The 55648-nt window shown below is 63.4% G+C and carries 56 protein-coding genes and 1 tRNA gene (1 of these 57 running past the window's edge); 32 read left to right on the top strand and 25 right to left on the bottom strand.

Annotated elements, in window-relative coordinates:
* Both BMX67_RS00870 and BMX67_RS00865 read right to left on the bottom strand, forming a co-directional pair.
* On the bottom strand, positions 1-268 hold the start of the coding sequence (locus BMX67_RS00870; RefSeq protein ID WP_175479769.1) for a TRAP transporter large permease. It extends 1058 nt beyond the left edge of the window; the window shows 268 of its 1326 coding nt (coding positions 1-268); it begins with the start codon at positions 266-268; its stop codon lies off the left edge, out of view.
* Entirely contained in the window at positions 258-779 is a 522-nt protein-coding gene (locus tag BMX67_RS00865) for a TRAP transporter small permease subunit (RefSeq protein WP_090731747.1), read from the bottom strand. Before BMX67_RS00865 ends, BMX67_RS00870 begins: the two co-directional genes overlap by 11 nt.
* A gap of 161 nt (positions 780-940) precedes the next feature.
* Between BMX67_RS00865 and BMX67_RS00860 the strand changes: the two genes are divergently transcribed.
* Positions 941-1216 (top strand): DksA/TraR family C4-type zinc finger protein, encoded by a 276-nt coding sequence (locus tag BMX67_RS00860; protein WP_090731746.1) that lies wholly within the window; start codon positions 941-943, stop codon positions 1214-1216.
* Between the two features lie 6 nt (positions 1217-1222).
* Here the strand turns inward: BMX67_RS00860 and BMX67_RS00855 are convergent, their stop codons facing one another.
* The 4 genes from BMX67_RS00855 to BMX67_RS00840 form a co-directional block, all read right to left on the bottom strand.
* The gene (locus BMX67_RS00855; RefSeq protein WP_090731745.1) at positions 1223-2197 is read right to left on the bottom strand and encodes a beta-ketoacyl-ACP synthase III; all 975 of its coding nucleotides are present in this window, start codon (positions 2195-2197) and stop codon (positions 1223-1225) included.
* Positions 2194-3303 (bottom strand): phosphate acyltransferase PlsX, encoded by a 1110-nt coding sequence (gene plsX / locus BMX67_RS00850; protein WP_090731743.1) that lies wholly within the window; start codon positions 3301-3303, stop codon positions 2194-2196. The genes BMX67_RS00855 and plsX overlap by 4 nt, the downstream gene beginning before the upstream one ends.
* A 23-nt stretch (positions 3304-3326) precedes the next feature.
* Entirely contained in the window at positions 3327-3533 is a 207-nt protein-coding gene (rpmF, locus tag BMX67_RS00845; protein WP_090731742.1) for a 50S ribosomal protein L32, read from the bottom strand.
* A 238-nt stretch (positions 3534-3771) separates the two neighbouring features.
* Positions 3772-4266: a YceD family protein gene (locus BMX67_RS00840; RefSeq protein ID WP_245739029.1), complete on the bottom strand. Its 495-nt coding sequence runs from the start codon at positions 4264-4266 to the stop codon at positions 3772-3774.
* A gap of 181 nt (positions 4267-4447) precedes the next feature.
* Here BMX67_RS00840 and BMX67_RS00835 point away from each other — a divergent pair, with 181 nt between their 5' ends.
* Entirely contained in the window at positions 4448-4897 is a 450-nt protein-coding gene (locus BMX67_RS00835; protein WP_090731739.1) for an outer membrane protein assembly factor BamE, read from the top strand.
* A gap of 45 nt (positions 4898-4942) precedes the next feature.
* On the opposite strand, the gene BMX67_RS00830 is transcribed toward BMX67_RS00835, so the two are convergent.
* Positions 4943-5944: a serine hydrolase domain-containing protein gene (locus tag BMX67_RS00830; protein ID WP_090731737.1), complete on the bottom strand. Its 1002-nt coding sequence runs from the start codon at positions 5942-5944 to the stop codon at positions 4943-4945.
* A gap of 118 nt (positions 5945-6062) precedes the next feature.
* On the opposite strand from BMX67_RS00830, the gene BMX67_RS00825 reads away from it, so the two are divergent.
* From BMX67_RS00825 to BMX67_RS00815, 3 genes are all read left to right on the top strand, one after another.
* The gene (locus BMX67_RS00825; protein ID WP_090732180.1) at positions 6063-6800 is read left to right on the top strand and encodes an SseB family protein; all 738 of its coding nucleotides are present in this window, start codon (positions 6063-6065) and stop codon (positions 6798-6800) included.
* A gap of 48 nt (positions 6801-6848) precedes the next feature.
* A complete protein-coding gene (locus tag BMX67_RS00820) occupies positions 6849-7541 on the top strand; it encodes a CDP-alcohol phosphatidyltransferase family protein (RefSeq protein ID WP_090731735.1) in 693 nt (230 codons plus the stop codon).
* 68 nt (positions 7542-7609) lie between these two features.
* Positions 7610-9079 carry an ABC transporter substrate-binding protein gene (locus tag BMX67_RS00815; RefSeq protein ID WP_090731734.1) on the top strand — a complete coding sequence of 490 codons (1470 nt, stop codon included), beginning with the start codon at positions 7610-7612 and terminating at the stop codon, positions 9077-9079.
* Positions 9080-9145: 66 nt separating this feature from the next.
* Here BMX67_RS00815 and BMX67_RS00810 read toward each other — a convergent pair whose 3' ends face one another.
* Both BMX67_RS00810 and BMX67_RS00805 read right to left on the bottom strand, forming a co-directional pair.
* Complete coding sequence (locus BMX67_RS00810; RefSeq protein WP_090731733.1) at positions 9146-10693, bottom strand: alanine/glycine:cation symporter family protein; 1548 nt, start codon at positions 10691-10693, stop codon at positions 9146-9148.
* 29 nt (positions 10694-10722) lie between these two features.
* Positions 10723-11157, bottom strand: coding sequence for a universal stress protein (locus tag BMX67_RS00805; protein WP_090731731.1), 435 nt, complete (start codon positions 11155-11157; stop codon positions 10723-10725).
* Positions 11158-11569: 412 nt separating this feature from the next.
* On the opposite strand from BMX67_RS00805, the gene BMX67_RS00800 reads away from it, so the two are divergent.
* From BMX67_RS00800 to BMX67_RS00770, 7 genes are all read left to right on the top strand, one after another.
* Positions 11570-13126 (top strand): 2-isopropylmalate synthase, encoded by a 1557-nt coding sequence (locus tag BMX67_RS00800; protein WP_090731730.1) that lies wholly within the window; start codon positions 11570-11572, stop codon positions 13124-13126.
* A gap of 212 nt (positions 13127-13338) precedes the next feature.
* On the top strand, positions 13339-14373 hold the full coding sequence (locus BMX67_RS00795) for a rod shape-determining protein (protein WP_090731729.1): 1035 nt from the start codon (positions 13339-13341) through the stop codon (positions 14371-14373).
* 25 nt (positions 14374-14398) lie between these two features.
* Complete coding sequence (mreC, locus tag BMX67_RS00790; protein ID WP_090731727.1) at positions 14399-15337, top strand: rod shape-determining protein MreC; 939 nt, start codon at positions 14399-14401, stop codon at positions 15335-15337.
* Entirely contained in the window at positions 15334-15873 is a 540-nt protein-coding gene (locus BMX67_RS00785) for a rod shape-determining protein MreD (RefSeq protein WP_090731725.1), read from the top strand. The genes mreC and BMX67_RS00785 overlap by 4 nt, the downstream gene beginning before the upstream one ends.
* Positions 15870-17816 carry a penicillin-binding protein 2 gene (mrdA, locus tag BMX67_RS00780; RefSeq protein ID WP_090731724.1) on the top strand — a complete coding sequence of 649 codons (1947 nt, stop codon included), beginning with the start codon at positions 15870-15872 and terminating at the stop codon, positions 17814-17816. Before BMX67_RS00785 ends, mrdA begins: the two co-directional genes overlap by 4 nt.
* A gap of 15 nt (positions 17817-17831) precedes the next feature.
* The gene (rodA, locus tag BMX67_RS00775; protein WP_090731722.1) at positions 17832-18971 is read left to right on the top strand and encodes a rod shape-determining protein RodA; all 1140 of its coding nucleotides are present in this window, start codon (positions 17832-17834) and stop codon (positions 18969-18971) included.
* 4 nt (positions 18972-18975) lie between these two features.
* Complete coding sequence (locus BMX67_RS00770; RefSeq protein ID WP_090731720.1) at positions 18976-19884, top strand: 2-hydroxyacid dehydrogenase; 909 nt, start codon at positions 18976-18978, stop codon at positions 19882-19884.
* Here BMX67_RS00770 and BMX67_RS00765 read toward each other — a convergent pair.
* From BMX67_RS00765 to folK, 4 genes are read right to left on the bottom strand one after another with little or no spacing between them, the layout of a single operon-like run.
* A complete protein-coding gene (locus BMX67_RS00765; protein ID WP_090731718.1) occupies positions 19881-20519 on the bottom strand; it encodes a DUF2062 domain-containing protein in 639 nt (212 codons plus the stop codon). The genes BMX67_RS00770 and BMX67_RS00765 overlap by 4 nt on opposite strands.
* Before the next feature lie 40 nt (positions 20520-20559).
* Positions 20560-22671: a RelA/SpoT family protein gene (locus BMX67_RS00760; protein ID WP_090731715.1), complete on the bottom strand. Its 2112-nt coding sequence runs from the start codon at positions 22669-22671 to the stop codon at positions 20560-20562.
* Between the two features lie 25 nt (positions 22672-22696).
* Positions 22697-23053 carry a DNA-directed RNA polymerase subunit omega gene (rpoZ, locus tag BMX67_RS00755; RefSeq protein WP_090731714.1) on the bottom strand — a complete coding sequence of 119 codons (357 nt, stop codon included), beginning with the start codon at positions 23051-23053 and terminating at the stop codon, positions 22697-22699.
* Between the two features lie 47 nt (positions 23054-23100).
* Positions 23101-23682: a 2-amino-4-hydroxy-6-hydroxymethyldihydropteridine diphosphokinase gene (folK, locus tag BMX67_RS00750; protein WP_245739092.1), complete on the bottom strand. Its 582-nt coding sequence runs from the start codon at positions 23680-23682 to the stop codon at positions 23101-23103.
* Between the two features lie 134 nt (positions 23683-23816).
* Between folK and BMX67_RS00745 the strand changes: the two genes are divergently transcribed.
* Together BMX67_RS00745 and BMX67_RS00740 are read left to right on the top strand one after the other, a co-directional pair.
* The gene (locus BMX67_RS00745; RefSeq protein ID WP_090731711.1) at positions 23817-24368 is read left to right on the top strand and encodes a LabA-like NYN domain-containing protein; all 552 of its coding nucleotides are present in this window, start codon (positions 23817-23819) and stop codon (positions 24366-24368) included.
* The gene (locus BMX67_RS00740; RefSeq protein WP_090731710.1) at positions 24368-25600 is read left to right on the top strand and encodes an MFS transporter; all 1233 of its coding nucleotides are present in this window, start codon (positions 24368-24370) and stop codon (positions 25598-25600) included. The genes BMX67_RS00745 and BMX67_RS00740 overlap by 1 nt, the downstream gene beginning before the upstream one ends.
* A 69-nt stretch (positions 25601-25669) precedes the next feature.
* Here BMX67_RS00740 and BMX67_RS00735 read toward each other — a convergent pair whose 3' ends face one another.
* Complete coding sequence (locus BMX67_RS00735) at positions 25670-27313, bottom strand: CTP synthase (protein WP_090731708.1); 1644 nt, start codon at positions 27311-27313, stop codon at positions 25670-25672.
* A gap of 152 nt (positions 27314-27465) precedes the next feature.
* The gene (gene secG, locus BMX67_RS00730) at positions 27466-27939 is read right to left on the bottom strand and encodes a preprotein translocase subunit SecG (protein ID WP_090731706.1); all 474 of its coding nucleotides are present in this window, start codon (positions 27937-27939) and stop codon (positions 27466-27468) included.
* Between the two features lie 71 nt (positions 27940-28010).
* Here secG and BMX67_RS00725 point away from each other — a divergent pair, with 71 nt between their 5' ends.
* The 5 genes from BMX67_RS00725 (at position 28011) to BMX67_RS00705 (ending at position 32287) form a co-directional block, all read left to right on the top strand.
* On the top strand, positions 28011-29444 hold the full coding sequence (locus BMX67_RS00725; RefSeq protein ID WP_090731705.1) for a cobyric acid synthase: 1434 nt from the start codon (positions 28011-28013) through the stop codon (positions 29442-29444).
* 111 nt (positions 29445-29555) lie between these two features.
* Complete coding sequence (gene ispH, locus BMX67_RS00720; RefSeq protein ID WP_090731704.1) at positions 29556-30512, top strand: 4-hydroxy-3-methylbut-2-enyl diphosphate reductase; 957 nt, start codon at positions 29556-29558, stop codon at positions 30510-30512.
* Positions 30513-30598: 86 nt separating this feature from the next.
* Positions 30599-31210, top strand: coding sequence for a glutathione S-transferase family protein (locus BMX67_RS00715; RefSeq protein ID WP_245739027.1), 612 nt, complete (start codon positions 30599-30601; stop codon positions 31208-31210).
* Positions 31203-31652 (top strand): ribonuclease HI, encoded by a 450-nt coding sequence (rnhA, locus tag BMX67_RS00710; RefSeq protein ID WP_090731701.1) that lies wholly within the window; start codon positions 31203-31205, stop codon positions 31650-31652. Before BMX67_RS00715 ends, rnhA begins: the two co-directional genes overlap by 8 nt.
* Complete coding sequence (locus BMX67_RS00705; RefSeq protein WP_090731700.1) at positions 31649-32287, top strand: trimeric intracellular cation channel family protein; 639 nt, start codon at positions 31649-31651, stop codon at positions 32285-32287. Before rnhA ends, BMX67_RS00705 begins: the two co-directional genes overlap by 4 nt.
* On the opposite strand, the gene BMX67_RS00700 is transcribed toward BMX67_RS00705, so the two are convergent.
* Positions 32284-32685, bottom strand: a complete 402-nt coding sequence (locus tag BMX67_RS00700) for a group III truncated hemoglobin (protein ID WP_090731698.1) — start codon at positions 32683-32685, stop codon at positions 32284-32286. The genes BMX67_RS00705 and BMX67_RS00700 overlap by 4 nt on opposite strands.
* A 116-nt stretch (positions 32686-32801) precedes the next feature.
* Between BMX67_RS00700 and queF the strand changes: the two genes are divergently transcribed.
* On the top strand, positions 32802-33263 hold the full coding sequence (queF, locus tag BMX67_RS00695; protein ID WP_090731696.1) for a preQ(1) synthase: 462 nt from the start codon (positions 32802-32804) through the stop codon (positions 33261-33263).
* Here queF and BMX67_RS00690 read toward each other — a convergent pair.
* On the bottom strand, positions 33260-34090 hold the full coding sequence (locus BMX67_RS00690) for a DUF6635 family protein (protein WP_090731694.1): 831 nt from the start codon (positions 34088-34090) through the stop codon (positions 33260-33262). The two genes, queF and BMX67_RS00690, sit on opposite strands and share 4 nt — an antisense overlap.
* A gap of 256 nt (positions 34091-34346) precedes the next feature.
* Between BMX67_RS00690 and ileS the strand changes: the two genes are divergently transcribed.
* Both ileS and mgrA read left to right on the top strand, forming a co-directional pair.
* Positions 34347-37274 (top strand): isoleucine--tRNA ligase, encoded by a 2928-nt coding sequence (gene ileS / locus BMX67_RS00685; RefSeq protein WP_090731692.1) that lies wholly within the window; start codon positions 34347-34349, stop codon positions 37272-37274.
* A 4-nt stretch (positions 37275-37278) separates the two neighbouring features.
* The gene (gene mgrA, locus BMX67_RS00680) at positions 37279-38319 is read left to right on the top strand and encodes an L-glyceraldehyde 3-phosphate reductase (protein WP_090732179.1); all 1041 of its coding nucleotides are present in this window, start codon (positions 37279-37281) and stop codon (positions 38317-38319) included.
* Positions 38320-38323: 4 nt separating this feature from the next.
* Here the strand turns inward: mgrA and BMX67_RS00675 are convergent, their stop codons facing one another.
* The gene (locus tag BMX67_RS00675; RefSeq protein ID WP_090731691.1) at positions 38324-39331 is read right to left on the bottom strand and encodes a hypothetical protein; all 1008 of its coding nucleotides are present in this window, start codon (positions 39329-39331) and stop codon (positions 38324-38326) included.
* Between the two features lie 92 nt (positions 39332-39423).
* Positions 39424-39507 (bottom strand) — tRNA-Tyr (locus BMX67_RS00670).
* 124 nt (positions 39508-39631) lie between these two features.
* On the opposite strand from BMX67_RS00670, the gene rlmB reads away from it, so the two are divergent.
* The 3 genes from rlmB to BMX67_RS00655 all read left to right on the top strand — a co-directional run bounded on the left by rlmB (position 39632) and on the right by BMX67_RS00655 (position 41579).
* Complete coding sequence (gene rlmB, locus BMX67_RS00665) at positions 39632-40435, top strand: 23S rRNA (guanosine(2251)-2'-O)-methyltransferase RlmB (RefSeq protein ID WP_090731689.1); 804 nt, start codon at positions 39632-39634, stop codon at positions 40433-40435.
* A gap of 90 nt (positions 40436-40525) precedes the next feature.
* A complete protein-coding gene (locus tag BMX67_RS00660) occupies positions 40526-40933 on the top strand; it encodes a YHS domain-containing (seleno)protein (RefSeq protein ID WP_090731688.1) in 408 nt (135 codons plus the stop codon).
* A 214-nt stretch (positions 40934-41147) separates the two neighbouring features.
* The gene (locus tag BMX67_RS00655) at positions 41148-41579 is read left to right on the top strand and encodes a CoA-binding protein (RefSeq protein ID WP_090731686.1); all 432 of its coding nucleotides are present in this window, start codon (positions 41148-41150) and stop codon (positions 41577-41579) included.
* A gap of 120 nt (positions 41580-41699) precedes the next feature.
* Here the strand turns inward: BMX67_RS00655 and BMX67_RS00650 are convergent, their stop codons facing one another.
* Genes BMX67_RS00650 through BMX67_RS00630 form a run of 5 tightly spaced genes read right to left on the bottom strand, consistent with a single transcriptional unit; the run spans position 41700 to position 45678 of the window.
* Positions 41700-42539: a ferredoxin--NADP reductase gene (locus BMX67_RS00650; protein WP_090731684.1), complete on the bottom strand. Its 840-nt coding sequence runs from the start codon at positions 42537-42539 to the stop codon at positions 41700-41702.
* Between the two features lie 51 nt (positions 42540-42590).
* On the bottom strand, positions 42591-42977 hold the full coding sequence (locus BMX67_RS00645; protein ID WP_090731683.1) for a DUF934 domain-containing protein: 387 nt from the start codon (positions 42975-42977) through the stop codon (positions 42591-42593).
* Positions 42974-43705, bottom strand: coding sequence for a phosphoadenylyl-sulfate reductase (locus tag BMX67_RS00640; protein ID WP_090731681.1), 732 nt, complete (start codon positions 43703-43705; stop codon positions 42974-42976). Before BMX67_RS00640 ends, BMX67_RS00645 begins: the two co-directional genes overlap by 4 nt.
* Positions 43698-45356: a nitrite/sulfite reductase gene (locus tag BMX67_RS00635; RefSeq protein ID WP_090731680.1), complete on the bottom strand. Its 1659-nt coding sequence runs from the start codon at positions 45354-45356 to the stop codon at positions 43698-43700. The genes BMX67_RS00640 and BMX67_RS00635 overlap by 8 nt, the downstream gene beginning before the upstream one ends.
* Positions 45349-45678: a DUF2849 domain-containing protein gene (locus BMX67_RS00630; protein WP_090731678.1), complete on the bottom strand. Its 330-nt coding sequence runs from the start codon at positions 45676-45678 to the stop codon at positions 45349-45351. The genes BMX67_RS00635 and BMX67_RS00630 overlap by 8 nt, the downstream gene beginning before the upstream one ends.
* 100 nt (positions 45679-45778) lie before the next feature.
* Between BMX67_RS00630 and BMX67_RS00625 the strand changes: the two genes are divergently transcribed.
* Together BMX67_RS00625 and dddP are read left to right on the top strand one after the other, a co-directional pair.
* Positions 45779-46294, top strand: coding sequence for an Lrp/AsnC family transcriptional regulator (locus BMX67_RS00625; RefSeq protein WP_090731676.1), 516 nt, complete (start codon positions 45779-45781; stop codon positions 46292-46294).
* Between the two features lie 230 nt (positions 46295-46524).
* Entirely contained in the window at positions 46525-47865 is a 1341-nt protein-coding gene (gene dddP, locus BMX67_RS00620; protein WP_090731674.1) for a dimethylsulfonioproprionate lyase DddP, read from the top strand.
* On the opposite strand, the gene BMX67_RS00615 is transcribed toward dddP, so the two are convergent.
* Entirely contained in the window at positions 47862-48503 is a 642-nt protein-coding gene (locus BMX67_RS00615) for a TetR/AcrR family transcriptional regulator (protein WP_090731672.1), read from the bottom strand. The genes dddP and BMX67_RS00615 overlap by 4 nt on opposite strands.
* A gap of 142 nt (positions 48504-48645) precedes the next feature.
* Between BMX67_RS00615 and hpbA the strand changes: the two genes are divergently transcribed.
* The 5 genes from hpbA (at position 48646) to BMX67_RS00590 (ending at position 55596) form a co-directional block, all read left to right on the top strand.
* Complete coding sequence (hpbA, locus tag BMX67_RS00610) at positions 48646-50682, top strand: N-methyl-L-proline N-demethylase HpbA (protein ID WP_090731670.1); 2037 nt, start codon at positions 48646-48648, stop codon at positions 50680-50682.
* Positions 50683-50720: 38 nt separating this feature from the next.
* Positions 50721-51956: an aromatic ring-hydroxylating oxygenase subunit alpha gene (locus BMX67_RS00605; protein WP_090731668.1), complete on the top strand. Its 1236-nt coding sequence runs from the start codon at positions 50721-50723 to the stop codon at positions 51954-51956.
* A 70-nt stretch (positions 51957-52026) separates the two neighbouring features.
* Entirely contained in the window at positions 52027-53850 is a 1824-nt protein-coding gene (locus BMX67_RS00600; RefSeq protein WP_090731666.1) for a BCCT family transporter, read from the top strand.
* Between the two features lie 251 nt (positions 53851-54101).
* Complete coding sequence (locus BMX67_RS00595) at positions 54102-55307, top strand: tyrosine-type recombinase/integrase (RefSeq protein ID WP_090731664.1); 1206 nt, start codon at positions 54102-54104, stop codon at positions 55305-55307.
* Between the two features lie 100 nt (positions 55308-55407).
* A complete protein-coding gene (locus BMX67_RS00590) occupies positions 55408-55596 on the top strand; it encodes a type II toxin-antitoxin system HicA family toxin (protein WP_090731662.1) in 189 nt (62 codons plus the stop codon).
* The last annotated feature ends 52 nt before the right edge of the window (positions 55597-55648 follow it).

Here is a 55648-nt window from a genome sequence, read left to right as displayed (position 1 = left end):
GGCGCAGCGCCTCGAACATCTTGTCGGTCACGCCGCTATCCGACAGAAAGCGCGCCATCAGCACGAAAAGCGGGATCGCGATCAGGACGTAATTGTCCAGCACGTCACCGAAGATCCGGTTGATGACGATGCCCAGCACCATCGGCTTGCCGGCGATCACGGCGCCCAGAACGGCGGTCCCGCCCAGCACCATGGCCAGCGGGTGTCCCATGAACAGGCCCAGCAACAGTAGGCCCGACATGATCAGGGCAATCGTTTCACCGGACATCCATCGGCTCCTGCGGTTCGAGGTGGTCGGCCTTGTTCAGGACCAGTTTCAGAAATTCGCTGACCCCCTGGATCAGCAGCAGGACCGCCGCGACGAACATCGCCATCTTCAGCGGATAGACCGGCAATTGGACCGCGCCATAGGTCAGTTCGCCCTGATTGTACGAGGTCATCGCAAAGTCGAAGCTGCGCCGCGCGAACACCCAGGCGAACGGAAAGAAGAAGATGACATAGCCCGCCGCCTCGACCCAGCGGCGGATCCCCGGCGCAAGGCGTTCGGTCAGCAGGTCGACCTTCACATGCGATTGGTGACGCAGCGCGTACCCCCCCAGCATGATGAAATAGAACCCGTATAGCTGTTTTGTCAGGTCGAAGGCCCATCTTGTGGGCTCGCCCAGGAAATAGCGCATGAAGACGTCGTAGATAATGATCGCCGCGAAGACGATCGCAACGATCGACACGATACGGCCGACGGTCTCATTGATACCGTCGATCACCCGAATGATCGGCAATGTGGGACCCTCCCCAAGGTCTGTGGTGCGGTTTCTGCACCTGCATGATGCGTAGTCTTGCCAAAGCCTTGTGGGGTGTCAACCGGACGGTCAGCATCTCTGACGTCTTTGCAAAGTGACCCAGCGGCACCTATCTTGAGGGTCAGGAAAGGAGGGCTGTCATGGCAGGTGGCTGGGCCCGCGACGACGCGGTCAACGAACAGATCGAAATCAGCACGGCCGAAGCCGTGGCCCGCGCCAGACAGCGGGCCGAACGTGTCGGCAATACCCCCTCGGCCCGGTTCTGCGCCGAATGCGACGACCCGATCCCCGAGGCACGACGCCGGGCGATTCCGGGCGTTCAGCTTTGCGTCGAGTGTCAGTCGGGCCGCGATCGCAGCCGCAGGCCAACAGGCGGGTTGAACCGCCGCGCCAGCAAGGATTCCCTGTTGAAATAAAGGCGCTTACCAGCGCAGCGCGACCGAGCCCCAGCTAAGCCCGCCGCCGATCGCCTCGGTCAGGACCAGATCGCCCGGCTTGAAGCGGCCTTGACTGTCGGCGACCGATAGTGCCAGCGGGATCGACGCGGCGGAGGTGTTGCCGTGATCGGCCACGGTCAGCACGACCTTGTCCATCGGCAGGCCCATCTTCTGGGCGGTGCCGGTGATGATCCGGGCATTGGCCTGATGCGGCACCAGCCAATCGACATCAGACGCGCTTAGACCGGCGCGGCCCAGAACCGTGTTCGCGGTCTTCGACAGTTTGTCCACCGCATGACGGAAGACCAGATTGCCCTGCATGCGCAATTGTCCCGCCGTCCCGGTCGAGGAAACGCCCCCATCGACATACAGCAATTCGCGATACTGGCCGTCGCTGTTCAGGTCGCTGGCCAGAATGCCGCGATCATTGCTGTCGCCCTGACCTTCCTGCGCCTCAAGAACCACCGCGCCCGCGCCATCGCCAAACAGCACGCAGGTCGACCGGTCGGTCCAGTCCATGATCCGTGAAAATGTCTCGGCGCCGACGACCAGCACGCGGTCGGCCTGACCGGCGCGGATCATCGCATCGGCATTCGCCAGGGCAAAGACAAAGCCCGCGCAGACGGCCTGCACGTCAAAGGCAAAGCCGCGGGTCATGCCCAGCCCGGCCTGAACCATGGTCGCAACCGCAGGGAAGGTGAAATCCGGGGTCGAGGTCGCAAGGACGATACCGTCCAGTTGATCGACGTTGAGGCCCGATTTTTCCAATGCCGCCTTCGCAGCGCGAATCGCCAGATCGCTGGTGGTCTGTCCCTCGGCGGCAAAATGACGACGTTCGATCCCGGAACGGCTGCGGATCCATTCATCCGTGGTGTCCAGCCGTTCTTCGAACCAGCTGTTTTCGACGACACGCTCGGGCAGGTAATGCCCCGTGCCCAGAATCACCGAACGTCGTGTCAACTTGCCGCCTCACCGCTGTCTTCGGCTTTGGGCAAAGCGGCGGCACCTTGCGCGACGCGCGCGGCCAGCCGGTCCTGAAAGCCGGATTTCGTCAGTTGGAACGCAAGCTTGATCGCCGCCGACACGCCGGTCGCATCCGCCGAGCCATGCGATTTCACCACCGTTCCGTTCAGACCCAGAAAGATGCCACCATTCACACGGCGCGGATCGATGCGCTTTTGCAAGCGGCGCAGCGATGTCATCGCCAGAAGGGCTGCGAATTTCGACATGATCGATTTGGCAAAGGCGTCTTTCAGAAAGTCGCCGACCAGCTTGGCCGTGCCTTCGCCGGTCTTCAAGGCGATATTGCCGGTAAAACCGTCGGTTACGATCACATCCACGCGGTCCGAGGGCAGATCGCCGCCCTCGACAAAGCCGACATAGCGGAAATTCCCGGCCTCGGCCGAGGCGGTCAGCAGTTCATGTGCCTGCTTCAGTTCGGCCCGGCCCTTGTGTTCTTCGGTGCCGACATTCAGCAGGCCGATGCGCGGGTTTTCGATGTCCAGACCATTGCGGGCATAGGACGCGCCCATCAGCGCATATTGCAGCAGGTCAGGGGCATCCGCCCGGATATCGGCGCCGACATCCAGCATGACATTGAAGCCGCCCGGATTGCGGGACGGCCAAAGGCAGGCGATGGCGGGGCGGTTCACACCGGGCAGTTTGCGCAGGCGCAGCATCGACAGCGCCATCAGCGCGCCGGTATTGCCGCAGCTGACCGCGACTTCCGCCTCGCCCTGCTTGACCGATTCGATGGCGGACCACATCGAGGTGCCGTTGCCCTTGCGCACGATCTGGCTGGGCTTGTCCTCCATCGTCACCACGCCGTCGGCATGGCGAATGTCGCAGCGTCCGGCCAGTTCGCGCTTGCGCTGGATCAGCGCATGCAACTGGTCGTGGTCACCGTGGACGATGAAGCGAATCTCGGGGTTCTTGACCGCGCTCAGCGCCATGCCGGCCACAACGGCCGCAGGGCCGCGATCACCCCCCATCGCGTCAACGGATATCACCACGCTGCCCTGTTTTGGCTGGGCGCGTGGTGTTGCATTGGGCGAATCGGTGGTCATCAGCAGTAGCTGTCGCGACCCGATCAGGCTGCGTCGTCGTCGAGATCGATCTCGTTGGCCTGTGCGACCACTTCACGGTCAGCATAATGGCCGCAGGACGGGCAGACGTGATGCGGACGCTTCAGCTCGCCGCAGTTCGAGCATTCGTTCGGGTTCCCGGCGACCAGAGAGTCATGCGCACGACGCATGTTGCGCTTGGAGCGGGTGACGCGATTCTGAGGGACAGCCATGTCACAACCTCGGTTTGCTGGGTGCGGAGCCGTTCCAGCCAGCGCACCATGAGTTTTGAATTCGTAAATGAACCGCGCAGATACGCCATGACGGACGCGCCCGCAAGCCCTTGCAGTCGCGTGACCGCCGGAATGACGCATGGGCGGCCCGGCAAGGCGATCCGCATAGGCGGATTCGCGATGCCTTGCAAGTATTTGCTGCGCGATACTGTGGCCCGGACGCAACGATCACGCGGTTTTACTGTTCACCGCCGCCCTTCAGCAGCTTGTCCAGATCCGCAAAGGGGCGGCGGGTATCGGCTTCGGGGGCATCCTCGACCGCGCTGCCGGGCAATTCGGCGCCGCTGGCACGCGGATATTCGGGCAGCGCAAGCGCCAGTTCCTCGATCATGACGGCCGAGAGGTCGATGAACTGTCCCAACGGCTCCAGCGTTTCATCGGGCATTTCGACCTCTTCGCCCTCGGGTTCGCCAAGATGCGGGGTATAATGCCGGGCGACGGTTTCGCGGATCGTGCTGCGCACCGGTTTCAGCGTGATGATGCAGGATTGAACGACCTGCGCGGTCAGGGTGCCGTCCAGCACCCAGGAATCGGCACCGTCGGCGCGCAATTGTCCTTGAAAGCGCAGTTTCGGCAGACCCTCCAGATCCAGTTCCTCGGTGATGGCGGCACGGGTGACGTCGTCCGGCTGCAGGTCGAATTCCGTCGGCACGCGGGGATTCAGATGTGCCACGCGCAGGCGCTGCGGTTTGGGAATGCTTGCGGACATGATGGGCCTCTGGGCGTCGGTCTGCGGTTGCAAATGGCGAGGTTTGGCGCAAAACCTTCCCGCAGATGGATATTCTTGAGCGCCGGGTGCGAGTTTGCTAAGCGTGACGGGCCGCGTCAACCGCCCGAACAGAGGATGAATTTTAATGGCCGTCATCCGGCACCTGCTGATCATGGCCGTTGCGGCCTGTCTTGCGCTTGCAGCCTGCGCCCCCGTTTATCGTAATCACGGCTATGTGCCGCCCGAACTGGACTTGCAACAGGTCGTGGTCGGGGAAACTACCGTCGATCAACTTCCGGACCTGATCGGTCGCCCCACCGCGCAGGGGCTGCTGACCGGATCGGGCTGGTTCTATGTCGGGTCCCGCTGGAAACATTTCGGCGCCGCCGAACCCGAGGAAGTCAACCGCGAGGTCGTCGCGATTTCCTTCACGCAGGGCGGTGTCGTCAGCAATGTGGAACGCTTCGGCCTTGAACAGGGCCGTGTCGTCACCCTGTCGCGCCGTGTGACCGATACCGGCATTACTGAGATTTCGCTGATCGGTCAGTTGCTTGGCAATCTGGGTAACTTCCAGGCCGGCGATATTATTGAGTAATGGCAGTCGCCGGGGCTTGTCCCCGGCGATGCCGCGGCCCCAGGTCTAGACCTGTCGCAGGATCTGGCGCGCCAGATCGTGCAACTGGTCGCGATAGCCCGTCCGGGCCGAAGGCTGATCGGGGTCCGATGTGATGGCGATGGCGACGGCAGGGTCATTGCCGCTGGCCGGCGCGACATAGATCATCTGCCCGCCATAGCCCCAGCCAAAGCGAATCTGCCGACGTTCCAGACGGGCAAGGAACCAGCCATAGCCATAGCCCTGTCCGGTAAACACCGATCGGGTGCGGGGTTGCCAGCTGGCCTCGATCCATTCGGGTCGCAGGATCTGGCGCCCGCCCGCGCGGCCGTCGGCGGCGTAAAGCGCCCCGAAGGCCAGCAGCGACCGCGTCGACATGCTCATCTGATTGCCGCCCAGATAGATCCCCTGCGGGTCCTGATCCCAGCCATTGATCGCAAAACCGGGCACAGGCCCCAGCCAATCGCGCGCAAGCGACAGCGTCGGGCGGCGGCTGACCCGCGTCAGAATCGCGGAAATCAGATGCGTCGAGGCGGTCGAATACTGCATCCGCCCGCCGGGATCCTGCGTGAAGGGGGCCGCCAGTGCCGCCTGAACCCAGTTACCGCTGCTGACCCAGCGGCCATAGTTCGTGCCGGATTGCCGTTCCAGCCCCGCCTGCATCGACAGCAGATGCCCCAGCGTGACCTGATCCAGTCGCGGATCGGGGTCGGGGGGCAGTTGGTCGCGCAGGATCGGCGCGATGGGCTGATTCACGCCTTCCAGCAGACCGCGCCCGATGGCCATGCCCGCAAGCGCCGAGATGATCGATTTCGATGCCGATTTGATATTCGTCGGGTCGTCGGGACCAAATCCGTGGAACCCCTGCGCTGCGATTTCCTCGCCGCCGCGCCAGATGGCGACCGCGCGCAGCTGTTCCAGCTGCCCGGCATCCTGCAGTAGATCGGGCAGCGTGGTGGCCCTTGCGCGATAGGGGGCGGCAAGAAAGGGGGCCGATGTGACCCCGGCTAGGAAATCGCGGCGTTTCATGGCGGTGATAAGATCACGGTGCGGAATGAGGTGAAAATAACAGCTTCGTCAGGGCCCGGGCTTGTTCCACGGATCGGGCAAGGATAGGGCAGGGGCATCCCAGCCGAAAGTGCAGATCATGACCGCGCTTGATGAACTTGCGACCATTTCCTTTCACGATGCCCCCGCGCCGCTTCGGGCGCGCATGCTGTCGCGGCTTGCCGATACAGAACTGTCGGTTGCGCTGACCGCCGAACCGGTGGGCGACGATATCGAGTTTCGGACCTTCCCGCTGGAGGCGGCGCAGGTCGCGCTGGCTTGCGACAGCGAAGATCGGCTGGCCGAGTTCTTTGGCGGGCCGGTGGCCTATGCCGCGCTGCCGGGCCGCGTGCTGGCGGGGATCCTGCGCGATGCGGGCACGGGCCTGCTGGTCAATCCCGGCCATCCCTCCGAGATGTTGCTGGACGCCGCCACGCTGGACTGGCTGACCGGGGCGCTGTCGCACAGCCCCGAACAGGCCGAGGCGCGGCTGCGTCTGGCGGCGCCTGCCCAACAGGTCGTCGCCGATCTGGCCGAACCCTTGGCGCAACGACTGGGCGACATGCGCGGGCTGATCACCGGCGCGGCGCTGGCCGGGGTGCAGGGCGCAGAAGGTCCCTCGGCCCACCTGCTGTTGATCGCGGGGGCCGCGCCTGACCGCCAGCCCGCCATCGCCAAGGCGCTGGCAGAAACGCTGGCCTTCCTGCCCGAACAGGCCGGTGGCGTCGATATCAGCTTTACCGATCAGGACTTCCCCGCCGCCGCGCTGCGCTTTGACATGGCCGATCCCCAGCCTGCGCCCGCGCCGCGCCCCAAGGGGCCGCCGATCCTGCGATAATTCGCCAAGCATGTTGCAGCGGGTTCATCAAACTGACAAAGGTGACGGATGGAATTGCGTCACAAAGCCCTTTTCGTCCATCTTCTGACCGCCACCGGCGCCGTTCTGTCGATGCTGGCCATGCTGGCCGCGGTCGATGAGAAATGGTCGCTGATGTTTCTGTGGCTGGTCGTGGCCTTTGCCGTCGATGGCGTCGATGGCCCGTTGGCGCGGCGTTACGAGGTCAAGAAGAACTGGAAGATGTATGACGGGGTCCTGATGGACCTGATCATCGACTATCTGACCTATGTCTTCATCCCGGCCTATGCGCTGTTTCGGTCGGGATTGCTGTCGGGCTGGACCGGATGGTTCGCGATCATCGTGATCGTCTATGGCAGCGTGCTGTATTTTTCGGACACGCGGATGAAGACGACCGACAATTCCTTTGCCGGCTTTCCCGGCTGCTGGAACATGGTGGTGCTGGTCCTGTTCGCGACCAGCCCGCACTGGCTGATCATCCTTTTGGTTGTCGTGGTGCTGACCATCGCGATGTTCACCAATATCAAGTTCATCCACCCCGTCCGCACTGAACGTTGGCGCGCGGTGTCGCTGCCGATCGCGATATTGTGGGTGGTGTTCGCGGCGCGGGCGGCATGGGTCGATTTCCATCCCTCCAGCTGGGCGATCTGGGGGCTGGTCGTGACCTCGATCTGGCTTCTGGTCGCGGGCGCGGCGCAGCAATTGATCCCGCAACGCCGCTAAGGCGCGGCTTGCGCCGTTTTCCGATCCGTTGAATGATCCGCCCATGTCATTGAAACAAGGGGCGGCTGATGCGACATTTCCTGATCACGACGGCGGCGTCCGTGGCGCTGATGGCCGGTGCGGCCACGGCGCAGGACAGCCTGACGCTTGGCATGGTGCTGGAGCCGCCGAACCTTGACCCCACCGGCGGGGCGGCCGCCGCCATCGACGAGGTGGTCTATGCCAATGTCTTTCAGGGCCTGACCCGTTTCGGCCCCGATGGCAGCGTGCAGCCGGGGCTTGCCGAACGCTGGGACGTCGAACAGGACGGCAAGATCTATGTCTTTCACCTGCATGATGGCGTGACCTTCCACGATGGCAACAGCTTCGATGCCGAGGATGTGGTCTTTTCGCTGGATCGGGCACGGGCCGAAGATTCCACCAATGCACAGAAGGTGCTGTTTCAGGGCATCGAAAATGTCGAGGCGCTGGATCCGCTGACGGTTCGCGTCACCCTGTCCGCGCCTGACGGGAATTTTCCGTTCAAGATGGCCTGGGGCGATGCGGTGATGGTCGATCCGGCCAGCGCCGACAGCCTGGCGACCGCGCCCATCGGGACCGGGCCGTTCCGTCTGGAACAGTGGGTTCAGGGCGACCGGGTCACGCTGACGGCCTTTGACGGCTATTGGGGCGATGCGCCGGCGCTGAAATCCGCGACCTTCCGCTTTATCAGCGATCCGACAGCGGCCTTTGCGGCGATGATGTCGGGCGATGTGCAGGCCTTTCCGAACTTCCCCGCGCCCGAGACCCTGCCACAGCTGGAAGCCGATCCCCGCTTCAAGGTGATCGTCGGCACGACCGAGGGTGAAACGATTCTGGCGATGAACAATGCCCAGCCGCCGCTGGACAACGTGGCCGTACGTCGCGCGATCGCCCATGCGATCAACCGGCAGGATATCATCGACGGGGCGATGTTCGGCTATGGCACGCCCATCGGCAGCCATTTCGCGCCGCACCATCCCGATTACGTCGATCTGACCGCGTCATCTGCCCATGACCCGGAACAGGCCAGGGCGTTGCTGGCCCAGGCGGGGATCAGCGACCTGTCGCTGCGCCTTGCCCTGCCGCCGCCGTCATATGCGCGTCGCGGCGGCGAGATCATTGCCGCGCAGTTGCGCGCCGTCGGAATCGAGACGCAGATCACCAATATGGAATGGGCGCAGTGGCTGGAAACGGTGTTCAAGGGCGGCGATTTCGACCTGACCATCGTCAGCCATACCGAACCGCTGGACATCGATATCTATGCCCGGCCCGATTACTATTTCCACTATCAGCGCCCGGAATTCGCCGCCCTGATCGAGGATCTGAACACTACCGTCGACCCCGATCAGCGGTCGGATCTGTATGCGCAGGCCCAGCAGATGATCGCCGAGGACAGTGTGAACGGCTATCTGTTCCAGCTGGCCAAGACTGGCGTCGCGGATGCGCGGCTGGAAGGGCTGTGGGAAAATGCGCCGACGCAGGCCAATGACCTGACGCAGGTTCGCTGGACGCAGTAGGCCGCAGGCCGAAACGCAAAACGGGCGCATCGCTGCGCCCGTTTTCTTTTGTCGCATGAGGCCGGGTTACTTGAACCGGCGGATCTCACCCGAGCGCAGGCGCCCCAGATAGCTTTCCATCTCGCGCTTGACGACGGGCATCAGCACATACAGCGCGATGATGTTGACGACCGCCATCGCAAAGATCATCGCATCCGAGAAGTCGATGACCGGGCCAAGGCTGGCGGCGGCACCGATCCAGGTGAAGACGCAGAAAATGATCTTGAACAGCAATTCCTTGGTCTGGCCTTCGCCGAACAGGAAGGTCCATGCCTTCAGGCCGTAATAGCTCCACGAGATCATGGTCGAGAAGGCGAACAGCACCACCGCGACGGCAAGGATATAGCGGAACCAGCCAAAGGTTTCACTGAACGCCGCCGAGGTCAGGGCGACACCGCTGTTGCCGCTGACGGTCTGGATCGCGGTGCCGGCTTCGTTCAGGACGAACATGCCGGTTTCGGGATCGGTGACCAGCTGGCCGGTGATGATGATGACCAGCGCCGTCATGGTGCAGATCACGACCGTGTCGATGAACGGTTCAAGCAGCGACACGAAGCCCTCGGTGATGGGTTCCTTGGTCCGCACGGCGCTGTGGGCGATGGCGGCCGAACCGACGCCCGCCTCGTTCGAGAAGGCGGCGCGGCGGAAGCCCTGGATCAGCGCGCCGATGGCCCCGCCGACAGCCCCGTCCCAGGTGAAGGCACCACGGAAGATCTGGCCAAAGGCGTTCCCGATCTGGTCGAAATTGATCAGGATGATGACCAGCGCGGTCAGCACATACAGAACGCCCATGAAGGGGACGACCTTTTCGGTGACGCTGGCGATGGATTTCAGGCCCCCAACGATCACAAGGAACACGACCAGCGCAAAGACCAGACCGGTGATCCAGCCCGGATAATCGCCGACGACATTGGCGATCTGGGCATGGGCCTGGTTCGACTGGAACATGTTCCCGCCGCCAAAGCTGCCGAGGATACAGAAGATCGCGAACAGCACGGCCAGGATCTTGCCGCCGCCGACGCCGCGTTCTGCAAAGCCCTTGGTCATGTAATACATCGGACCGCCCGAGACGTGGCCGTCCTCGAATTCGTTGCGGTATTTCACGCCAAGCGTACATTCGGTAAACTTGGTCGCCATCCCCAGAAGACCCGCAAGGATCATCCAGAAGGTTGCACCCGGCCCGCCGATGCCGACGGCCACCGCGACCCCCGCGATATTGCCAAGGCCGACAGTGCCCGACAGGGCGGTGGCAAGCGCCTGGAAGTGGCTGACCTCGCCCGCGTCATTGGGGTCGGAATAATTGCCTTTGACCAGCGCGATCGCATGCGGAAAGGCGCGTGCCTGGATCAGGCCGAAATAGATGGTGAAGATGAAGGCGGCGATGACCAGCCAGCCCACGATCCACGGAAAGCTCGTGCCCGGAAAATTGGAAAAGATAAAGCTGACGAACCAGCCGGTGGATGAGGCGAAAACCTCGTTGATCTTTTCGTCCAGACCCTGCGCGGCGGCCGATGAGGCGGCGGCAAGGGTGGCTGCCAGACCCGTGGCAGTCAGAGTGAATGCGCGTTGTGTCATATGTTCTCTCGCTTTGTGCTGCCCTTGGGTTACGGGACGATGGTGACCGGCACCGGCGACACCTGCGCCAGCGTGCCTGCGACCGACCCGAAGATGCGCGAGGACAGGCCCGATTGCCCCATGCGACCGATGAAGATCAGGGCCGCGCCCTCATCCTCGGCGATCTTGCACAGCGTGTCGGCGATATGGCCGTATTTCAGGGTCGAGGTGACCGGAACGCCCGCCGCCTCGACCTTTTTCATCATGGGCGTGATGATGGCGGTTTCCGCCCGGTCAAGTTCTTCCTTGCGGCGCTTGTGCCGCTCCTCGATCTCGCTGGGTGTCAGAAAGCTGTAGGGCGACCATTCAAGGACATGGGCGATGATGATGCTGTCGCCCTGCGCAGTTGCACGGGTGATGGCAAAATCCAGCGCGCGTTGCGACGCGGCGCTGCCGTCATATCCGACGACGATTTTACGTGACATTGTACCCCCTGGTTCGCGATTATCGCTGTTGTTGGTGATTAAAGTGTAGGCAGAGACAGGCCTGACAGACCAGAGAAATTTACGACATTTGTATGAAGTCGCGTGGGATCGGGCGGAATGCCCGTGTTTTACGCGCGGTTTCGCGGGTTTCTGCCTTTTGCCGCGTCGCGCGATTTGGCCGGGGGGTGAATTTTTTCGCTTTTCAACACGGATCGTGGGCGGCATAGTCTGCGCCATGACTCGGATGCGCCATATCGCCACCGCCATGACCACGCCCGCGGGCGTGCCATTGGCCGTGAATCTCCGTGGTCTGCTGCTTCTTACGCTGCGCTGAGCGGGTCTCCGGGCCGCCGCTCAGTCAGGTCAGTGCCCGGGCACCGCACCCAACAAAGCGTCAAGAAAGACAGATCCCATGACCGACAAGAACCGCGTCTTCATTTTCGATACGACCCTGCGTGACGGCGAACAATCGCCCGGCGCCACCATGTCCCATGCCGAAAAGCTGGAAATCGCCGCCATGCTGGACGAGATGGGCGTCGATATCATCGAGGCGGGCTTTCCCATCGCCTCGGAAGGTGATTTCGCCGCCGTGTCCGAAATCGCGAAACAGTCGCAGAACAGCGTCATCTGCGGCCTTGCCCGCGCGCAGCTGCCTGATATCGACCGCTGCTGGGAGGCGGTGAAGCATGCCCGCCGCCCGCGCATCCACACCTTCATCGGCACTTCGCCGCTGCATCGCGCGATCCCCAATCTGGACATGGACCAGATGGCCGAACGGATCGAGCAGACCGTGTCCCATGCCCGCAACCTGTGCGACAATGTGCAGTGGTCGCCGATGGATGCCACGCGGACCGAACATGATTATCTGTGCCGCGTGGTCGAGATCGCGATCAAGGCCGGCGCGACCACGATCAATATCCCCGATACGGTCGGCTATACCGCGCCGCGCGAAAGCGCCGATCTGATCCGGATGCTGCTGGAACGCGTGCCGGGCGCCGACGAGATCATCTTTGCCACCCATTGCCACAACGATCTGGGTATGGCGACGGCCAACAGCCTTGCCGCCGTCGAGGCGGGCGCCCGTCAGATCGAATGCACGATCAACGGTCTGGGCGAACGCGCCGGCAACACCGCGCTGGAAGAGGTGGTGATGGCACTGCGCGTGCGCCACGACATCATGCCTTTCGACACCGGCATCGACACGACCAAGATCATGAACCTGTCGCGCCGGGTGGCGCAGGTGTCGGGCTTTCCGGTGCAATTCAACAAGGCGATCGTCGGAAAGAACGCCTTCCTGCACGAATCCGGCATCCATCAGGACGGCGTGCTGAAGAATGTCGAAACCTTCGAGATCATGCGCCCCGCCGATATCGGTCTGAACGAAACCAATATCGCCATGGGCAAGCATTCCGGCCGCGCCGCGCTGCGCGCCAAGCTGAAGGATCTGGGCTATGAGGTCGGGGACAATCAGCTGAAGGACATTTTCGTGCGGTTCAAGGCCTTGGCCGACCGCAAGAAAGAGGTCTATGACGAAGATATCGTCGCGCTGGTCCAGGACGCCGCCGCGAATACCGGTGACGATCATCTGCAGGTCAAGCATCTGAAGGTCGTCTGCGGCAGTGACGGCCAATCCGCCGACCTGACCATGATCGTCGATGGCGAGGAAAAGACCGTCCACGCCACCGGCGACGGCCCGGTCGATGCCTGCTTCAACGCCGTGAAGCAGATCTTTCCGCATAATGCGCGGCTGCAACTGTATCAGGTTCACGCCGTGACCGAAGGCACCGATGCGCAGGCCACCGTCAGCGTCCGGATGGAAGAGGACGGGCGCATCGTCAACGGCCAGTCCGCCGATACCGACACGATCCTGGCCAGCGTCAAGGCCTATGTGGGCGCGCTGAACCACCTGATCGTGCGCCGCGCCCAGCTGGGCCGCGACGACAAGCAGATCAGCATGTATTCGCACTGAACTGCGGCAAACGGCGCCGGATCATCCCCCGGCGCCGTTCTCACGACGGCGTGACGCCGCGCATCCTTGCATCACGGGGCTTTTATGGACGCGTTTACCCTTTTATATGGGGCGGCGCAGTTCCGGGACGAATCCCGGTTCGCGGGGACAGTTGATCGCATCAGGCGCGGGCAAGGCCGGGACCAACCCGGCGCGAAAAAAGGAATACGGGCATGGCATTCGGCGGTTTGTTTTCGACCGACATCGCAATCGACCTCGGCACGGCGAACACGCTGATCTATGTCAAGGGCAAGGGCATCATTCTGAACGAGCCCTCGGTCGTGGCCTACCACGTCAAGGACGGCAAGCGGCAGGTTCTGGCGGTCGGTGAGGACGCGAAACTGATGCTGGGCCGGACGCCGGGCAGCATCGAGGCGATCCGCCCGATGCGCGAAGGTGTCATCGCCGATTTCGACAGCGCCGAACAGATGATCAAGCACTTTCTGAAGAAGGTGTTCAAACGCACCAGCTTTTCCAAGCCGAAGGTCATCGTCTGCGTCCCGCATGGCGCGACTCCGGTCGAGAAACGCGCGATCCGCCAGTCGGTCCTGTCCGCCGGTGCCCGCAAGGCCGGTCTGATCGCCGAACCCATCGCCGCCGCCATCGGCGCGGGCATGCCTATCACCGAGCCGACCGGCAGCATGGTCGTCGATATCGGTGGCGGCACCACCGAGGTTGCGGTCCTGTCGCTGGGGGATGTGGTCTATGCACGCTCGGTCCGGATCGGCGGCGACCGCATGGATGACGGCATCATCAACTATCTGCGCCGCAACCAGAACATGCTGATCGGCGATTCCACCGCCGAGCGTATCAAGACCAGCATCGGCACCGCCCGGATGCCCGATGACGGCCGTGGCGCGACGCTGATGGTGCGGGGCCGCGATCTGCTGAACGGGATCCCGAAGGAAATCGAGATCAGCCAAGCGATGATCGCCGAGGCGCTGGCCGAGCCGATGCAGGCGATCAGCGAGGCCGTGATGGTCGCGCTGGAATCGACGCCGCCCGATCTGGCGGCCGATATCGTCGATCGCGGTGTGATCCTGACCGGTGGTGGCGCGATGCTGGGCGATCTGGATCTGGCGCTGCGCGAGCAGACCGGTCTGTCGATCACGCTGGCGGACCAACCGATGAGCTGTGTCGCGCTTGGTACCGGCAAGGCGCTGGAATACGAAAAGCAGCTGCGGCACGTGATCGATTACGAAAGCTGATCCGCGCGTGTCGCGGAGATTGTGAATGGCGCGCAAGGGACCAGATTTCAGCACACCGATCCGACGCGTTCTGATCGCGCTGGTATCCATCGTGCTGATCGCGCTGTTTCTGTTCTGGCGCATCGACAGCCCCAGGGCAGAACAGATGCGCGTGGCGATCATCGACCGGGTGGTGCCCAGTTTCGATTGGGCGCTGATCCCGGTGGCGAAGGTCACGCAGATGGTATCGGGCTTTCAGTCCTATGCCCGGATCTACGAACAGAACCAAGAATTGCGGCGAGAGCTGCAAAAGATGCAGGCGTGGAAAGAGGCCGCCGTGCAGCTTGAGCAGGAAAACTCGAAACTGCTGGCCCAGAACAATGTGCGCATCGATGCCGCCCTGACCAGTGTGACGGGCGTGGTCATGGCCGATAGCGGTTCGGCCTTTCGGCAATCTGTGTTGCTGAATGTCGGCACGCAGGACGGTATCGTCGATGGCTGGGCGACGATGGACGGGTTGGGACTGGTCGGGCGCATATCCGGCGTCGGCCAGCGCACCAGTCGCGTCGTGTTGCTGACCGATCCCTCCAGCCGGATCCCGGTGACGGTTCAACCTTCGGGTCAGCGGGCGCTGCTGACCGGCGACAACAGCGGTCTGCCGTTTCTGGACTTCATCGAAAGCCCCGACAACGTGCGCCCCGGCGACCGGGTCGTGACCTCGGGCGATGGGGGTGTGTTCCCGGCGGGGTTGCTGGCCGGGCAGGTCGCGCTTGGCAGCGATGGGCGGATGCGGCTGCGCATGGCCGCCGATTACGGGCGGCTGGAATTCCTGCGCGTGCTGCGCTCGCACCCGGCCGAGGCGATCAGCGAGGCTGGAACCCTGATCCCGCCCGGCGATCAGGGCCTGATCGGGCCGGTCATGCCTGATTCACCCGTGGATCAGGCCCAAAGCACCGACGCATTGGCCACCGGAACAGAACCATGATCGACGGCGCCCACCGCCACGTGGTCGCCAGTGCCCTGCTGTTTCTGGCCTGCGAGGCGGCGATCCTGTTCTGGCGGTTGCTGCCACTGTCCAGCGGATTCGCGGGCTGGCCGGGTCCGGATCTGGGCCTGTGCCTGATGTTCGCCTGGGTTCTGCGCCGTCCTGATCAGGTCGGGGCCCTGCCGATCGTGCTGTTCTTTGCCATCGAGGATGTGCTGCTGCTGCGGCCGCTTGGGCTGTGGGCCTTTTTCGTCCTTCTGGGCAGCGAGGCCGCACGAGGTCGCGAGCACCGTTGGCGCGATCAGCCATTCATGGTTGAATGGCTGCGCGTGTCGATCTTGATCGGGATGATGATGCTGGGCTATCGCATCGTGCAGTTCCTGTTCCTGCTGCCCGTGCCGGTGCTGGGTCAGGTGATCCTGCAATATCTGGCGACGGTGGCCTGCTATCCGCTGGTCGTGTTCGGCGCGCGCTGGCTGATCGGTTTGCGCCGGATCAGCGCCGCCGAGGCCGAAATGATGAGACATAACGCATGAAACGCTCGCCCCAGGATATTCAGGCCAGCAGCCGTCTGGTGACGCGTCGCGGGCTGATGCTGGGCGGCATTCAGTTGGGCGTGATCGGCGGGCTGGGAATGCGGCTTCGCTCGATGCAGTTGGATCATGCGGATGAATACCGGATGCTGTCTGACGGCAATTCGATCAAGATCCGGCTGCTGCCGCCTGCGCGGGGGCTGATCCATGATCGGCATGGGGCGCTGATCGCGGGCAACGAACAGAATTACCGCGTCACCCTGACCCGCGAAGAGGCGGGCGGCGATGTGGCGCAGGTTCTGCGCCGCCTGTCGCGCCTGATCCCGCTGAGCGAGCAGCGCATCGACGAACTGATGGAAGAATTTTCCAAACGCAGCGCGGTCACGCCGATCGTTCTGGCGGATCGCCTCAGCTGGGAACAGTTCGGCTCGATCGCGGTGAATGCGCCCGCGCTGCCGGGGGTGACGCCGGAATCGGGCCTGTCGCGGGTTTACCCCCGTGCGGGCGATCTGGCGCATGTGCTGGGCTATGTCGGCCCGGTGTCCGATTACGATCTGTCCAAGATCGAGGAACCCGACCCGGTTCTGATGCTGCCCGAGTTTCAGTTGGGCAAGGTCGGGGTCGAATCCAAGCTGGAAGAATCGCTGCGCGGCAAGGCCGGTGCACGGCGGGTCGAGGTGAACAGCGCCGGGCGCGAAATGCGCGAGCTGGGCCGGCAGGAAGGTCAGCAGGGCGCGACCGTGCAACTGACCATCGACGCCGCCTTGCAGAACTATGCCGCCCAACGCATGGGCGAGGAAAGCGCCGCTGCCGTGGTGATGGATGTCCAGACCGGCGAACTGGTCGCGATCTGTTCCTCGCCCAGCTTCGATCCGAACAAATTCGTGCGCGGGATTTCATCGACCGATTACAAGGCACTGATGGGGCATGACCACCGCCCGTTGGCCGACAAGACGGTTCAGGGCGTCTATCCGCCGGGCTCGACCTTCAAGATGGTGACGCTGCTTGCGGGGCTGGAGTCCGGCGTCATCAATGGCGGTTCTCGGTTCTACTGCCCCGGCCATACCGAGGTCGGTGGCCGACGCTTTCACTGCTGGCGGCGGGGCGGGCATGGCATGATGGATGCCGTCCAAAGCCTGGAGCAAAGCTGCGACGTCTATTATTACGAACTGTCGCAACGTGTCGGCATCGACCGCATCGCCGCCATGGCCCGCAAGCTGGGCGTGGGGGTGCATCACGATCTGCCGATGTCCGCCGTGGCCGAAGGGATCGCGCCGGACCGGGCCTGGAAGAAGGCGCGCTATGATCAGGACTGGCAGATTGGTGACAGCCTGAACGCCTCGATCGGGCAGGGTTATGTGCTGGCCTCGCCGCTGCAACTGGCGGTGATGACGGCGCGGATCGCCTCGGGGAAGGTGATCCAGCCGCGGCTGATCCGGGCCATCGATGGTGTGCCGCAGGTGGCCCCGGAATTCGAGGATCTGGACATAAATCCGCTGAACCTGCGTCAGGCGCGTGCGGGGATGGACGCGGTGATGAACGGCAGCCGCGGCACGGCCTCGCGGTCGCGGATCCTGCCGGATGAGTGGCGGATGGCGGGCAAGACCGGCACCAGCCAGGTGCGCAACATCACCGCCGCGGAACGCGCGCGCGGCGTCATCCGCAACGATCAGCTGCCGTGGAACCGGCGCGATCACGCGCTGTTCGTCTGCTATGCGCCCTATGAGGCGCCGCGCTATGCCTGCTCGGTCGTGGTGGAACATGGCGGCGGCGGATCGACCGCGGCCGCGCCGATTGCCCGCGACATCATGCTGTTCGCGCTGGCGGGTGGTCTGCCACCCTTGGATGCGGTCCCATCGGGCGAGCGTGCCGCGATGGAGGAACGCCACAACGCCATGCATCTTTATACGCCCACGCCGCCGCAACCCGGCCGCAGCCGGGCCTGAGGGGAAGGGGCGGCAATGTCCTATCTGGATTATCAGGTCGCACAGGTTCCCGTCGGCTGGCGCAAGTTCCTGTATCTGAACTGGCCGCTGGTCATCCTGCTGGCGGCGGTATCGTCGGTCGGTTTCCTGATGCTGTATTCCGTGGCCGGGGGAGATGCGGATACATGGGCCAAGCCGCAGATGTACCGTTTTGCGGTGGGCATGGTGGCGATGATCGCGCTGGCCTTTGTGCCGATCTGGTTCTGGCGCGGCATTTCGGTCTTTGCCTATGTCGGTTGCCTGCTTCTGCTGGTCGCGGTCGAGATGTTCGGCCATGTCGGCATGGGGGCGCAGCGCTGGATCGATCTGGGCCCGATCAAGCTGCAACCGTCCGAGCTGATGAAGATCGCCTTGGTGCTGCTGTTGGCGGCCTATTACGACTGGCTGGGCACGCGGCGGGTGTCGCGGCCCTTATGGGTGCTGGTGCCGGTCCTGCTGATCCTGCTGCCGACCTTTCTGGTGCTGACCCAGCCCGATCTGGGCACCGCGATCCTGCTGGTCGCGGGCGGCGGGATCGTGATGTTCGCGGCGGGTGTGTCGCTGTGGTATTTCGGCGCGGTGATCATGCTGGTGGTGGCGCTGGTCGGGACGGTCATGGAAAGCCGGGGCACCGATTGGCAGCTGTTGAAGGACTATCAGTTCCGCCGCATCGACACCTTTCTTGATCCCTCATCGGACCCGCTTGGCGCGGGCTACAACATCACCCAGGCGCAGATCGCGCTGGGATCGGGGGGCTGGTCCGGGCGCGGCTATATGCAGGGCACGCAATCGCGGCTGAACTTCCTGCCCGAAAAGCAGACCGACTTCATCTTCACCGTTCTGGCCGAAGAGTTCGGCTTTGTCGGGGCCTTTTCCTTGCTGATGCTGTATCTGCTGATCCTGGGGTTCTGCCTGTATTCGGCGCTGACCAATCGCGACCGCTTTGCCAGTCTGATGACCATCGGCATCGCCGGGGCGTTCTTCCTGTATTTCTCGGTCAATATGGGCATGGTCATGGGGCTGATGCCGGTTGTCGGTGTGCCCTTGCCGCTGGTCAGTTACGGCGGCACCGCCATGATGATCCTGCTGATGGCCTTTGGCATGATCCAGTCCGCCCATGTCCACCGCCCGAGGTAACGCCATGCTGGTTCTGTTCGCCGCCCCCGACAGCATGTGGGACGAATGGGCCCCGCCCCTGCGGGATGCCTGCCCCGAAATGGATCTGCGCCGCACGGCCGATCCCGCGCAGGTCGATGCGATCATCTATGCCCCCGGCGGCGAGATCGAGGATCTGACCCCCTATCGCAACGCAAGGCTGGTCCAAAGCCTGTGGGCCGGGGTCGAACGTATCGTGACCAACCCGACCCTGACCCAGCCCCTTGCCCGGATGGTCGATCCCGGTCTGGCGCAGGGCATGGCCGAATTCTGCACCGGATGGGCGATGCGCGCGCATCTGGGCATGGACCGCTATCGTCAGGACGGCCTGTGGCGGGGCGGACAGATCCCGCCCTTGGCGCAGGATCGCAGGATCACCATTCTGGGCATGGGAGAGTTGGGGCGCGCCGTGGCGGCGATGCTGGGGCCGATCGGGTTTCAGGTCGCGGGTTTCAGCGCCTCGGGTCGGCCGGTGCCGGGTGTCCGGGTATTCGGTGGCGATGATCTGGCGCAGGCATTGTCGCAGGCCCAGATCCTGATCAACCTGCTGCCCGACACAGCCCGTACCCGCAACATTCTGGATGCCGAACGTCTGGCACTGCTGCCGCAGGGCGCCTTCCTGATCAATCCGGGGCGCGGCACGGCCATCGACGATCAGGCGCTGATCGCGGCGCTGGACAGGGGGCATCTGGGCCATGCCGTGCTGGATGTGTTCCGGGCCGAGCCTTTGCCCCCTGATCATCCATTCTGGGCGCATCCCGGCATCACCGTCACCCCACATATCGCCGCAGACACGCGCGCCCGGACGGCGGCGACGGTTGTGGCCGACAACCTGCGCCGGGTCATGGCCGGGCAGTCGGCGCGGTTTCTGGTCGATCGCCGGCAAGGCTATTAGGCGTCGGGATCCTGCGGACGGCTGGCGCGGCGGACCCGTGCGATCCGGTCGGCCATCTTCTTAGACCGTCGCCGGTGATAGGCGCGGATGACCGGCACCGTCAGATAATGAGACAGGGCGCTGACGAACAGCCCGATGATCGTGCCACCCACGACATAGGGCCAGTAGATCTGCCAGAAGAAATCGGCCAAATGCCCCCAATGCGCGGTTTCGGGGCCGAAGATCGACTTGATATTGTGCCATGTCTCGGCGCTGGCGCGGCCGAATTCGCCAAAGATGAAATGCGGCGGCAGTTCGCCCCCCAGTCCCAGAAGCCGCCGGCCCAGGCTGACGCTGGCCAGCGCGATAAAGGGAAAGGTGATCGGGTTGCCGACAAAGGTCGCCAGCAGCGCGGCAAGGATATTGCCGCCGATGACCCAGGCGCAGGCTGCGGCCGACAGGAAATGCAGCCCGAAGATCGGCGTGAAGGACACAAAGACCCCCGCCGCGACGCCGCGACCGATGCGATGGGGCTGGTCGGGCAGGCGGCGCAGGCGGTGCAGGACATAGGTGCCCGCGCGCCGCCATCCGCCGCGCGGATAGATCATGTCGCTGGCCATCTGGCCATAGCTGCGGGGCTTGCGCCGCTTGAACACCGTATCACCCGATCATTTCAGCCCCGTCAGGGGCAGCGGACTAAGGCTTCAGGTCCGGGTTCCGGATCCGCGACACCTGCGCCACGTCGCTTTCCGCCTCCAATGCGGTCAGGACAGCGTGCAGGTGTTCGTGGTCGCGCAGCTCTACTTCCATCTCGATCCGGTAGAAGTCGGGCTTCCGATCCTTGAAGTCGAGGTCCGAGATATTCGCCCCTTGCTGCCCGATCAAGGTGCAAATCCGCCCCAGCACACCCGCATCGTGACGGATCGTCAGGTCCAGCGTCGTCGAATAGGCGGCGGGGTGACGTCCGTCGCGCCATTGCAGATCGACCCAGCGGTTCGGGCTGTCTTCGTATTCGGCCAGAACCGGGCAGTCGATGGCATGGATGACCAATCCCTTGCCGCGATAGGTGATGCCGACAATGCGTTCGCCCGGCAGCGGGCTGCAACAGCCGGCGCGGGTAAAGGCTGCATCGGCCTCCAGCCCGGCGATGGGGCGACCTTCCAGTTCTTCCTGCTGATCGGCCAGTTCGGGATAAAGGACATCCAGAACCTCTTTGGCCGAGTGTTCGGCGCTGCCGATCCGCGCCAGCAATTCCTCGGCGCCATCCACGCCCATATGCTTGGCCGCCGTGCGCAGCGCCTTGTCGGTGGCCTTGCGACCGACATGTTCGAAACTGACCCGGACCAGTTCGCGGCCCAGCCGGATAAAGCGGTCGCGATCTTCCTCGCGCAGGCTGCGGCGGATGGCGGCCTTGGCGCGACCGGTCACGACGATGTCCAGCCATGTCGCCTGCGGGCGCTGCCCCGAGGCGGCGATGATATCGACCTGCTGGCCGTTCTTCAGCCGCGTCCACAGCGGCACACGGATGCCGTCGATCTTGGCGCCGACACAGGAATTTCCCAGCCGGGTATGGATCGCATAGGCGAAATCGATCGGGGTCGCGCCCTTGGGCAGCTGCATCACATCGCCCTTGGGCGTGAAGCAGAAGACCTGATCCTGATACATCTCAAGCTTTACATGCTCGAGGAATTCGTTGTGATCCTCGCCCTCGAAGCGATCGGTCAGCGTGTCGATCCACGCGGCAGGATCGACGGCAAAGGGGTTCTTGGTGCGCACGCCGTCGCGATAGGCCCAATGTGCGGCCACCCCGGCCTCGGCGACCTCGTGCATCTGTCGGGTGCGGATCTGCACCTCGACCCGCTTGCCGTCGCGGCCCGAAACCGTGGTATGGATCGAGCGGTAGCCGTTGGATTTCGGCTGGCTGATATAATCCTTGAACCGCCCCGGCACCGCGCGCCAGCGGTGATGGATCACCCCAAGCGCCCGATAGCAATCGGCCTCGCTGCGGGTGATGATGCGAAAGCCGTAGATGTCGGACAACCGCGAAAAGGCCAGCTGCTTTTCCTGCATCTTGCGCCAGACCGAAAACGGCTTCTTGGCGCGCCCGAACACGTCGGCGTCGATGCCTTCGCGATCCAGTTCGTTGCGGATATCGGCCGTGATCTGGCCGATGATGTCGCCCGATTCCTTCTGCAGGCTGACAAAGCGCCGGATGATCGAGTTGCGGGCCTCGGGATTGATGACCTTGAAGGCCAGATCCTCCAGCTCTTCGCGCATCCACTGCATCCCCATGCGCCCGGCCAGCGGGGCATAGATGTCCATCGTCTCGCGGGCCTTCTTGACCTGCTTTTCAGGACGCATGGACCGGATCGTGCGCATGTTGTGCAGGCGGTCGGCCAGCTTGACCAGAATGACGCGCATATCGCGCGACATCGCCATGAACAGCTTGCGGAAATTCTCGGCCTGTTTGGACTGCGTGCTGGACAGTTCCAAGTTGGTCAGCTTGGTGACGCCATCGACCAGATCCGCGATTTCCGGGCTGAAGATCTGCGCGATCTCGGATTTGGTGGAACGGGTGTCCTCGACCGTGTCATGCAGCAGCGCCGTGACGATGGTCGAATCGTCCAGCCGCATTTCCGTCAGGATGGCGGCAACGGCGATCGGATGGGTGAAATAGGGTTCGCCGGAATGGCGGAACTGACCTTCATGCATCCGCATGCCATATTCGTAGGCATCACGGATCAGGTCCGAATTGCTGCGCGGGTTATAGTTGCGAACCAGCGCGATGAGGTCTTCGACATCAATCATATCCGCCGAAGACCCCGTATTCCTGTCAGCCGCGCTGGTTTGCTTCCAGCATCATGCGCAGCATCCGCTCTTCCGATTCCTCGTCGGCGGGCTTGGGCTTGTCGACTTCCGCACCCAGAAGCAGCGCCATCGCGTCTTCTTCGGGTTCGTCGACTTCGATCTGGGTCTGGGTCGATTCGATCATCCGCTCGCGCAGATCATCGACGGGCTGGGTTTCATCGGCGATTTCACGCAGGGCAACGACGGGGTTCTTGTCGTTGTCGCGGTCCACGGTGGGCGCGCTGCCTGATGTGATTTCGCGTGCGCGATGCGAGGCCAGCATCACCAGATCAAAGCGGTTGGGAACTTTGTCGACGCAATCTTCAACCGTTACGCGGGCCATGACTTCACCTGTGCTTTTGCGAATCGGATATCCGGGGCGAAGACGGACTAGTGCTGATAATCCGGCCGATTGTCAAGATCAAACCCAGGGTCACGGCGCATGCCCGCCACCTGATCGGCCGGAAGATCGGCCAGCATCCGGCTGACACTGTGGCCGGTAACCGGATGACGCCAGTCGGGCGCGATCTGCGCCAGCGGTGCCAGGACAAAGCCGCGATCCTGCATCCGGGGGTGGGGCAGGATCAGCCGATCGGGGATGCGTTGCTGCTGGTCGTCGAAAGGCAGGTCGATCCAGTCTTGCAAAGTGGCGCGGTCCGGGTGGATCTGGTCGTCGACGGCAATCAGGTCCAGGTCCAGCACGCGGGCCGACCAGCGTCCGGTCGTGCGGTCGCGCCCGGCCTGCGCCTCGATGCGGTGCAGCAGCTGCAACAGATCGGATGCGGCCAGATCGGTGGTCAGGGTCAGGGCCGCATTGGCGAAATCCGGACCCGCGCCGGCGGGGACCGCGGGGGTTTCCCAAAGATCGCTGATCCTGCATATTGAAATATCCAGTTCAGCATGCAGAATGCCCACCGACGCGCGAAGGGTCTCTTTTGCGCTACCCGACGCGGATGGCAGGTTCGCACCCAAGGCAATGATACAGAAAGACAAGTTACCTCTTTTGACCTGCTGAACTAAATCTTGGAACAGCAAGTATTCCAATTTGTTGTTGGGACCTTGGGTCAGTCATGTCACAATAGAAAGTCTTACCAAAGGCAATAGGAATGTTTTACAAGGACGACCGATTGGCCATCTTCATCGATGGTGCCAATCTCTATGCTGCAGCCAAGGCGCTTGGCTTTGACATAGATTACAAGCTTCTGCGACAGGAGTTTGATCGTCGCGGCAAATTGCTGCGGGCTTATTACTATACTGCCTTGGTCGAGGGCGAAGACTATTCCCCGATCCGTCCATTGGTCGATTGGCTGCATTACAACGGCTTCTGCGTCGTCACGAAATCGGCCAAGGAATATACCGATGCGATGGGACGTCGGAAGGTCAAGGGCAATATGGATATCGAGCTGACCGTCGACGCGATGGAGCTTGCGCCGCGCCTTGATCATGCCGTCCTGTTTTCCGGCGATGGCGATTTCCGCCCGCTGGTCGAGTCGCTGCAACGCAAGGGCGTGCGTGTTTCGGTTGTGTCCACGATTCGGTCGCAACCTCCGATGATCGCGGATGAGCTGCGCCGTCAGGCCGACAATTTCATTGAACTGGACGCGCTGCGCGACATCATCGGTCGCCCCCCGCGCGAGCCTGCCCCCGCCGAAGAGTGATGTCCCACATCCCCGCGCCAGCACAGGTCGCCAAGGGGCGATGGTCGGCCCTGACCCTGATCTGTCTTGGGGTGGTCGGGGCGATGACTTGCTGGTTCTCGGCCACGGCGATCCTGCCGGACCTGATCCGCGACTGGTCGCTGACGGCGGGGCAGGCGGGCTGGCTGACGAATGCGGTGCAGATCGGGTTCGTCCTGGGCGCGCTGGCCGCGTCGCTGGTCAACCTGCCGGATATCGTCCGGCTGACGCGATTGATCGCGGTTTCGGCGCTGTTGGCGGCAGGCGCGAATGCGGTTCTGCTGCTGGAACCGGGCTTTGCGGGCGCGGTCGCCGCGCGGTTCGCCACGGGCGTTGCGCTGGCCGGGCTGTATCCGCCGGCGATGAAGCTGATGGCAACCTGGTTCGTACGCGGACGCGGGCTTGCGATGGGGTTTCTGATCGCGGGGCTGACGCTGGGATCGTCGATGCCGCATCTGTTCCGCGCCCTTGGGGACGGGGTGGATTGGCGGATCGTGGTGATCTGTTCCACCCTTGCCACGCTAAGCTCTGCCGTGATCTTTGGTGTGCTGGTCCGCGAGGGGCCGCATGGCTTTGGCCGCGCCACCTTCGATCCGCGTCAGGCGATCGAGGTCCTGCGCAGCCGCCCCGTCTTTTTGGCAAATCTGGGCTATTTCGGCCATATGTGGGAACTGTATGCGATGTGGGCATGGTTTCTGGCCTTTGCCGGGGCCGCCGCGCAGGCGGGCTCCACACCCTTCGGATCGCCATCCATGTTCGCCTTTGTGGTCGTCGCCTCGGGGGTGGTCGGCTGCGTGCTGGGCGGTGCATTGTCCGACCGTATCGGCCGTTGCCTGACCACGGCGGGGATGATGGTCATCTCGGGCTGCTGCGCGGCGCTGATCGGCTTTGCCTTTGACGGGCCGGCGTGGTTGCTGGTCGTGATCGCCGTCATCTGGGGGATCAGCATCATCGGCGACAGCGCCCAGTTTTCGGCCGCCGTCACCGAATTGGCGAAACCCAGCCTTGTCGGCACCGCGCTGACCTTGCAGGTCAGCATCGGTTTTGCGCTGACCGTGTTCGTGATCTGGTTGATGCCGCATGTGGCGGCGGTCCTGGGCGGCTGGCAATGGGCGTTTCTGGTGCTGCTGCCGGGGCCGGTCGTCGGGGCCTGGGCAATGATGCGACTTCGGGCGATGGACGAGGCGCGGAACCTGTCGGGCGGGCGCCGCTAGCACCGCAAAATGAACGGGCTGCGGCGCATGTCACGCCGCGGCCCGTTCGTTTCTGTCAGGCGGGGTCGATCAGACCAGCCGGCCTTCCTGCATCGCCGCGCGCACGAAGCCTGCGAACAGCGGCGCCGGATCGAAGGGTTTCGATTTCAGCTCTGGATGCGACTGAACGCCGATGAACCACGGGTGGTCTGCATATTCGATCACCTCGGGCAGCTTGCCATCCGGGGACATCCCCGAAAATGTCAGCCCGGCCTTTTCCAGCGCCTCGCGATACTTGGCATCGACCTCATAGCGGTGGCGGTGGCGGTCTTCCATTTCGGTCGCGCCGCCATAGATCTCGCTGATCTTCGAGCCTTCGGCCAGCATCGCGGTATAGGCGCCCAGACGCATCGTGCCGCCCTTGTCGTCACCGACCTTGCGCTGCACCGTGTAATTGCCCTGCACCCATTCCTTCAGGTGATAGACAACCGGGGTAAAGCGGGTCTTGCCGGCCTCGTGGTCGAATTCCTCGGACCCGGCGTCGGGCATGTCCGCCAGATTGCGCGCAGCCTCGATCACCGCCATCTGCATGCCCAGGCAGATGCCCAGATAGGGCACGTTCTTTTCGCGGGCATATTTCGCGGCGGCAATCATGCCTTCGGTGCCGCGTTCGCCAAAGCCGCCGGGCACGATGATCCCGTGATAGCCGTCCAGACGATGCGCGCCTTCGCCTTCCAGCTGTTCGCTGTCAACCCAGTCGGCCTTCACGCGAACGCGGTTCGCCATGCCGCCATGGGTCAGCGCCTCGGCGATGGATTTGTAGGCATCTTCCAGCTGGGTGTATTTGCCGACGATGGCGATCCTCACTTCGCCCTCGGCATGGTCCAGCCGGTCCATGACATCTTCCCATTTCGACAGGTCGGGGCGTGGCGCGGGGCTGATCTGGAATGCATCCAGAACCGCACGGTCCAGCCCGGCCCGGTGATAGGCCAGCGGCGCTTCGTAGATGGTCTTCAGGTCATAGGCGGGGATGACGGCATCGGGCCGGACATTGCAGAACAGCGCGATCTTGGCGCGTTCCTTTTCCGGAATGGGCTGTTCTGACCGGCAGACCAGCACGTCGGGCGCAAGGCCGATCGACTGCAGTTCCTTGACGCTGTGCTGCGTCGGCTTGGTCTTCAATTCGCCGCTGGCCGCCAGATAGGGCAGCAACGTCAGATGCATCAGGATGCACTGGCCGCGCGGGCGTTCGTGGGTGAACTGACGGATCGCCTCGAAGAAGGGCAGGCCCTCGATATCGCCGACGGTGCCGCCGATCTCGCACAGCATGAAATCGACCTCATCCTCGCCCACGGCAAGGAAGTCCTTGATTTCGTTGGTGACGTGCGGGATGACCTGAATGGTCTTGCCCAGATATTCGCCGCGACGTTCCTTTTCCAGCACGTTGGAATAGATCCGCCCCGAAGACACGCTGTCGGTGCGGCGCGCGGCCACGCCGGTAAAGCGTTCGTAATGGCCCAGGTCCAGGTCGGTTTCCGCGCCGTCATCGGTGACGAAGACCTCGCCATGCTCGAACGGGCTCATGGTGCCGGGATCGACGTTCAGATAGGGGTCAAGCTTTCGCAGACGGACGGTAAAGCCCCGCGCTTGCAACAGCGCCCCCAGCGCCGCCGAGGCCAGCCCCTTGCCAAGGGACGATACCACGCCGCCGGTGATGAAGATGTAACGCGCCATGAAGACCCCGTGATGTGCAAAAATTCAAAGAACGCGGGCCGTAGAACGACCAGCATCACGGGACTTAAGATATAGATGATTCGCCCCGTGGCCGCAACGGACCGCAAGTTGATGTGGGGCGATTTTTCATCGCCCCAAGCTATGGTGTGGCCTTAGTTGGCGGGTGCGCTGTCCTCTGCCGGCGCGGCGGGCGGGGTGACCGCCTCGGCCGGGGCTTCGGTGCTTTCAGGCGCAGCAGGCTGGGCCGCCGCCGGGGCCGATGCTTCCGGCGCGGGCGGGGTCAACGGATCACCACCCGTCGAGGGGGGCGGCGTGTATTCGAATGCAGGCAGGCCGCTTGCGGGTGCCTCTTGCGACTGTTCGGGCACGCCCAGCTGATCCATGATCGAGCTGCCGGTGCTTTGTTGCGCCGCAATGATCGTCAGCGCGATCGAGGTGCAGAACAGCGCGATCCCGAAGATCCAGGTCAGGCGGGTCATGGCATTCGCGGCCTGACGGCCGGTCATCACGCCGCCGCCGCCTCCGCCGCCCATTCCAAGACCGCCGCCTTCCGAACGTTGCAGCAGAACGACCCCGGTCAACAGGACCGCCAGGATCAGATGGATGGTCAGCACGACGTTTTCCACGGAATTCGGCCTTTCATTTGCGGACGCGCCTATCTAGTCACCCGTGAAGGTGATGGCAAGCAGAGTGTCCAATGCCCGCGTTCATGATCCAGGGGACCGGCTCGAATGTCGGCAAATCGATGCTGGTGGCCGGACTGTGCCGCGCCGCGCGACGTCGCGGCATCAAGGTGGCGCCGTTCAAGCCGCAGAACATGTCGAACAACGCCGCCGTCACCGAGGATGGTGGGGAAATCGGTAGGGCGCAGGCCTTGCAGGCCCGTGCCTGCGGGCTGGCCCCCATCACCGACATGAACCCGGTGCTGCTGAAGCCCGAAACCGATACCGGCGCACAGGTCATCCTGCAGGGCCGCGCCATCGCCCGCGCCGAGGCCCGCGACTATGCCGCATTGAAGCCACGTTTGCTGCAAGGGGTGCTGGACAGCTTTCACCGGCTGCAGAACAGTCACGATCTGGTCATTGTCGAGGGCGCGGGCAGCCCGGCCGAAATCAACCTGCGCCCCCGCGACATCGCCAATATGGGTTTCGCGCGCGCGGCGGGTGTCCCGGTCGTGCTGGCAGGCGATATCGACCGCGGCGGCGTGATCGCCCAGATCGTCGGCACGCAGGCGGTGCTGGATCCCGCGGACGCCGCGATGGTGAAGGGGTTTCTGATCAACAAGTTCCGCGGCGATCCCCGGCTGTTCGATGACGGTTACCATCAGATCGAATCCCGCACCGGCTGGCGCGGGTTCGGCGTGCTGCCCTGGTTCCCTGACGCCCATCGCCTTCCGGCCGAGGATGCCGTCGATCTGCGTGCGACGACCGGGCAGGGATTGCATGTGGTCTGCCTGACCCTGTCGCGCATCGCAAATTTCGACGATCTCGATCCGATGGCGGTCGAGCCCGGCGTGCGGCTGACCATGCTGGGGCCGGGGCGTCCCATCCCGGGCGATGCCGATCTCGTGGTGATTCCGGGGACCAAATCGACCATCGGTGACCTTGGCTTCCTGCGCGATCAGGGATGGGACGTGGATCTGATCGCCCATGTCCGGCGCGGCGGCCATGTCCTGGGCATCTGCGGCGGTTATCAGATGCTGGGCAAGACGATCCACGATCCGCAGGGTGCAGACGGGCAGGCGGGTGCCGTCAGCGGGCTGGGCCTTCTGGATATCGAAACCACCATGTCGCCGGACAAGCGCCTGACCCGCATCGCCGGCACCGCGCTTGGGCAACCTGTCGCGGGATATGAAATCCACATGGGGCGCAGTCAGGGCCCGGATTGTGCGCGCCCCTTTGCCTGCATCCCGGACCCCGACGGCGCGATCAGTCCGGATGGGCGAATCATCGGCACATATCTGCACGGCCTGTTTTCCGATGACAGGTTTCGCGCCACCTATCTGTCCCGGCTTGGCGCTGCGTCGCAACCCGGCTACGAGGCCGGCGTCGATCAGGTGCTGAACGATCTGGCCGATCACCTTCAGGCGCATCTTGATCTCGACGGGCTCTTCAAGCTGGCGCATCGCTGATCTATCTTCTGTGCGTAAATATCCCGGGGGAGTCGCCGGGACGGCGACGGGGGCTGGCCCCCTTTCCCTCCAACGCTGGACGCGCGGCGTCGCGCAGGCTAGGGCAGGATCATGGAACACGCAAAACCGCCTCTGACCCTTTATCTGGCCGCACCGCGCGGCTTTTGTGCCGGCGTCGACCGGGCGATCAAGATCGTCGAGATGGCGCTGCAGAAATGGGGCGCGCCGGTCTATGTCCGGCACGAGATCGTCCACAACAAGTTCGTCGTCGATTCGCTGCGCGACAAGGGCGCGATCTTCGTCGAGGAGCTGGATGAATGCCCCGATGACCGCCCGGTGATCTTTTCCGCGCATGGCGTCCCCAAGGCCGTCCCCGCCGAGGCACGTCGGCGTGAAATGGTGTTCGTCGACGCGACCTGTCCGCTTGTCAGCAAGGTCCATGTCGAGGCTGAACGTCACCACGCGAACGGATTGCAGATGGTCATGATCGGCCATGAGGGCCACCCCGAGGTGCTGGGCACGATGGGTCAGCTGCCCGAAGGCGAGGTGATCCTGGTCGAAACCGCCGCCGATGTCGCAACGATTGCACCACGCGATCCCGAACGGCTGGCCTTCATCACGCAAACCACCCTGTCGGTGGATGACACCGCGGCGATCGTCGCGGCGCTGCAGGCGCGGTTTCCGGCGATCATCGGCCCGGCAAAGGAAGATATCTGCTATGCCACCACCAACCGGCAGGCGGCGGTAAAGGCGGTTGCGCCGAAGATTGATGCGCTTCTGGTGATCGGCGCGCCGAATTCCAGCAACTCGAAACGTCTGGTCGAGGTCGGCCGGGCCGAAGGCTGCGCCTATTCGCAGCTTGTGATGCGGGCCGATCAGATCGACTGGCGCGCGATCGACGGATCGCGCGCGGTCGGCGTGACCGCCGGGGCCAGCGCGCCCGAGATTCTGGTGGACGAGGTCATTGCCGCGTTTCGCGATCGCTATGATGTGATGGTCGAGATCGTCGAAACCGCGCAGGAAAATGTCGAGTTCAAGGTTCCGCGCGTTCTGCGCGAGCCAGCCTGATCAGGGTCACATCCAGAAAAGAAGGGGGCGCTGCCCCCGTCGCCGTTCCGGCGACTCCCCCGGGATATTTGAGCCAAGGCAAAGAGATGACGATGCGGCTTTATTCGATGCCTTCTTCGGGCAACAGCTACAAGGTTCGGCTGCTTTTGGCGCTGACGGGGCGCGATTGCGAACTTGTCGATGTCGAGGATGCCTCGGACGCCCTGATCGCTGCCAAGGCGGATGGCGCACTGCCATTCGGCAAGGCGCCGGTTCTGCATCTGGATGACGGGCGGATGCTGCCCGAATCGAATGCGATTCTGACCTGGTTGGGCGATGGCACGGCCTTTGTGCCGGATGATGCCTTCGCGCGGGCGCAGATGCTGTCCTGGATGTTCTGGGAGCAGAATCAGCATGAGGGCGTGATCGCGGTTCGGGCGGCGCTGCGCAGCTATCCGTCGCGCGCGCATCTGGCGACGCCCGAACGCATGGCCGATCTGCTGAAGCGCGGGCATGCGTTGCTGGCCGTCATGGAAGAGCGGCTGGCCGCGCGGGATTGGCTGGTCGGGGATGGAGCCAGTCTCGCCGATATTTGTCTTTATGCCTATACCCATACGGCGGGCAGCCGTGGCGGGTTCGACATGGCGGGGTTTCCGGCTGTCTGTGCCTGGATCGAGAGGGTTGCGGCATTGCCGGGATATGTGGGGTTGGATGGCTGAACTGTTTGCATGGACCGACGGCGCCTGCAGTGGCAATCCTGGACCGGGTGGCTGGGGTGTTCTGCTGCGTGCGATGGATGGCGAGGCAATCGTCAAGCAGCGCGAATTGCAGGGTGGCGAGGCGGACACCACCAATAACCGGATGGAGTTGATGGCGGCGATCAGCGCGCTTGAGACCCTGACCCGCGCCAGCGACATCACCATCACCACCGACAGCGCCTATGTGAAGAACGGCGTCACGCAATGGATCCATGGCTGGAAGCGGAACGGCTGGAAGACCGCGGGGAAGAAGCCGGTGAAGAATGTCGAGCTGTGGCAGCGGCTGGATGAGGCGCAAAAGCGCCATAATGTCCGGTGGGAATGGATCAAGGGCCATGCGGGTCATCCCGAGAACGAACGCGCGGATGAACTTGCCCGCGCGGGCATGGCGCCCTTCAAATGACGCCGGAATCGCTTGTCTCGGCGCTGGATTACGGATCGGTTCTGATCTTTGCGCTGACGGGGGCGTTGGTGGCCAGCAGGCAGCAGCTGGATCCTGTTGGCTTTGTCTTCATGGCGGCATTGACGGCTGTGGGCGGCGGGACGCTGCGCGATCTGATTCTGGGCCGTGAAACGGTGTTCTGGGTGGCGCAGCCCGCCTATGTTCTGATCGCGGCGGCGGCGGCAATGACCGTGTTCTGGACCGCGCATCTGTTCGAAAGTCGCTATCGCGTGCTGATCTGGCTGGACAGTCTGGCGTTGGCCGTGGCCGTGGCGGCCGGGGCAGGTGTCGCGATCGAGGGCGGTTTCGGACCGGTGATCGTCGTCATCATGGGCGTCGTCACCGGCACGTTCGGCGGCCTGATGCGCGATGTCGTCGGCAATGAGGTGCCTTTGGTACTGAAACAGGGCGAACTGTATCTGACCGCCGCCTTTGGTGGGGCAACGGGGGCCGTGATCGGGTTGTGGACGGGGCTGGGGCAGGGGCAGGCGCTGATCCTTGGGGCGGCGCTGGTCTGGGTGTTGCGCGCAGGCAGCCTGATCTGGGGCTGGCGGCTGCCGATCTATCGTCCGCGCCCGCCGCGAAACCGGGGTTAGCGCAGGATCGGCGGGCCGGGTTCATGGATGCGCTGCACATCCTCGACCCCCATGCGCAGCCCGCGCCCGATGCGATGGGCAAGCGCGGACCAGGCCGTCGCCGTCGGTTGCGGCAGGCAGCGGCGCAGGCTTTCATCAAACAGCGCCAGCCAGGCCGTGAAATGCGCGGGCATCACGTTTCCTGCCTGCATATGGGCGCGCATCGGGCTGCCATCGAAGCCGGGCTGATACAGGATCGCGCCTTTCCAGAAGCTGGCGATGCGCGCCTCGTGCGTGGGCCAGTCGCTGACATGCGCGGCAAAGACCGGTCCCAGATCTTCGTGGCGACGCACGGCGGCATAGAACACGGCGACGACGCGGTCGATCTGTTCGGGCGTGATGTCGAATCGGGCCAGCATGGCCGCAAGATCGGCCTAAGCTTCGCCTGACGCAAGAGGACGGCGTGACGCGGGGCGCGGGGCCTGCTATGCGGACGTTCCGGTCGTGGTCCACCCGGTCAAAACAGGAGCCTCGCATGAGCCATTACACCGACGCGCTGACCCAGTTGGGCGCGAAAACCGATCTGCCAGACAGCCCCGAATCCGCCGTGTTGGAGCGGGTGCCGAACCCGCAGCAGGGCGAAACCTATCTGGTCCGTTTCACGCAGCCCGAGTTCACCAGCCTGTGCCCGATCACCGGTCAGCCCGATTTCGCGCATCTGGTCATCGATTACGTGCCGGGGGATTGGCTGGTCGAATCGAAATCCCTGAAGCTGTTTCTGGGCAGTTTCCGCAATCACGGTGCCTTCCACGAGGATTGCACCGTCGGGATCGGCAAACGTCTGGTGGGCGAAATCGCGCCTGTCTGGCTGCGGATCGGCGGCTATTGGTATCCGCGCGGCGGGATGCCGATCGACGTGTTCTGGCAGACGGGTGCGGCACCCGGGAACCTGTGGTTGCCCGATCAAGCCGTGCCGGGATATCGCGGCCGGGGCTAACCCCTGAGGCTGCGCCAGATGCTGAGCGCGGCATCCGACAGGTCACCGGCGCGCGCCAGCAGATGCTCGCGCTCCAACCCGCCTTCGGGGCTGCTGTGATCCAGTCTCTCCAGAAGGCGGGCGATGCGCCTGCGATGGGTGCCGGTGATGACCTGAACCGGGTCCGCGATCAGGCCCGCGAAGGTGGTGATCAGCGATCCGATGATGGCCAGGACCACGCCTGTCGCCACGATCTGCCAGGGCGGGATCTGCACCGGGAATGCGCCATACCACAGCCGTCCAAGGCCGCTGCCGAAGGTGAAGTCGCGCACGGCCTCGGCATGGGCGCGCATCTCGGCGACGGGTCCGGCAAGAGAGACCACCCCCGGGGTGGCGCGGTGAAAGATCAACAGGCCAAGCGTCAGCACGATCAGCGATGTCGTGATCTCGGCCACGGCGTTGCGGGTTTCGACATGGCGGGACAATTCGCGCTCGATCACCTGCGGGCCGGCATCCGGTCCGGTGCCGTCGCGCTGCATGTCCGCGATCAGCTGCGCCAGATCGCGCTTGATCTGCCGCGCGACATCCGAGACCAGAAAGACCTGCCGGCGTCCCAGCCATTGCCCGGCACGGTCAGCGCCCAGCAGGGTTAGCAACGTCGCTGTCAGGCGCAGCAGCAGAAAAACCGGGGCCATGGCGACATTGAACGGCGCGCGCAACAGATCCCATCCCAGCGCCGCGCGGTGCAGTCGCAATGTCCCGCGGATGCCGTAGCGGCGGCGCACAAAGCGCGTGATCTGGCCGCGGCGGATGTCGATCTTGGGGCGGTGCGGGCGGGCGTCGGTCATGGCCTGTCGCGATTCTGTCGGGGGTCTGCCCGCAGACTAGCCGCTAAGGGCTGTTTCTGCCATGACGCATTCGGGCCTGCGGGCAGGCGCTTGCAGCCCGACCCTGGCCTTTCTATAGAAGCAGGCATGAGATTTCGGGCGTTCGGCATACGAATTAGCGGCCCGGTAGCGTGAGGTTTCGCGCTGCCGGGATCTTTCATGTCTGACAGATTGCCTTCCGAACGTCCGATGAAGGCCCGAAAGAGGAACGCCCCCGATGTGCGCCGACACCCCCAATCAAGACGCGCCTGATTACCGCGATACCGTATTCCTGCCGCAGACCGAGTTTCCGATGCGCGCGGGCCTGCCCCTGCGAGAGCCGGAATGGCTGGCCCGTTGGGATCGGATCGGCATCTATGACACGCTGCGCGCCCGTGCGGGCGACCGTGCGCCCTTTATCCTGCATGACGGCCCGCCCTATGCGAATGGCAACTTGCATATCGGCCACGCGCTGAACAAGGTGCTGAAGGATTTCATCACCCGCAGCCAGCAGATGATGGGGCGCGATGCGCGCTATGTGCCGGGCTGGGACTGCCACGGCCTGCCGATCGAATGGAAGATCGAGGAAAAATACCGCAGCGAGGGCAAGGACAAGGACGCCGTCGATGTGGTCGAATTCCGGCAGGAATGCCGCCGCTTTGCCGATCACTGGATCAATGTCCAGCGCGGCGAGTTTCAGCGTCTGGGGGTCACCGGCAAGTGGGACGATCCCTACCTGACGATGAATTTCCACGCCGAGGCCGTGATCGCCGCCGAGTTCATGAAGCTGTTGATGAATGGCAGCCTGTATCAGGGCAGCAAGCCCGTGATGTGGTCGCCGGTCGAAAAGACCGCGCTGGCCGAGGCCGAGGTCGAATATCACGACCACACCAGCCACACCATCTGGGTGCGGTTCAAGGTGGAGAGCGGACAGGGTATTTTTGCAAAGAAGAAGCCTGTCAGTGTCGTGATCTGGACCACGACGCCCTGGACGATCCCGCAGAACCGTGCGGTCGCCTACAACCCGGAGATCGCCTACGGCCTTTACGAGGTGGGCGAGGTGGCCGAGAACGCGACCGCCAGTACCGGGGAATTGCTGGTCCTGGCAGATGCGCTGGCCGACAGCGTCAAGGCCTCGGCCAAGATCGAGGGCTGGACGCGGGTGGCCGATGTTCCGGCGGGTGATCTTGAGGGGGTCGTGCTGGCCCATCCGCTGCGCGGAGTCGAGGGCGCGCAAGGCGAATGGGATTACGACGTTCCCATGCTGCCGGGCGATCATGTCACCGATGATGCGGGCACGGGGTTCGTGCATACCGCGCCCAGTCATGGCGATGACGACTATCAGCTTGGACTGAAATTCAAGCTGCCGATGACCTATAACGTCGAGCCGGACGGAAGCTATCGTGCCGATCTGCCGCTGTTCGGCGGCGAGGCCATCGTTGCGCCGGATGGCAAGGACGGTCCGGCCAATGTCAGCGTGATCAAGCAGTTGGCATGGGCCGGCGGGCTGCTGGCCAAGGGCAAGATCAAGCACAGCTATCCGCATAGCTGGCGGTCCAAGGCGCCGCTGATCTATCGCAACACCGCGCAGTGGTTCGCGGCGATCGACAAGCCGTTGACCGACGGCATGGACCAATATGGCGACACGATCCGTCAGCGCGCGCTGGCCAGCATCGACCGGCTGGTGAAATGGACGCCGCAGACCGGGCGCAACCGGATCCATTCGATGGTCGAGAACCGGCCCGACTGGGTTCTGTCGCGCCAGCGCGCCTGGGGTGTGCCGCTGACCTGCTTTGTCAGGAAGGGCGCCAAGCCGACGGATGAGGATTTCCTGCTGCGCGATGCTCGCGTGAATGACCGCATCATCGCCGCCTTCGAGGCCGAGGGCGCGGATGCCTGGTACAAGGACGGTTTCAAGGCGCAGGTTCTGGACGGTGTGGCCGATCCCGAAGCCTACGAGCAGGTCATGGACGTGCTGGATGTGTGGTTCGACAGCGGCTCGACCCATGCGTTCGTGCTGCGCGACCGGGCCGATGGCACAGCCGACGGGATTGCGGATCTGTATCTGGAAGGGACCGACCAGCATCGCGGCTGGTTCCAGTCGTCGCTGTTGCAGGCCAGCGCGACCAAGGGGCGTGCGCCTTACAAGGGCGTGTTGACCCATGGCTTCACGCTGGATGAGAAGGGCATGAAAATGTCCAAATCTCTGGGCAACACGATCCTGCCCGCCGAGGTCGTCGAGCAATATGGCGCGGATATCCTGCGCCTGTGGGTGGCGCAGGTTGATTACACCGCCGACAGCCGGATCGGGAAAGAGATCCTGAAGGGCACGGCCGACAGCTATCGCCGCCTGCGCAACACGCTGCGCTTCCTTCTGGGGGCGCTGGACGGCTTCGATGACGCCGAAAGGCTGACCCCGGCCGAGATGCCCGAGCTGGAGCAATGGGTGCTGCACCGTCTGGCGCAGTTGGATCATGTCGTCCGCAAGGGCTATGACGCCTATGATTTCCAGGGCGTGTTCCAGACGCTGTTCCAGTTCTGCACCGTCGATCTGTCGGCCTTCTATTTCGACATCCGCAAGGATGCGCTGTATTGCGATGCGTCGGGCAGTACCCGTCGTCGCGCGGTGCGGACGGTTCTGGACATCCTGTATCACCGGCTGGTGACATGGCTGGCGCCGATCCTGCCCTTCACCATGGAGGATGTCTGGCTGTCGCGCTTCCCCTCGGAATCGGACAGCGTGCATCTTCAGGATTTCGCCGTCACGCCCGCCGATTGGCTGAACGAGCCATTGGCCGCGAAATGGGATCACGTCCGCCGCGCCCGTCGCGTGGTGACCGCCGCGCTGGAGGTCAAACGTTCAGACAAGACCATCGGTGCCAGCCTGGAGGCCGCGCCGGTCGTGCATGTCGAGGATGGCGATATGCTGGCCGCGCTGAAATCGGTGAACTTCGCCGATATGTGCATCGTGTCGGACCTGTCGCTGACCGGTGATCCGGTCCCGAACGACGCGTTCCGCATGGCCGAGGCCCCCGGTCTTGGCGTCGTCTTCGAACTGGCGGAAGGGCAGAAATGTCAGCGTTGCTGGAAGATCCTGCCCGATGTCGGCACCCATGAACATGCGGGCGTCTGTGCCCGCTGCAACGAGGTTCTGAGCCATGGTTGAGGAAATGCGCTACCAGTCCGCGGGCGACCGCTATGACCGGATGCAGTATCGCCGCACGGGGCGGTCGGGGCTGAAACTGCCCGCGATCAGCCTTGGGCTGTGGCACAATTTCGGCCATGACACGCCCCATCAGACCAAGCGCGACATCTGCCGCAAGGCCTTTGATCTGGGGATCACCCATTTCGATCTGGCCAATAACTATGGCCCGCCGCCGGGCAGCGCCGAAGAGGCGTTCGGGGATATCCTGCGCAACGATTTCGCGGGCTATCGCGATCAGTTGATCATCAGCAGCAAGGCCGGCTATGACATGTGGGTCGGCCCCTATGGCGAATGGGGCAGCCGCAAATACCTGATCGCCAGCTGCGACCAGTCGCTGAAGCGGATGGGGGTCGATTATGTCGATATCTTCTATTCGCATCGCTTCGATCCCGAAACGCCGCTGGAAGAGACCATGGGCGCGCTGGATCACATCGTGCGGTCGGGGCGCGCGCTGTATGCCGGGATCAGCAGCTATAACAGCGAGCGCACCGCCGAGGCCGTGGCGATCCTGAAGGATCTGGGCACGCCCTGCCTGATCCATCAGCCCAGCTATAACATGCTGAACCGCTGGGTCGAAAATGACGGTCTGCTGGATACGCTGGACGATCTGGGCGTCGGCAGCATCGTGTTCACTCCGCTGGCGCAGGGGATGCTGACCAACAAGTACCTGAAGGGCATCCCGCAGGACAGCCGGGCGGCGCAGGACAAGTCCCTGTCGCAGGACTGGCTGAGCGATGACATGATCGCGCGGCTGAACGGGCTGAACGATCTGGCGGCGTCGCGCGGTCAGACGCTGGCGCAGATGGCCGTGGCCTGGACGCTGCGTGGTGGTCGGGTGACCAGTGCGCTGATCGGGGCCTCGCGCCCCTCGCAGGTTCAGGATTGCGTCGGTGCGCTGGACAATCTGGAGTTTTCCGATGCCGAACTGGCGCAGATCGACGACCTGACCGCCAAGGGCGACGTGAATCTGTGGGCGCGGTCCTCGGAAGGGGCGGGCGAGGCGTGATCGCCTAGACCAGCCACCAGCCTTCCTTACGCAGAAGGTTCCTGATCGGCTGTTCCTTCGAGGGCAGCCGGTCGCGATCAAACAGGGGCCGGATCTTGTCGCGGCCCTTGCCCTGATAGATCAGCTTTTTCGCAGGCTCCCATTCGCGCAGATGCTTCTTGATGCGATTGGGCGCGACCGCATGTTCCAGCCGGTCCAGCACGCGGTCATCCTTGCATGCGTAAAGCAGGGGCAGTTTGCGGTAATGGCAGGTCAGATCATCGTCCAGCCGGGCCTGCGCCTTGTCGGGGCGGCCGCCGCCAAGCGAATGAACGACAAGGGGCAGGATTGCCTGATCAAGCCACGGGTCCAGGTTTTGACAGGCCAGCATCTCGCCCGGCTCATCGCGCAGGGTGCGGGACCATTCCAGAAAGCGCCGCCCGAATTCGACCGGATCGGGGCCGCAGAACCAACCTGCGTTGAAATACAGATAGCGTTCCCAGTGTTCGTCCGGCTGGGACAGATCCATCGAGCCTTCGAAATCGACCCCGAAGCGATCGTAGAGGTTGCGCCAGATGGCGTCATAGCCCGGACCGTAAAGAGGCGGGACCGGCCAGGTCCCTTCGCGCCGCATCGACGCAGACGGCCGGGCCAGATCCAGCCCTTGCAGTGGCCCCGTGATCAACGTGTCGCTGTCCAGAAACAGGAAGGGCTGATCGGCGGGCAGAACCTGCAGCGCCTCGATCTTGTTGCCATGAGGATAGCTTGCGCCGAAATGTTGCGCGGTGAAGGGGATGATGGTCGCGCCCAGCCAGTCCAGCACCTCGCGCCCGGCATCGGACAAGGCGGTATCATGGCCCTGCCACGCGCCCTCGGGGCGGGGTTCGGCGATGAACAGGCAGGGCGCCACGTCATGCGATTCGGCCCGCAGGCTGGCGGCTAGAATCAGCGCCTCGTATTCCAGTCGGCCCGACTGGGCGACGATCAGCAGGTTGATCGGCTGCAAGTCCTTGTTATCCGACGCGTGATCCATGGGCTGATCCTGATTTCCGTCAGCCGGACACTAACCCGCCATCGCACGGACCAAAAGGCCGCGATTGTCGGAACACCATTCTTGGGGAGAAGTGGTGGGCGACCCTGGAATCGAACCAGGCGTGGGTCTCCCCGGCGGAGTTACAGTCCGCTGCCGCACCTTGCAGCACGTCGCCCGCTGAACGCAATCAGCGTGGGGGCGTGATTAGCCGCACAGTTCGGGGGCGTCAAGCGGATTTCCGGGGCTTGCGCGAAGTGATTTCGCCGCGCATGGAGGAAGGTGCAGAAAAAGGACGCGGACATGGCCAGCAAAGCAGGAAAACCGAAGAAACCCGCATGGGTCGTGGACAAGGAACGCGCCAAGCGTGCGGCGGCGGCGGAAACCGTCTGGCTGTTCGGCCTGCATGCCGTGCGTGACGCATTGGCGAATCCGGCGCGGGAAAAGCTGCGGCTGGTCGTCACCCAGAACGCGCTGGATCGTCTGGGCGATCTGCATGGCATGACCCCCGAGGTGACCGATCCGCGCGTCTTTGGCAAAGAGGTGCCGCTTGCGCCCGACAGCGTCCATCAGGGCGCCGCGCTGGAGGTGAAGCCGCTGAAATGGGGCAGCCTCAGCGAGGTTGCCCTGCGCGAAGCCACGGGCGAGACGCGGCCGCTTCTGGTCGCGCTGGACCGGGTGACCGATCCGCATAACATCGGTGCGGTCCTGCGTTCGGCGGAGGTGTTCGGCGCACGCGCGGTGATCGCGCCCAGCCGTCACTCCGCGCCCGAGACCGGCGCGCTGGCCAAGACCGCCTCGGGGGCGCTGGAACGGCAGCCCTATCTGCGCGTGCCGAATCTGGCCGAAGCCCTGTCGCAGTTGAAGCAGATGGGGTTCATCCTTGTCGGTCTGGATGGAACGGGCGAGGGGGATTTGCCTGATCTGCTGGCCGATCTGCCGGGGCGCGCGATCTGTCTGGTCATGGGCTCGGAGGGGCCGGGGATGCGCGAGCTAACGATGAAGACCTGCGATCACATCGTCCGCATCCCCTTTGCGGCGGATTTCGGGTCGTTGAATGTCTCGAACGCGGCGGCGGTGGCGCTTTATGCGGCGTCGCGGGGCTGAATTCACAAGGGCGCGACATTTGCACGCAAGCGTTGAGAATTGGGCGCGGGGCTGCCAGAACTGTTTGGTCCAGCCACAACGTCCGAATCGATGAAGCATCTGATCCTGTCATCCCTGCTGACCTTCGTTCCCGTCCTGCCCGCAACGGCACAGGATTGGGCGCTGGAAGGCTATGACGCGGTGGCCTATGCCAATGGCCGCGCGATGCCGGGTCGCAGCGAGATTGCGACAATGTGGCGGGGGCAGCTGTGGCATTTCGCCTCTGAGGCGAATCGCGACCGGTTCGAGGCGAACCCGAACGCCTATGCCCCGGCCTTTGGCGGGCTGTGCCCGGTTTCACTGCTGGAGGGGCGCAAGGTCGCGGGCGATCCCCGACACTTCGCCATCGTGGGCAAACAGCTTTACCTTCTGCGCTCCGATTCGGCGGAACAGCGTCTGTGGAAGGCCCCCCGGCAGGTTCTGAAGGACGCAAAGCAGGCTTTCGTCACCCTGCGTTGACTTCCGGAATGTGAACGGCTTCGAATCACGAAAGCGCGATCGGGGTGGAACTTTCCCCCTATGATGCTCATTTACATCACAGAACATGACCTCGGAACGGTCATGTTCGGATCACTGTCCCTCGTTCCGCGACTTGCGCCCGGCCAGATTTCTGGACCGGGCGCCTTTTATATGAGACTGTCCTACGACTTAAGGGGGAGAGAGGAGGTTCGCCATGGAGCTTGAACTGGAGGATGACGAAGACATCCGCCGCATCGCCCGCACTAACAGGGTTGTTGCCGTCGTCGGCCTGTCGCCCGACGAGGCGCGGCCAAGCTGGGGTGTCGCGCGCTATCTGCAATCGCAGGGTTTTCGCGTGATCCCGGTCAATCCCGGCCACGCGGGCAAGGTGATTCTGGGCGAAACCGTCTATGCCAGCCTGTCGGATATCCCGCGCGATGCCGGGGTGCAGATGGTCGATGTGTTCCGCCGCAGCGAGGCGGTGCCCGCCATCGTTGACGAAGCCCTGGCCGTCCTGCCCGACCTTGCGACAATCTGGTTGCAGCTGGGGGTGCGCCATGATCAGGCCGCCGCAAGGGCCGAGGCGCGTGGTGTCACCGTCATTCAGGACCGCTGCCCCAAGATCGAGTTTCCGCGCCATCTTTGACGGACCCCAGCATGACGCACAGACCCCGGCCTTGTCCGGGGTCTTTTCATGTCGAGCGCCGCAGCGAACGAAAAAGGGCGCAGCAATGCCGCGCCCCCGTCAAACCCATGTTGCGAAAGGTCAGACGCCTTCGCCCACGAAGGCCTTCTCGACCACGAATTCCTTCGGGTCCGAATTGGCGCCTTCACGCAGGCCAAAGCCTTCCAGAACCGCCTTCACATCGACGTTGAACGCCAGGCTGCCGCAAATCATGGCGCGGTCGGTTTCGGCATCCATCGGGGGCAGGCCCAGATCCTGGAACACCTTGCCCGAGGTCATGTTGTCGGTGATCCGGCCCATCAGCGGCGAATCCTCGCGCGTGGTGGTCGGGTAGTACAGCAGGCGCTTGGCGAAATCCTCGCCATACAACTCGCCCAGCAACGGGTCGTTTTTCAGGTTCTCGACCAGTTCGCGGCCATAGGTCAGTTCGTCCGCGGTGCGGCAGGTGTGCATCATGATGACCTGCTCGTAACGCTCGAAGGTTTCGGGGTCGCGCATCAGGCTGGCGAAGGGCGCAAGGCCGGTGCCGGTGGCCAGGAACCACAGGCGTTTGCCCGGCAGCAGCGCGTCCAGAACCAGCGTGCCCACGGGCTTGGGGCGCAGGATGATCTGGTCGCCCGGCTGGATATGTTGCAGACGCGAGGTCAGCGGCCCGTCCGGAACCTTGATCGAATAGAATTCCAGCTCATCGTCCCAGTTGGGCGAGGCGATGGAATAGGCGCGCAGGATCGGTTTGCCATTGTCGCCCAGCAGGCCGATCATCACGAATTCGCCCGACCGGAAGCGCAGGCTTGCCGGGCGGGTCACGCGGAACGAAAACAGCGTGTCGGTCCAATGCGTCACGGCGGTAACCGTCTGGGCATCGGGAAGGGTCTTGGCAGGTTTTTCGGCGGCGTCGGCCACGGTCAGATCCAGCGTCATGTCAAAATTCCAGAATGTCTTATGCGATTTGGCAATGCGGCGAAAGCCCGCTTAGCTTGCCAGGTTTGCGCGGTGGTCAAAGTCGCGCCAGTCCGAACGGGCGACCCATTGGTCCTGCGGCTGGCGTGCGGCGATGTCGGCGGCCACCTGCACCTCGTCAAAGCCCACGCGGCGGGCCATGGCGTATTGATCGGCGATCAGGCGGCCGGTCGCACGCAGGCGACCCTGATAGCCCAGTTCGCGCAGGCGACGCGCCAGCGTGAAGCCCCGACCATCGCTGAAGGCCGGAAAGTCGATGCCGATCAGGTCGCGGTGCAGGTGGTCGACCAGTTCCTCGGGCGCGGTATCTGGCGCAAGGATCAGTTCGGCCTGAACGTCCAGCGGGTGAAAGCCGTCGTCGCGAACGATGATGTCTTCGCTGTTCAGTTGCTCGCTCATGCCGAGACCTTTCCGCGGACCATGCGCCCGCCAATGAAGTGAATGCCGCATTCGGATTTGTCGCTGCCGCGCCAGCGGCCCGCGCGGGGGTCTTCGCCCGGCTTTACGGGCGAGGTGCAGGGCGCACAACCGATTGACGGATAGCCCTTGGCGACCAGCGGATGCCGGGGCAGATTGTTTTCGACCATGTATTCCTGCACATCCTCGGGCCGCCAATGGGCCAGGGGGTTCACGCGCAGGCGCGACGGTTCTTCGGGCTCGAAGAATTCCAGCGCGGCGCGCTGGCCGTTCTGGAACCGCTTGCGGCCGGTGATCCAGGCGTCAAAGCCCGACAGCGCCTGTTCCAGCGGCACGGTCTTGCGCAGGTTGCAGCAGGCGTCCTGATCGAACTGATGTAGGGTGCCGTCGGGATCGTGGCGGGCGATCTCATCTGCGGTGGCGCGGATGATGCGGATGTCGGTCAGGCCCAGCTTTGCCGCCACCTCGCGCTGATATTCCAGCGTTTCGGGAAACAGCATCTCGGTGTCGATGAACAGGACCGGCAGGCCCGGCGCCGCGACACTGACCATATGCAGCAGCACGACCGATTCCGCGCCGAACGACGACACCAGCGCCACGCGCCCCAGATCGGGGTCGCTGACGGCGCGGCGCAGAACCCCGGTCGCAGCATGATGCCGGTACCGGTCGTTCAGCCGCCCCGCGCGCGTGTCGAGGTTGCCATCAAGCATGGGCCGTCTCGGGGTACAGCGCGGCCTTGAAGGGCGCGGGACCAAGGCGGCGATAGGCATCCAGAAAACGCTCGGACGCGCTTTCGCGGACCTCAAGATAGGCGCGCATAAGGCGGTCGATGGCTGGCACGACCTCTTCGGCGGGGAAGCCCGCGCCGGCACGCTGGCCGATGGCCGGGATGTCATAGCCGTCGCCACCCAGCGTGATCTGATAATTCTCGACCCCGGCGCGATCCAGCCCCAGGATGCCGATATGGCCCAGATGGTGGTGACCGCAGGCGTTGATGCAGCCCGAGATGCGGATGTTCAGCTTGCCGATTTCCTCTTCCAGGCCCTCGGCGCGGAAATGGTCGGCAATCTCTTGCGCGATCGGGATCGACCGGGCCGTCGCCAGCGCGCAGTAATCCATGCCGGGGCAGGCGATGATATCGCTGGTCAGTCCGGCATTCGCAGTGGCCAGTCCGGCCTCGCGCAGCGCCAGATACAGCGCGGCCAGATCCGATTTGTGGACATGCGGCAGCACGACGTTCTGGTCATGGCTGATGCGCAGGTCGTTATGGCCGTATTTCTCGGCCAGATCGGCCAGAAGGCGCATCTGGTCGGCGCTGGCATCGCCCGGCGTCTGGCCCGGCGATTTGAAGGTCACGATGACGCTGGCATAGCCGTCGACCTTGTGGTCGTGCAGGTTGGTATCGGTCCAGCTGCGGAAGGCGGGGTTCGCCTGACGCTCGGCCTGATAGCCGTCGCTGCCGGCATTGCGGAAGGCCGGGGCGGCAAAGCGGTCCCGGAAGATCGCCAGCGCCTCGCGGTCGGCGCCGTGGAAATCGCGGCGGCGGCGCAGGAATTCTTCCTCGGTTTCGGCTTTGAACACGTCCAGACCGCGTTCGGACACGGTGATCTTGATGCGGGCCTTGTATTTGTTGTCGCGACGACCCGACAGGTTATAGGTCGCGATGATCGCCTCGATATAGGGCAGCAGATCCTCTTCCGGCAGGAAGTCGCGGATCACCTGGCCCAGCATCGGCGTGCGGCCAAGACCGCCCCCGACCCAGACCTCGAAGCCGGTCTTGCCGTCCTGTTCCACCAGCCGCAGCCCGATATCATGGGCCGCAACCAGCGCACGGTCGCGCGAGCCGCCGGAAATGGCGATCTTGAACTTGCGCGGCAGCCACTGGAATTCGGCATGGTCGGTCGACCAGCTGCGCAGCAATTCGGCATAGGGGCGCGGATCGGTCACTTCGTCCTTGGCGGCACCGGCAAAGGCGTCGGTGGTCACGTTGCGGATCGTGTTGCCCGAGGTCTGGATGGCATGCATCCCGACCGAGGCCAGATCGTCCAGCATATCGGGAATGTCCACCAGCTTGGGCCAGTTGAACTGGATGTTCTGGCGGGTGGTCCAGTGGCCGTAGCCCTTGTCATAGGTCGCGGCCAGATGCGCCAGCATGCGCATCTGATCGGGGCTGATCGTGCCATAGGGAATGGCCACGCGCAGCATGTAGGCATGCAGCTGCAGATAGACGCCGTTCATCAGGCGCAGCGGCTTGAATTCATCCTCGGTCAGGCTGCCGTCAAGACGGCGGGCGACCTGGCTGCGGAACTGGGCCGCGCGGTGGCGGACATAGTCGGTATCGACGGGACGGATATCAAACATTGGCTGCCTCGGCTTTGGTGGCCTGAATGCCGTGGAAATAGTTGGACGGGCCGGTCTGGCGGAACGCCTCGCGGAAATGGGCGGGCTCGGGGCCGTTGGGGCCGCGCTTTGCCTCGACCAGATAGGGGCCGACGACCAGATTGGCCTGACCGATGGCTTTCAGCAGCGCCAGTTCGGCAATGGCCTCATCCTCGAAAAGGGTGGCTTCGGCGGGATTGGGCGTCCAGCCATCCTCGCACATCCACAGGTTATGGCCTTCGCGCAGATCGTTCGCGGTGATGACGCCCGGCTTTGCCGCCGATGGGGTGAAGGCTTTGCTCATGGATTCGGACCTTTTCGTTGACCCCCTTAATATAGAATTTTGTTCTGGAATTTTGCGATGGGGTCAGCAAAATAAGGACATTCAGGTAGCAGAGGGCGTGATGTCGGAACAGATTTCGCAAGCAGCGGCAGAGGGGCAAACAGCCGTCCGTCTTGATGACGTGGATCGGAAAATCCTTTTCCTGCTGCAACAGGACGCAAGCCTGTCCCTGGATCAGATTGCCGACAAGGTCGGGGCATCAAAGACCCCCGTCTGGAACCGGATCCGCAAATTGCGCGAGGCCGGGGTCATCCGTCGGCAGGTGGCGATTCTGGACCCCGAGGCGCTGGGACTGGAGGCATGTTTTTTTGTCCTGATCCGCACCAGTGAACATGACAAGGACTGGGCCGCGCGTTTTCTGAAGGCGCTGCGCGAACGCCCCGAGGTGATCGAGGCGCATCGTCTGGCGGGCGATATCGACTATATCCTGAAGGTGCAGGTCAGAAACGCGCGGGCCTATGACAGGTTCTATCAGTCGCTGATTTCCGAGGTGAAGATCCACAACGTCACCGCGCTTCTGTCGATGGAAGAAATCAAGGCGACCAGCGCCCTGCCCATCCCGGAATTTCCAAAATAGGTCTTGGCCCGCGTCCTGCCGGGGCGTGCGGGCCGCGCGATCAATCGGTCGTGAAACGGCACAACCTGTCCGATTTCCATGTGGAAAGTGATGCTGTCGGCAGGCTGCGCAGCACGGCGGATGCTGACCATCCACATCGGCGTATTCACCGTTGACCAATTGATATACATCTATGTACATTTCTGGCATGCCAGCCCGGCCCCCTTCGTTCCTGCGTCGGAAATCGCCACATGCTTCAGCACTTCAGAGACCGCAGAAAGATCGACCCGACCCGCGATGAGGCGCTGGCCGATGGGACGCCCAACGATGCCGACCGCGTGGAAATCGGGCCGACCGCGCTGGCCTTTCGCGAATGGGATGCGGCGGGGCTGACCGCGCCCGATCTTGCGCGGATGCGCTGGTATCGCTGGGAACGGCTGACGCAGCATGTCGTGGCGCGGGATTTCGGGGCGCTGCTGATGTTCGATCCGCTGAACATCCGCTATGCGACCGATTCCACCAATATGCAGCTGTGGAACACTCATAACCTGTTTCGCGCGGTGCTGCTGTGCGCCGATGGGCATATGGTGATCTGGGATTACAAAAGCGCGCCGTTCCTGTCGGAATTCAACCCGCTGGTGCGCGAGCGGCGGTCCGGCGCGGATCTGTTCTATTTCGATCGCGGCGACAAGGTGGGCGATGCCGCGACCCGCTTTGCCGCCGAGGTCCGCGATCTGGTGCGGGAACATGGCGGCGGCAATATGCGGCTGGCCGTGGACAAGATCATGCTGCATGGGCTGCGGGCGCTGGAAGCCGCGGGCTTTCAGGTGTCCGACGGCGAAGAGCTGACGGAAAAGGCGCGCTCGATCAAGGGACCGGATGAAATCCTGGCAATGCGCTGTGCCTCGCTGGCCTGCGAAAACGCCGTCGCCGCGATGGAGGCCGCCGCGCGGCTGGGCGTGCCGCAGGGCACCATGTCCGAGGATGACATCTGGGCGGTCCTGCATGCCGAAAACATCCGTCGTGGCGGGGAATGGATCGAAACGCGGCTGCTGACCTCGGGCCCGCGCACCAATCCGTGGTTTCAGGAATGCGGCCCGCGCGTGGTTCAGAACAACGAAATCGTGGCCTTCGATACCGATCTGGTCGGCAGCTATGGCATCTGCGTCGATATCAGCCGCACATGGTGGATCGGCGACAACGCCCCGCGCGTGGATATGGTCGATGCGATGAAACTGGCGCGCGAGCATATCGACCACAATATGGCGATGCTGAAACCGGGCGTGGCGTTCCGCGATCTGGTGATGAACGGTCACCGCCTGCCGGAAAACTGCCAGAAACAGAAATACGGCCTGATGATGCATGGCGTCGGGCTGTGCGATGAATGGCCGCTGATCGCCTATCCCGACCAATATGTCGAAGGCGCGTTCGAGGATCACCTGCAACCCGGCATGGTCCTGTGCGTCGAGGCGCTGATTTCGCCCGAAGGGGGCGATTTCTCGATCAAGTTGGAGGATCAGGTGCTGATCACCGACACCGGCCACGAAAACCTGACGCGCTATCCTTTTGATGCGCGACTGATGGGGAACTAGCCGGCCGCGTCGGGATCGAAGCCGATATTGGCGCAGAACCGGGCCATCTCGTGCGGCTGCGGCACCTTGCCGGTATAGATCTCGACATAGCCTGGGATGCGGGTCAGGCGGGTTGCCGTATCCTCGCGCACCTGCATCGAGATATAACCGATCTGGACCAGATAAATGGTGCGGGCGCGGACATCGGCATCTTCCCGGCTGTGTCCCCAGGACATCAGAAGCTGGGTCAGCGTGTCCAGCCGTTCGACATCGGCGGCCTGAAGGCGCTGCATGATCGCATCATCCTGCAAGGCCCAGCTGCGCACCGCAAACTCCAGCCGGTCATCGAACGCCCCGGGCGTCAGGAAGCAGGTCAGGACGTTCAACATCGCCTCGGCCTCGGTATCGGCATAGGCCTTGGTCGCGGCGATCAGCGGTTCGGTGGTGCGTGTGGCCCAATGGTCGGCCAGCGCCGACAGCAGTTCCTCGCGGTCCTTGAAGAACCAATAGAAACTGGTGCGCGACAGTTTCAGCCGGTTTGCCAGCGGCATGATCTTTACCGCTTCGACGCCACCATCGATCAGCGCGTCATAGGCGGCATCAAGCCACCCTTCGCGCGACCCGCGCCAACCTGTTTCTGTGACCGACTTTTTGGACATGGGTTACGACCTATCCCATGCCCCGCAGACCGACAAGCGCGGTGTTGAAAAATCAGGAATGTTCGTGATTGACACGTTACTCGACACCTATGTACATTCACCCAATCGCGAGACTCAACCCACGCCAGAACGCAGGTCCCGAATGTCCAACGATCCGCTGCTGCAGCCCTTCCAACTGAAACATCTGACGCTGCGCAATCGCATCATGATTACCAGCCACGAACCCGCCTATCCCGAGGACGGGATGCCCAAGGACCGTTATCGCGCCTATCACGTCGAACGGGCCAAGGCGGGGGTGGCGCTGACGATGACGGCGGGCTCGGCCTCGGTGTCGCGCGACAGTCCGCCGGTCTTCAACAACATCCTGGCCTGGAAGGACGAGGTCGTCGGCTGGATGAAGAGGATGACCGACGAGTGCCACGATCACGGCTGTGCGGTGATGATCCAGCTGACCCATCTGGGCCGGCGCACCCGTTGGGACAAGGCCGACTGGCTGCCCGTCGTCTCGCCCAGCCATGAACGCGAGGCCGCGCATCGGTCCTTTCCGAAAAAGATCGAGGATTGGGACATTCAGCGCATCATCACCGATTATGTCGATGCGGCCGAACGGATGAAGGCGGCGGGTCTGGATGGACTGGAACTGCAGGCCTATGGCCATCTGATGGATCAGTTCTGGTCGCCGTTGACCAATGAGCTGGACGGTCCTTACGGCGGCGATCTGGACAACCGCCTGCGTTTTACCTTCGATATCCTGCGCGGCATCCGCGAACGCTGTGGCGAGGATTTTCTGCTGGGCGTGCGTTATACCGGCGATGAATGCCTGCCGGGCGGTTTCGGCGCACAGGACGGCATCGCCATTTCGCAAAAGCTGAAGGCCAGCGGTCTGGTCGATTTCCTGAATGTCGTGCGCGGTCATATCGACACCGATGCCGGGCTGACCGATGTGATCCCGGTGCAGGGCATGCGCAACGCGCCGCATCTGGAATTTGCCGGGCAGATCCGGAAGGCGACCGATTTCCCGACCTTCCATGCCGCCAAGATCCCCGATGTGCCGACCGCGCGTCACGCCATCGCCAGCGGTCTGGTCGATATGGTCGGCATGACCCGCGCGCATCTGGCCGACCCGCATCTGGTCCGCAAGGTGATCGAAAAGCGCGAGGATGACATCCGCCCCTGCGTCGGCGCGAATTACTGTCTGGACCGGATCTATCAGGGGGGCATGGCCTTCTGCCTGCACAATGCCGCCACCGGCCGCGAAGAAACGATGCCCCATGCGATCCCCGCCACCGACACGCCGCGCCGCGTCACCATCATCGGCGCCGGCCCCGGCGGAATGGAGGCCGCGCGCGTCGCCGCCGAACGTGGCCACAAGGTCACCGTGTTCGAGGCCGCGGATCAGCCCGGCGGCCAGATCCGCCTGACCGCGCAACAGGAACGGCGGCGCGAGATGATCTCGATCATCGCCTGGCGCTTTGACCAATGCACAAGGTTGGGCGTCGATTTCCGTTTCAACAGCTTTGCAGACGAGGGCGACGTTCTGGCGACCTCGCCCGATGATGTCATCATCGCAACCGGCGGTCTGCCCCATACCGAGGTTCTGACCGAGGGCAATGATCTGGTCGTGTCGGCCTGGGACATCTTGTCAGGCGATGTGAAACCCGGCAGCAATGTGCTGATCTATGACGATGCTGGCGATCACGCCGCGCTGCAGGCCGCCGACATGATCTCGGCCAGCGGGGCCAGGGTCGAGATTGTCACCCCCGATCGCAGCTTTGCACCCGAAGTGATGGCGATGAATCTGGTGCCCTATATGCGCGCCCTGCAACAGCGCGACACGACCTTTACCGTGACCTGGCGTCTGCAGACGGTCCATCGCAGCGGCAATATGCTGACCGCCACGCTTGGCAGCGATTATGGCGACGTGACCCGTCAGCGTCAGGTCGATCAGGTCGTCGTCAATCACGGCACCCGCCCGCTGGACGAGCTGTATTTCGACCTGAAGCCGCAATCCAGCAATCTGGGCGAGGTCGATTACGAGGCGCTGGCCACGGGCGGGTTGCAGCGTGTCAGCACCAATCCCGACGGTGCCTTCCGCCTGTTCCGGATCGGCGATGCGGTCGCGGCGCGCAATACCCATGCCGCCATATATGACGCCCTGCGCCTGATGAAGGATATCTGATCACCGCCCTGCAACATCAATCAGGAAGGTCCGCCACCATGATGCCGAATTCCGAACTGCTTTCGTTTCTGGGCAGCCGCAAGCCCTGGCACACGCTGCCCCAGCCCTTCTATAACGATCCCGCCCTGTTTCAGGCGGATCTGGCCCATATCTGGTATCGCGACTGGGTCTTTGCGGTCACCTCGGCCGAACTGCCCAAGGTCGGCAGCTATGTGACCGTCCGCATCGGCGATTACTCCGTGATCGTGGTGCGCGGGTCGGACCGCGTGATCCGCGCGTTCCACAATTCCTGCCGTCACCGGGGCAGCCATGTCTGCACCGCCGAACGCGGCACCGCGCCGAAACTGGTCTGTCCCTATCATCAATGGACCTATGATCTGGACGGCAAGCTGCTGTGGGCGCGCGATATGGGCCCCGATTTCAAGCCACAGGATCACGGGCTGGGCATGGTTCATTGCCGCGAGGTCGAGGGCATGGTCTATCTGTGCCTTGCCGATGATGCCCCCGATATCGAGCCTCTGGCCGCCAGCGCACCGGGCTATATGGGCCCCCATGACCTGTCCAACCTGAAGGTCGCCCATGTCGCCCATAGCGTTGAACAGGCGAACTGGAAGCTGGTGATGGAAAACAACCGCGAATGTTACCATTGCAGCAGCAACCACCCGTCGCTATGCGTGACCTTCCCGGATGATCCGAACCTGTTCGGCTCGGACGATGCCAGCGGCTCGAACGCGGGGATGCAGCATATCGCGCGTTGCGAGGCTGCGGGGCTGCCCTCGAAATACCTGCTGGGGCCGGACGGTCAGTGGCGTTTTGTGCGCATCCCGTTTCTGGGCGATGCGGTCAGCTATACGATGGATGGCAAGCAGGCCGTGAACCGCCGCATCGGCACCATGCCCTTTGACAATGCCGGATCCTGCCTGCTGTATCACTATCCGAACAGCTGGAACCATTTCCTGTCGGATCAGGCCCTGACCTTCCGCATCCTGCCGGTCGGTCCGCAGGAAACCCATCTGGTCACCACCTGGCTGGTCCACAAGGACGCGGTCGAGGGCGTGGATTACGATCTGGACCGTCTGACCAAGGTCTGGCTGGCGACCAATGACGAAGACCGGCGCATCTGCGAACAGAACCAGCGCGGCGTCAACACGCCGGGCTATCGCCCCGGCCCCTACAGCCAGACGCATGAGGGCGGCGTGAACCAGTTCGTCGACTGGTATTGCGATACATTGTCCCGCCGCCTGCAGGGTCGGCAGGCCATCGCCGCAGAATGACTGAAAAGGGGCGTCCGTCTGGGCGCCCCTTTTGCCATAACAACAAGCATCAACAGAGGAGGATCGTGGATTGTCGATCAAACCGCCATTCACGAATCTGGATATCCAGACCGCCAGCAAGGGCTTTTACGAAGGCCACAATGTCGGCGTCGCCTTTACCAGCAAGCTGATCATGGTGCTGCTGGTGATCTGGGCACTGATCTGGCCCGGCAATGCTGTCGGCACATTGGGCAGCTTCAACGCAAGGCTGCTGGAAAGCTTCAACAGCTTCTACATCATCGTCACCGGCCTGTTCATGTTCTTCCTGCTGGCGGTCGCGCTGCTGCCCGCAACGGGCAAGCGGGTTCTGGGCAAGCCGGGCGAGAAGCCCGAGTTCCGGAATTTTTCGTGGTTTTCGATGATGTTCGGCGCGGGTCTTGGCGTCGGCCTGATGGTTTTCGCCACGGCCGAGCCCTTGGGTCTGTGGGGATCGAACCCGATGACCGTCGCGGGCCAGGTCGCCCCGAACAGCCCCGAGGCATTGCAGCCCGCCTATCGCTATACCTTCGCGCATTACGGCTTTCACGCCTGGGGCGTCTATGTGCTGACCGGGCTGTGTCTGGCCTATTACGCCTATACCCGTGACATGCCGTTGACGATCCGGACCACGCTGACGCCGCTTCTGGGCGGATGGATGAATGGCTGGCTGGGCAATGTCGTCGATATCCTTGGGGTCGTCGCGACCATTCTTGGCGTCGCCGTCACCATCGGCTTTGGCGTGTCGCAGTTCATCGACGGGGTCTATTCGATCTTTGGCGTCGCGTGGCTGATGGACCTGTCGGGCGATGTGCCGCGCCCCAGCGTGGCGGGAATGCTGGCCGGTCTGCTGACCATCATGTGCCTGTCGGTCCTGTCGGCGATCTCGGGCGTCGGGCGCGGGATCAAGATCCTGTCGGATCTGAACCTTGTGCTGTCGATGATCCTGCTGCTGGTCTTTGTCGTCTTCGGGTCGTTCCTGTTTGCCATGACGACCTATGCGACGGCGCTGTTCGACTATGTGCTGCATCTGCCGCAGCTCAGCTTTCTGGCCTATCCGCCGCAATCCGAAGCCGCCTTTGCCGCCGCATTGCCCGAAGCCGCGCGTCCGCTGGCCGATCAGCTTTATGCAGGCGCGACCAATGCCTGGGGCTCGCTGGAAGGGTTCCAGTCCGGCCTGACCGGTGCCGCCGCCGAACTGCCGCAGGACGTGCAGATCGCGGCCTATGCCGCAGGGACGCCGGGCCGCGAATTCGGCTGGCAGTCGGGCTGGACGACCTTCTACTGGGCGTGGTGGATCGCCTTCGCGCCCTTTGTCGGGCTGTTTCTTGCCCGTATCTCGCGCGGGCGGACGGTGCGTGAATTCGTGTTCGGCTGCGTAATCCTGCCCTCGCTGGTCTGTTTCGCCTGGATGACGATCCTTGGCGCGACGGCCATCGACCTTGAACTGAACGGCGCGGCGAATGGGGCGATCATCGGCGCCAGCAATACCGCCAAGCTGTTCGTGACGCTGCAGAACATGATCTCAGGGCCGCTTCTGGCGGGGATTTCCGCGATGTGCGTCGTTCTGGTACTGACCTTCCTGATCACCTCGGCCGATAGCGGGCTTCTGGTGATGAACACGGTAATGTCCGGCGGTGACGAGGCCAGCGGCATGCGCCATCGCATCATCTGGGGCGTGATCCTGACGCTGGTCATCGCCACGCTGCTGATTGCGGGCAAGCTGGGCGACACGAATCCGATGGACGCGATCAAAAGCGCCATGATCATCGGGGCGCTGCCCTTCACGATGGTGATGGCGCTGATGATGCTGTCACTGATCAAGGCGCTGTATCGCGACAGCCTGCGTGACCGGCTGACCGCCACGCAGCGGGCCTGAGCCTGCCTGACGGATCGCCGGCGGCCCGCGCGGTTGCCGGCGACAGACGCGGCAGAGGGCAAGGCCGTGCAAAGTTTCCTGTCGGATGAAGATGGTGCCGGTTGAGGGCATCGCGCCCATGCCTCATGCCGTTGCATCAAATATCTTATCAGCCTAGAAAAGAAAGGGAAATTTTGCCCTCGCTGTCTCAGGCGGTCCGTTCGTGACCCGCTATAGCGCGGGTCTATTTGGGGGACTGCCTGGGGGGCTGAATGGCGAAGAACAAACTAACCGCTATAGCGATCAAGCGGGCAGGGGATGGCAAACATCAGGATGGCGGCGGTTTGATCCTCGTGAAAAAGGGCGAGGCCGGGAAATGGATTTACCGCTATAGCCACCTCGGAAGGCGGCGCGAGATGGGGCTAGGGCACTGGCCGACCGTGAGCTTGGCCGAGGCGCGCAAGATGCGCGACGAATGGCTCGGCGTGCTTGCGGCCGGGATGGATCCGATCTCGGAGCGAGAGGCGAGGCGCGCGGAGGAAGTCGCACACCGCGACCGGCAGAACCCGACATACCAGGAACTCGTTTCAATCGTCTTCGAGGCGCGGAAGGAGAACCTGCGAGAGCAGGGCGACCGTGGCCGGTGGCTGAGCCCCTTGCGCACCCACATCATCCCACGGATCGGCAAGGTCCGCACGAGCGATTTGACCCGGCATGTGATCGCAGATGCACTGCGGCCGATCTGGCGAACCAAGCACCCCACCGCGCTGAAGGCCTATCGGCGCACAAAGATCGTTCTGACCGAAGCGCAGCTCATGGGCTTCGATTGCAACCCGATTGAGGTCGACGCCGCGAAGCGGATCCTCGGCGACCACCACCATGAAGAAACGCCCATCGCTTCGACATCGTGGCAAGACCTCCCGGCACTCTACGCCCGGCTCGGCGACAGTGTAAGCGCGCAATGCCTCAAATTCATCATCCTGACGGCCGTCCGATCGGACGCGGCGCGCGGTGCAAGGCTGGGCGAGATGGATCTCGAAAACGATATCTGGACAGTGCCAAAGGAGCGAGTGAAAGGCCTTAAACAGCACGTCCGAGATTTCCGCGTGCCGCTGTCCCGCCAGGCGAAACAGCTGATCGAGGACGCGGCCCAATTCGCCGATGATCTGCTCTTCGTCCCGATGCGAGCGGCAATCTCGAGCCGCGCGCTGGAAACCCATCTAGACGATCTCAACGAGCCGGGTCGGCCTCACGGCTTCCGGACGAGCTTCAGAACATGGGTCCAAGACAACGACGCAGCCAGCTGGGAAGTAAGCGAGACCGTCCTTGGTCACACCATCGGCAACAAGGTCGAGCGGACCTATGCGCGATCCGATCTGCTCGATCGGCGGCGGATCGTCATGCAGGCGTGGGCAGATTTCGTAACCGGAGAGGCGGCGAATGTCCTTTCGCTCGATGAAGCCCGCATGAAGCGTTAATGTTGTAGGTATAGGAGCACTAGTTTACACAAATATTTGCGCAAATAGCTTGAGGGGTGCGCGGTCTTGGTGTATATATTTACACGCGATAGGAGGGGCGATGGAGCTTGAAACCAATTCCAAGAAGCTCCTGAAGATGCTCAAGGCGGAAGGCTTCGAAGAGATCCAGAAACGCGGATCGCACTTGAAGCTTCGGAAAGGCGAAAGGACCGTGATCCTGCCCCACCCGAAGAAAGATCTTCCGCTTGGAACCGTCAGGGCGATCTATCGACAGGCCGGGCTTCTATAGCCCGGTCGAACCACCGCCCCTCCGTGCAAATAGTCTAACGTATATTCCTCTT

This window comes from Paracoccus homiensis (assembly GCF_900111675.1).
Lineage (GTDB): Bacteria > Pseudomonadota > Alphaproteobacteria > Rhodobacterales > Rhodobacteraceae > Paracoccus > Paracoccus homiensis.
This window is presented reverse-complemented; position numbering and strand designations above follow the sequence as displayed.

Excerpts from the sequence above, each read along its gene's own strand:
- plsX (WP_090731743.1), bottom strand. The coding sequence starts at position 3,303 with ATGACCACCGATTCGCCCAATGCAACACCACGCGCCCAGCCAAAACAG.
- BMX67_RS00655 (WP_090731686.1), top strand. The coding sequence starts at position 41,148 with ATGGAGCTTGAACTGGAGGATGACGAAGACATCCGCCGCATCGCCCGC.
- BMX67_RS00820 (WP_090731735.1), top strand. The coding sequence starts at position 6,849 with ATGGAATTGCGTCACAAAGCCCTTTTCGTCCATCTTCTGACCGCCACC.
- BMX67_RS00625 (WP_090731676.1), top strand. The coding sequence starts at position 45,779 with ATGTCGGAACAGATTTCGCAAGCAGCGGCAGAGGGGCAAACAGCCGTC.
- BMX67_RS00745 (WP_090731711.1), top strand. The coding sequence starts at position 23,817 with ATGTTTTACAAGGACGACCGATTGGCCATCTTCATCGATGGTGCCAAT.
- BMX67_RS00815 (WP_090731734.1), top strand. The coding sequence starts at position 7,610 with ATGCGACATTTCCTGATCACGACGGCGGCGTCCGTGGCGCTGATGGCC.
- BMX67_RS00725 (WP_090731705.1), top strand. The coding sequence starts at position 28,011 with ATGCCCGCGTTCATGATCCAGGGGACCGGCTCGAATGTCGGCAAATCG.
- BMX67_RS00595 (WP_090731664.1), top strand. The coding sequence starts at position 54,102 with ATGGCGAAGAACAAACTAACCGCTATAGCGATCAAGCGGGCAGGGGAT.
- BMX67_RS00830 (WP_090731737.1), bottom strand. The coding sequence starts at position 5,944 with ATGAAACGCCGCGATTTCCTAGCCGGGGTCACATCGGCCCCCTTTCTT.
- rpoZ (WP_090731714.1), bottom strand. The coding sequence starts at position 23,053 with ATGGCCCGCGTAACGGTTGAAGATTGCGTCGACAAAGTTCCCAACCGC.
- BMX67_RS00660 (WP_090731688.1), top strand. The coding sequence starts at position 40,526 with ATGAAGCATCTGATCCTGTCATCCCTGCTGACCTTCGTTCCCGTCCTG.
- BMX67_RS00700 (WP_090731698.1), bottom strand. The coding sequence starts at position 32,685 with ATGCTGGCCCGATTCGACATCACGCCCGAACAGATCGACCGCGTCGTC.
- BMX67_RS00645 (WP_090731683.1), bottom strand. The coding sequence starts at position 42,977 with ATGAGCGAGCAACTGAACAGCGAAGACATCATCGTTCGCGACGACGGC.
- BMX67_RS00810 (WP_090731733.1), bottom strand. The coding sequence starts at position 10,693 with ATGACACAACGCGCATTCACTCTGACTGCCACGGGTCTGGCAGCCACC.
- BMX67_RS00675 (WP_090731691.1), bottom strand. The coding sequence starts at position 39,331 with ATGGATCACGCGTCGGATAACAAGGACTTGCAGCCGATCAACCTGCTG.
- BMX67_RS00615 (WP_090731672.1), bottom strand. The coding sequence starts at position 48,503 with ATGTCCAAAAAGTCGGTCACAGAAACAGGTTGGCGCGGGTCGCGCGAA.
- rnhA (WP_090731701.1), top strand. The coding sequence starts at position 31,203 with ATGGCTGAACTGTTTGCATGGACCGACGGCGCCTGCAGTGGCAATCCT.
- BMX67_RS00805 (WP_090731731.1), bottom strand. The coding sequence starts at position 11,157 with ATGTCACGTAAAATCGTCGTCGGATATGACGGCAGCGCCGCGTCGCAA.
- BMX67_RS00630 (WP_090731678.1), bottom strand. The coding sequence starts at position 45,678 with ATGAGCAAAGCCTTCACCCCATCGGCGGCAAAGCCGGGCGTCATCACC.
- BMX67_RS00835 (WP_090731739.1), top strand. The coding sequence starts at position 4,448 with ATGGCCGTCATCCGGCACCTGCTGATCATGGCCGTTGCGGCCTGTCTT.
- BMX67_RS00860 (WP_090731746.1), top strand. The coding sequence starts at position 941 with ATGGCAGGTGGCTGGGCCCGCGACGACGCGGTCAACGAACAGATCGAA.
- BMX67_RS00590 (WP_090731662.1), top strand. The coding sequence starts at position 55,408 with ATGGAGCTTGAAACCAATTCCAAGAAGCTCCTGAAGATGCTCAAGGCG.
- BMX67_RS00795 (WP_090731729.1), top strand. The coding sequence starts at position 13,339 with ATGGCATTCGGCGGTTTGTTTTCGACCGACATCGCAATCGACCTCGGC.
- BMX67_RS00735 (WP_090731708.1), bottom strand. The coding sequence starts at position 27,313 with ATGGCGCGTTACATCTTCATCACCGGCGGCGTGGTATCGTCCCTTGGC.
- BMX67_RS00740 (WP_090731710.1), top strand. The coding sequence starts at position 24,368 with ATGTCCCACATCCCCGCGCCAGCACAGGTCGCCAAGGGGCGATGGTCG.
- BMX67_RS00705 (WP_090731700.1), top strand. The coding sequence starts at position 31,649 with ATGACGCCGGAATCGCTTGTCTCGGCGCTGGATTACGGATCGGTTCTG.
- BMX67_RS00690 (WP_090731694.1), bottom strand. The coding sequence starts at position 34,090 with ATGACCGACGCCCGCCCGCACCGCCCCAAGATCGACATCCGCCGCGGC.
- BMX67_RS00825 (WP_090732180.1), top strand. The coding sequence starts at position 6,063 with ATGACCGCGCTTGATGAACTTGCGACCATTTCCTTTCACGATGCCCCC.
- dddP (WP_090731674.1), top strand. The coding sequence starts at position 46,525 with ATGCTTCAGCACTTCAGAGACCGCAGAAAGATCGACCCGACCCGCGAT.
- ileS (WP_090731692.1), top strand. The coding sequence starts at position 34,347 with ATGTGCGCCGACACCCCCAATCAAGACGCGCCTGATTACCGCGATACC.
- queF (WP_090731696.1), top strand. The coding sequence starts at position 32,802 with ATGAGCCATTACACCGACGCGCTGACCCAGTTGGGCGCGAAAACCGAT.
- rodA (WP_090731722.1), top strand. The coding sequence starts at position 17,832 with ATGTCCTATCTGGATTATCAGGTCGCACAGGTTCCCGTCGGCTGGCGC.
- mgrA (WP_090732179.1), top strand. The coding sequence starts at position 37,279 with ATGCGCTACCAGTCCGCGGGCGACCGCTATGACCGGATGCAGTATCGC.
- mreC (WP_090731727.1), top strand. The coding sequence starts at position 14,399 with ATGGCGCGCAAGGGACCAGATTTCAGCACACCGATCCGACGCGTTCTG.
- BMX67_RS00785 (WP_090731725.1), top strand. The coding sequence starts at position 15,334 with ATGATCGACGGCGCCCACCGCCACGTGGTCGCCAGTGCCCTGCTGTTT.
- BMX67_RS00760 (WP_090731715.1), bottom strand. The coding sequence starts at position 22,671 with ATGATTGATGTCGAAGACCTCATCGCGCTGGTTCGCAACTATAACCCG.
- BMX67_RS00650 (WP_090731684.1), bottom strand. The coding sequence starts at position 42,539 with ATGACGCTGGATCTGACCGTGGCCGACGCCGCCGAAAAACCTGCCAAG.
- hpbA (WP_090731670.1), top strand. The coding sequence starts at position 48,646 with ATGTCCAACGATCCGCTGCTGCAGCCCTTCCAACTGAAACATCTGACG.
- BMX67_RS00800 (WP_090731730.1), top strand. The coding sequence starts at position 11,570 with ATGACCGACAAGAACCGCGTCTTCATTTTCGATACGACCCTGCGTGAC.
- BMX67_RS00640 (WP_090731681.1), bottom strand. The coding sequence starts at position 43,705 with ATGCTTGATGGCAACCTCGACACGCGCGCGGGGCGGCTGAACGACCGG.
- rlmB (WP_090731689.1), top strand. The coding sequence starts at position 39,632 with ATGGCCAGCAAAGCAGGAAAACCGAAGAAACCCGCATGGGTCGTGGAC.
- BMX67_RS00605 (WP_090731668.1), top strand. The coding sequence starts at position 50,721 with ATGATGCCGAATTCCGAACTGCTTTCGTTTCTGGGCAGCCGCAAGCCC.
- BMX67_RS00770 (WP_090731720.1), top strand. The coding sequence starts at position 18,976 with ATGCTGGTTCTGTTCGCCGCCCCCGACAGCATGTGGGACGAATGGGCC.
- rpmF (WP_090731742.1), bottom strand. The coding sequence starts at position 3,533 with ATGGCTGTCCCTCAGAATCGCGTCACCCGCTCCAAGCGCAACATGCGT.
- mrdA (WP_090731724.1), top strand. The coding sequence starts at position 15,870 with ATGAAACGCTCGCCCCAGGATATTCAGGCCAGCAGCCGTCTGGTGACG.
- ispH (WP_090731704.1), top strand. The coding sequence starts at position 29,556 with ATGGAACACGCAAAACCGCCTCTGACCCTTTATCTGGCCGCACCGCGC.
- BMX67_RS00715 (WP_245739027.1), top strand. The coding sequence starts at position 30,599 with ATGACGATGCGGCTTTATTCGATGCCTTCTTCGGGCAACAGCTACAAG.
- BMX67_RS00635 (WP_090731680.1), bottom strand. The coding sequence starts at position 45,356 with ATGTTTGATATCCGTCCCGTCGATACCGACTATGTCCGCCACCGCGCG.